Here is a 57,671-nt window from a genome sequence, read left to right on the forward strand (position 1 = left end):
AGCTACCGTTTCCGGTAGTTGTCCCAAGCTTGAGGGCAGGTTGCCTACGTGTTACTCACCCGTCCGCCGCTAACCATCAGAGAAGCAAGCTTCTCTTCAAGTCCGCTCGACTTGCATGTATTAGGCATGCCGCCAGCGTTCGTCCTGAGCCAGGATCAAACTCTCCAATAAAGATGAATTCCGCAGCGTCGTTCAACGCTGTGCAACTCATCGGGGTATCGAAAAGAGCGATAAGCTCATTTTGAATCTGACGAGATTGTTAATCTCATTGTTGTTCCAGTTTTCATACAGCCAGATGGCTTGTATCAAAAACCTTCACGTTCATTCTGCAAGCAGAATGATTACTCACTCGTTGTTCAGTTTTCAAAGATCAAACACGATTTGTTTACTTCTTTTTTCGTCTCTACCAAGTTTCGGCGGCGACTTGAATAATGTAACACATTTCGTTTGTTTTCGTCAAGAACTTTTTTATTTCTCTTTGTGAATCTTTTTTGTTCTTCACTTTTCCACAAATATTTTAGCAAATCACTCATTTGGGGAACGAAATATAATGTACCATATTCTCCAGACAGGAGTCAACACCAAACTTATAAATTATTAAACAAACAAAAAAGGAAGGTTTCCCCTCCTTTATACAGTACATCACATTATAAATGTTTGCTCATGTCATGCTTCAATCCAATAACGAATTTCGCGACCCTCGCCTTCCAGTGAGGGCCAGCCTGCTGATTCCTTTACAATAGAACGAAGTACCAGTTTACGAAGCACAAGAGGAAGGTCCTCCCGAACAAATCTCAGTTGAGGATGATGAACAAGCTCATGAATACTCCACGGCTCCTTCCGGCTTCTGATCACACGCAGCAGCAGTTCGGAGCATTCCCCCATCTTGGACATGACCGAAAATTCACACGCGAGCAAAATCAATTCTACCCGCTGTTCCAACGTTTCGGAACTTACCGTGAGCTCCTGATAAAGCTTCCACAGTGCACGATCCAACTGCTGTATATGAGTCCAGACGGCATGATCAGGGTATATCCCCTGCTCGATAAGTACAATTCTGGCCCAGTTTCCCAAAGCCTTCAGCGCATCATAATACGCATCCACAACATGTCCCTGCTGAATATGACGCTTGGCCTCAACGTACATTCTCAGAAAACCGGTGAACTCATGAAACAGCTTTTGCTCCCTTAGCTCATTGCCGAATGAAGATAATTCTTCACGCAGTTGAGTGATCTGTTCATCCGTCTCCCAGATGATTTCTCCCTCAATCAGGCATTGCATGAGATTGTAGTGTTCTCCTGTAACTGCAGTAATCTGCAATTCAGACCAGCTGGCATAGATCAACTGATAACGAAGGTCACCGTATCTGTAATGTTCAACAGTTGATGTAGACTGATCTGTATTGAGTACAATTAGTACCAGCAAGTCAAAATCCTGAATCAGGGAGCCGTGGAATCGCTCTCCCGGATGGGAGTATGCGATAGCCCCAACTGCCCCTGTCTCTTCCGACTGTTCAGACAAAAAAGCAAGGTTCTTTAGTTCCACGATTCCCTCCATACAATTTATACAATTCATGGCAGAATGGCGCCAAGTCAGTTATAATGTAATTCTACATGAAGTACAACGTTTCCTGCTTTTTCGAGTCCAATACTACTCATACGATAGGAGCATTTTTCATGATTTTTAAATCAGCAAAAATTAATGCTTTTCGCACTTGGGGATTACTGCTAACCATGCTAGGAATGGGCCTAATGATCCTGGGTACGGCCGGAATTGTGTTCTGGGGTCACGCAGGGAAAGTATTCGCAGCTGTAGGACTGGTTATAGGACTTGTCGCCATGCTTGGCAGTTTAGTCATTTATTTCTGGGCGGGGATGCTCTCCACCAGCGCAGTACAGGTCGACTGTCCAGAATGCGGCAAGTTGACCAAAATGCTGGGCAAGACAGACCGCTGTATGTTTTGTCATACAATCCTTACGATGGACCCAAGCAAGGCCAATACGATGAGTAAGCCTATAGAAATAAACACTCCTCCCGCCACACCTACCGAATAACTACATGCCCCCTGCATTTTAAAAAAAAAACAAAGAAGGCCCGGTAAACTCTACCGGACCTTCTTGTGATTCTAACTGAATCATATAATGTAGATGATTAGTTCAACATCATTTAGAGTAACCCGCTTGCTTGAGTGTTTCCCATGCCGATGCATTGGCAAAGCTTCTGTTCCATGCAGCTACTCCGCCCAGCTTGAGCGAAGCCATAAGCTCTACCCTTGCCTGCAAGGATACCGCATCTTCAATCCAGATTTTTTGAACAGCTCCATCTTCCTTATACTCCACATAGTTCTGTCCACTTGCCTGATCCAGTACAGGTTTAAGCTTCTTCTTCTTGATCAGTTCCTGAACAGCGTTCATCCCTACAGCCTTGGAGGATACCTTAATCTCCCCTTGCTCATTTGCTTTTTCTGTCCAGATACGTGTGTACAAAGGAACTGCCATAACCAGCTTGTTCGCTGGCACCTCATCTTCATCCAATATGCGCCGCACCGAAGACTCTGTCCATGGAAGCGAGGCTACAGAGCCTGCTTTGGGGCTGGCCGCCCAGTGCTCATCATATGCCATCACCATAATATAATCAGCAAATGCTCCTAATCCCCGCCGATCCAAAAAAGCAGACCACATTTCACTATTCGACTTTGGCGTGACATCGACGGATAACATCAGTCCATGGATGCGAGCCATCGCCTTTATTTCACGAACGAACTGGGTCACGTTAGGGCCATCATCGGTATACACATTTTCAAAATCAATATTAATGCCATCCAGCCGGAACGCTTGCGCATACGCCAACATCTGTTCAATGATATGTGTACGATTGGCATAAGTTGATAGCGCGTCCTTGGTAATGTCCGGATTAAAGCTGTTATCCATCAGTCCCCATACTTCCATCCCTGAACGATGAGCCCAGTTGACGTAGGCCTGATCCGCCTTGCTTTTCACTGTCCCTTTGCCATCCGTAATATGGAACCATGTCGGGCTGACTACATTAACTCCCGGCATCTTCCCGATGGAACCCACGTCAGGCTGACGATTGTAGACCGCTTCCCAGACGAGATTGACCGGTTTGTTTTTCCACTTTTTCTCCGCAGCGGTTGATGTAAACTTCGGCGTATCGAGTGTTTTTTTCTCACCCAAAACAATATAGTCATTATTCACATAACCGGCATAACCGTTATCCATCTGTACAAAGCTTCGATCCTTCCCGGTCTGCCATACGTGTATTCTGGTGTTCTGCTGCATATCGGCAAGAATAGGTGAAGATTCATCACCACGTTTATATAAAGGGACCGTTTCCTCCTCATCCGACGACTTCGTATCAATTACTGCATATTGTATCGTATCCCCGCCACGCATCAGAATCACCGCACCTGTCGTCGCATCCTCCTGTACGGTAAGGCCGTACACCTCTTTCAGCGGTTGAAGGGGAATATATGCTTCATTTGCCTTGACCTCCGGCTTCACCTTCAGCGGATAATCCTGATGATTCAGCTCTGCCTTGGTACTGTCTTCTTTCATATGAAGCACACGTTGCGGCGAAGCAATAATGATATCCCCCGAGTCAGGCTCGTACCTGATCCCCGGATCAATCGTTTCTTGCAGCACCTTCACTGGAAGTTTAAGCTGACTGCCTGTACCTAAGGCTTCTTCGTCCATAAACTGTCCCTCTACAAAAATAGGCTGATTTCTTCCGAGCCAATCCGGGTCTTCATAGACCTTGTTAAACCACAGACTCGTAATAAGCCAGTAAGCACCGCCAGCCACAAGACAAGCTCCGAGTAATCCCGGCCAAAATGAACGTCGTTTACGACGTGTATATTTGCTTTTTCTACCCAAACGACTACCTCCGTTAATTCCATCATGTTAGTAAAAATCCATGAAGACTAATGTTCCAGCCCTGGTATTGTGCCTTGCTTGTTTCAATTGTCTGTAAAAAAATAAAAAACGTGAAGAATCCATACTGAATTCCACACGTCAATATTGTAAATCATCTCTATTGATCCCTGCAACTTTTGCATACACCATATACTTCCAATCGGTGACCATGCACTTCAAAGCCCGTGCTTGAAGCCGCTTGAAGCTCAACACTCTTTAACGAAGGATAGCTAAAGTCTTCAATCTTGCCGCATTGGTCACATATCACATGATAATGATCCGTTACATTGGCATCAAAGCGGCTTGAATTATCACCGTAAGTCAGTTCCCGGACCATACCGGCTTCCAGAAACATTTTCAGATTGTTATATACAGTCGCCACGCTCATACTCGGAAATTGGGGTTCGAGCGCCCGGTAAATTTCATCAGCTGTCGGATGCCCCATCGATTCCATTAAATAATTTAATATGGCATGACGCTGGGGTGTAATACGGACACCGGTCGTTTTGAGCTGCTCCAACGCATGTTGGACACGTGTTGCCATAAAGCCCACCGCCTTACCTTTCATTGTATCGACGTCTTACCTTCCCTTGGCTGGACGCCTTACCATTCATTCGCTGGTCGTGTAACCTTGCCAGTGTACATTTATTGTACGGCGATTGCAAGTTTATTGTCAACGCGACGATGCGGGGTCATCGGCTGTATCCGGGTTGGAATTCACACCTGAATCCGTCGTTTGTCCCTCGTTTCCATTACCCTCCTGCGATTCAATTGGATTATTGTCCAGACCAGGAACTTTCGGATTCCGCTGAACGGTCAGGTCGCTGTTACCTTCGATTTTGATGCTATACTCCCCTTCACCTAGCTGCCCTTCAATCGTTTTGTTCTTGACGTTGAATGGCATATCCGTTCGCAGATCTCCGTAACTGCTGGAGCCAGTCAAGCTGTAATCACCACGTTCGGGAATCACAATGTTAATTGCCCCGACGGCACTGTATACATCCCAATCTCCCCCCACTTTGGTTGAGACGATATGAATGCTGCCATTTAATGACTGAGCTTTAACACCGAGATTGGCACTATCCAGCGTAATATTTCCGTTTCGTGTCTCCGCAATAAACTCGCCCAAGGAGTCTGTAATGCTGATGTTCCCCACTTGCGTGGTCAAATCCACATCTCCTGAAACGCCACGCGCCTTCATATCCCCTCGATTACTATCCATATCTACATTGCCTGTCGCGTTGGCTACAATCACGTCCCCGTTCAGTGTCTTGCCCGTAATATCACCGACCGCATTGGTAATACGAATTCTTCCGTTGCCCGTCTCTGCAACAATCGTTTTGATCGCCTCAGGACGGTTTAGCAAAATGGCGCCGTTGGACGTACGGATATCCAGATTAAACCGACGATCATCCGGGATGGTTATAGTCATATTCATACGCGGTTGTGTTTTTTCATTGTCACCATATGCCTTACCTGTCGTTTTGATCCGTATAACCTTGTCCCCTTCAGCCTCGACAAAGGAAGACGCCGCCACAGCCTTGGCCTGCACTTCAGACGCCTGATCAACCCAGACCACCGTTTTCACCTGAATCTCATTCGTATCTCCACGCTGTAGCGTTATGTCCCCATTGACCCCTTCAACCACGATATCCGAAGTGTCCATCCGTACAGGCACCCCGATGACACCCTTGTCCTCCATATATCCGGCAGCCTGGCTATAATCCATGGAGGCAGCGCCCAGATTGAGACTTACCCGGTTCCATAAATGCATGTAGTGATCCTGTTCGGTCACAATAAATACGGAAGCTGTCAATATTAAAGAAGACAGTATGCCCTTGGCATCCGGTCTAAAGCGTCTTTTTTGGGGTTCATCTCCTGAAGATATGTGTTCTGAATCTCGTCTGCCTCTTCCGCGCGTCCACAGAAACAACACAATCCACTCCACACCGAAGCTGACCAGTAAAAATGGCCACCAGTCCACGACCTCATATAGGTAGTCTGTTCCCCACCGTTTATCCAAAATAAGCAGCACACCGACTGCTATAATCAAGGCCGCAGCCGTATATCGTCCAACCCGGATTTTACGGTTCATTCCTTTCCCTCCCTGCACGATTACCCTATGTTTTCTTCCTGCGCAGCATACCCCAGATTTCCCGGCCAAACAGCAGCAAGCCGCCTGCTATCATGAGAACTGCGAAGGAATATGCTCCATACATCGCGATCAGTTCCTGAAACCAGCGTGGTTTGCGGAAAAACAGCACCATCAGCGCTCCGCCCACAATAAGCAACAGTCCAAACGAAATGCCCCGCTCCCATACCATCATTCGCTCCCGCTCTGGACGTTCACCGGGCACCGGCTTGTCCATGTTCGCTTGTGTCACAGCACGCCGTCTGCGCATCATCACCCAGTCAGCCGATTGCAACACGTCATAAACATTGTAGAAATAGATGACGGGAATACATAGCGCGAGCAAAATTAGCAGCGGCACATTGATCTGTATACCGATGGAGGAGAAATATAGCAAAGCCGATAAATCAAGTAATACGAGCAGTATATAAGTCAAACCGCGCATGTACAGCCGCAAATAAATATGACCCAGCCCTGGAATGACAGCGCCAAGCAAACCCGCAATGAATTTATGCGTTTTATTTCTCACCTTTTTGGGCTTCTTCGCCCTTACCGTTCGCTTGCCGTCTGTGTGACCCTTCTTCATAACATACTCCTTTCCCCGGAAAATGTTCACTTCCGCCCATCGTGCATTTGGTTAGATAGTACCCTAAAGCGCCATAAGAGTAACTGGAAGAAAAATGGATATTACGAAAAACCCTCCGCCGTTGCTACACTCGGAGGGTTGAGATTTTCTTTATTCAATAGAGACTTTGGTCATGTGCTCCCACTGCCTCAGCTTGGAGACTATTTCTATCGTTTTAAATTCATGCGGCACCTGCACGTGCAGCACAATTTCTATTTTCCGTTCAACAGGTGTGACTTCTGCATAAGAAAGATCCTGCTCATTGACCGTAATTTTACGAATTTTAATCTTCTCCTGCTCCATAAAAGACGACACCTTCTCTAATGTCCCAGGCTCGGACAAGGTATGCAGGGTAATCACATGCAGCTTGTTACCACGTAAATATCGTAGCTCTAATTTGTTAAAGACCCATAGATTCAGGAGCACAAGCACGGTTGAAACGATGGAGGCAAAAAAGAAACCCGCCCCTGCCGCAAGACCAATCGCCGCGACAACCCAGATCGAAGCTGCGGTTGTAAGCCCAGTAATGGATTTGCCTGTGAAAAGTATCGTTCCCGCTCCCAAGAAACCAACGCCGGTGATCACTGCAGTAGCCAGACGTGCCGGGTCAATCCTGACGTTTAATTCATGTGCAAAATCCTTAAAACCATAAATAGACAGCATCATAATTAGTGCTGATCCAAGACAAACCAGAATATGCGTCCGAAGGCCGGCCGCATGGTTGGAGCGCTCGCGTTCCAATCCGACCAGGCCGCCAAGCAGCATGGCAAGCAGTAAACGAAGTAAAATATGCCATTCATCAATAAACCAAGGACCACTCAACGTCGTAGTTCCCCCCTAAGTTGTTCACATGCTTAAAGTTTATTCTTATAAAATGTCGTTAATTCCACTCCCGGTGCAATCTGTACCGCTTCCACGGGTTCAAAGCCAAATCGTCTGTACAGATTCACTGCGGGTTGATTGAGTGTGCCTGTAGATACGATGTATCGAGGCACGTCTGGATGCTCTGCAAAAACATGCTGCATGAGTGAAGCTGCAATGCCTTTGCGGAAATGATCGGGATGAACCATCATACGTGTAATCGTCAGTGTGTTTTTTTCTTCCTCCGCCACGGCGACCGCACCAAGCAGTTCCCCATCCTGTTCATCCAAGCATACGTAGAAGGTTTCTCCACAGTTCTGCAAGGTTTCCATCGTATCCAGCAAAGGCGGAATATCCTGAAATCCGATCATCTTTGCTTCCAGCCGGTAAGCCACATGCTGTAGCCTCCACAACTGACCTAACGTATCTTCGTCATGCAGTGATAATGATTGAATACTCATCATTAAAAACAGCTCCCTCGTCTCAGGCTAAATAAACCGTTGGACCCAAACAATACGATACGTCAGCGTATTTCATAGCAAAAAGAGGCTGTCACAGGGACGAGCCTCTTTCTGTCCGGCTTCACCGGAAGGATTAGCGGTTCAGTACGTCTGTAAGCAGTTGATTAGCTAAGGCTGGATTCGCCTTGCCTTTACTTTCTTTCATGACCTGACCTACGAGGAAACCGATTGCCTTTTGTTTACCTGCCTTGTAATCCTCCACGGATTGTGGGTTGTTTGCAACCACCTGCTCTACAATGGCAAGAATGGCTCCTTCGTCACTGATCTGAACAAGCCCCTTCTCTTCAACAATCTGCTGTGGAAGCTTGCCGCTCTCCAGCATTTCCTTAAATACGGTTTTGGCGATTTTGCTGTTGATTGTGCCTTTCTCCAGCAAACCAATCATCTCGCCAAGCCCTTGACCCGTCAGCGGCACCTGTGTTACCTCAAGGTTATTCGTATTGAGATATCCTAACAGGTCACCCATAATCCAGTTGGATACGGATTTGGCATCCTGTGTATATTTGAGACTGTCTTCAAACAGATCAGCAATCGCTTTGGAGGACGTAATCACCTCGGCATCATAGCTTGGCAGACCATAATCTGCTGTATAACGGGCTTTACGTTGATCCGGCAGCTCTGGAATAGAAGCTCGGATACGCTCTTTCCATTCGGCATCTATATGCAACTTCACCAGATCCGGGTCCGGGAAATAACGGTAATCATGCGCCTGCTCTTTACCACGCATGGACAATGTTTTGCCCTGAGCCTCGTCCCAGCGGCGTGTCTCCTGAACGACTTCGCCACCTTCGTCGAGAATTTCAGCCTGACGATACTGCTCATATTCCAGACCGCGCTGTACACCGCGGAAGGAGTTCATGTTTTTCAGCTCCGCCCGAATACCGAGCTTCTCCTGTCCATGCGGGCGCAAGCTGATGTTGGCGTCACAACGCAAGGACCCCTCTTCCATCTTCACATCCGACACTTCGCAGTACTGCATGATCGCACGCAGCTTTTCCAGATATGCACGCGCTTCTTCCGGGGAAGAAATTTCCGGCTCGGATACAATCTCCACGAGCGGAGTTCCGACACGGTTAAAGTCTACCAGGGAAGCGTAGCCGCCATCTACGTGTGTAAGCTTCCCTGCGTCTTCCTCCAGATGCAGACGAGTAATACCGATACGTTTGGTTTCGCCATTCACTTCAATATCAATCCAGCCATTCTCACCGATTGGCTGATCAAATTGTGAAATCTGATACGCTTTAGGTGAGTCCGGGTAAAAGTAGTTTTTACGGTCAAACTTGCTGACATCAGCAATGGTACAGTTCAGCGCCATCGCTGCTTTCATGGCATAGTCAACAGCCTGGCGATTCAGCACGGGCAATACACCCGGGTGCCCGAGACAGACAGGACAGGTGTGTGTGTTCGGCGGGGCTCCAAAAGCGGTGGAGCAGCCACAGAAAATTTTGGAGTTGGTATGTAACTCCACGTGGACTTCGAGTCCAACGACCGTTTCATATTTAGATGCGGACATTTCGTTTTACCTCCGTTCCTGGCAGTCTACAGCTGCGGACGCTGCTTGTGGAATGCTGTATTTTGTTCATACGCATGTGCTACGCGCAATACGGTTGTTTCATCAAAAGCTTTACCGATAATTTGCAAGCCAACAGGCAGCCCGTCTGCGAATCCGCAAGGGATGCTGACAGCTGGAACACCCGCCAAGCTAACCGGGATGGTTAAAATATCGTTCAGATACATCGTAAGCGGATTGTCTACTTGAGACCCGAGCTTAAATGCCGGTGTTGGCGCTGTAGGCCCAATGATAACGTCATAGTTGGCAAACACATCATCAAAATCCTGTTTGATCAGTGTGCGCACCTTTTGAGCTTTCAAATAATACGCATCATAGTAACCGGAGCTGAGTGCATACGTTCCAAGCATAATACGACGTTTCACTTCCGGACCAAAGCCCTGACTTCTGGACTGGTGATACAGATCCAGCAGATTCTCCGGATTTTCTGCACGCACGCCATAACGAACGCCGTCGAAACGAGCCAGATTAGAGGACGCCTCAGAAGAAGAAAGCAAATAATAGGTTGCAACTGCATATTCGGTATGTGGCAAAGACACCTCGTCCCACGTAGCACCGAGGCCTTCCAGCACTTTAAGCGCAGCAAGAATAGTCTCTTTAACCTGTGGATCCACGCCTTCCCCGATATATTCTTTCGGTACGGCGATACGCAATCCTTTTACATCACCCGTCAGTCCGCTCAAATAATCCGGGATATCTACTTTGGCAGATGTCGAATCTTTGGCATCATAACCAGCAATGGCTTGCAGTACATAAGCAGAATCTTCTACATTTTTAGTCAAAGGTCCGATCTGGTCGAGAGATGATGCAAATGCCACCAAACCAAAACGGGACACCAGTCCGTACGTTGGCTTCAAACCAACGACTCCGCAATAGGAAGCAGGCTGACGAATGGAACCACCCGTATCTGATCCAAGCGTGAAGTACGCTTCACCCGCAGCAACTGCAGCAGCTGAACCGCCGGACGATCCTCCCGGAACACGATCTAGCGCCCATGGATTATGCACAGGCGAGAAGCTGGAATTTTCGTTGGAACCGCCCATGGCGAATTCATCCATGTTCAGTTTGCCAAGAGTTACCGTACCAGCCGCTGTCAGCTTTTCGACAACAGTTGCATCATATACGGGGTCAAAGTTGCGAAGAAACTGGCTTCCGCAGGTGGTGCGCAGCCCGTTTGTTACAATGTTATCCTTAATGCCTACTGGTAGACCAAACAGCAAGCCTTTCTCCTCACCACTCACAAGACGATCATCGAGCTGACGTGCGCGCGCACGTGCGTTCTCCTCGTCCAGTGTCAAATACGCCTTCACCTTGTCATCATGCGCACCGATATTCATATACGCCTCATTTACCAGATCGCTGACTGACAGCTCCTTGGCATGCAGCTTGTTATGTAGCTCAGGTAGCGAATGTTCAAATAAACTCACAGTGCTTGTCCTCCTTCCGATTATCCGTTATTCCATGACAGCAGGCACTTTGAACTGCCCGTCTTCCTCTTCTGGTGCATTGTGCATAACCTGTTCAATGGACAGGCTTTCCTTGGTCTCATCTTCACGCATGACGTTGCTGACATGCAATACATGAGTGGTCGGCTCAATGCTGTCTGTATCCAGCTCGTTCAGCTTCTCTGCATATTTTAAGATCGCGTTCAGTTGGCCTGTCAGCGTCTGTTCTTCTTCAGCAGTCAGATTAAGCCGAGCCAGCTTGGCCACATGCTGAACGTCATTATTCGAAATACTCATTACCGGATGCCTCCTTCATTCGTTCTGTGCCTGGGACAGTACCTGAAAACAAAGCGTTCGTTTAACGGGCTAAAGTCCCAAGATAACTTTTCTAATTATAGGTGAGATAGTTCGACAATTCAATGCAAATGCAAAAAAGGAGCCGGCATCAGCCGACTCCTGAAATTCGAACACTTAAATCCATGCACGCAGATTAACCTGCTTTATAAAATCCGCTTGGGACATCATTTCGTTCGCGGTTTCTTCTTCCTCTTCCACAGCTTGAAGCTCTCCGTTCATCAAGTGATGAAACAGCTTCTCGTTATGTGTCGCAAGGGCGTAATCTATCAACGCTTCTCGCTCGACCCGCTCAGCTTCCTGCTTCAGCAGAACCTCTTCCAGATCGACGTCACCGGATGGAACAAAAAAGTTCCGATTAACCAGCGGCACTCGAAGCACGTAATCGAACGCATTGTCCGGATTCCGGTCATAAGCGATGATGTATCCATATTCCCCCACAGGAAGATTCTGCTCAAACGCATCCGCGACGATGACAACCTTCTCTCCTAATCGCAGCATCGTCTAACCTCCTGATAGTCTATCATTCATATTTATTTGTATAGTCTACTAGAAAAGAATAACGATGTCTAGGAATACTAGCTTCAAACAACATATTTGTGCAAAATCTTTTTATATAGCTCACGCTACCTCTTATCTGACGTGCTCATGTTATCTGTTACGCTTGCTTCTTGTGTGTCGTTTACGGTCTGTTCGAATCACTACCAGCCAATAAATCAGCAGCGGTCCGGGGAAGCTGGTAATGCCCCACAATCCCCATAACCAGGGAAAACGGTCCCGTTTGCGTGCATCCTGAAACATCCATGTGCCTTGAATCAGGAGCATCAACGCCAGTATAGCGAGCAGAATCGGAGGAATCTCATCCAATGAATAATGTAATTTATTCATGATGCACCGTCCCCTTCCGATGCCGGACAAACCATAAAGCAGCAGCGACGATTGCAATAGCTGTGCCTAATACTTGTATGCCCAAATATACAGCAGGAGCAGAAACAAATAGTAATATTCCCAGTGTAATCACCATCAGCGCGACGAGCCAGAAGCAGAGCATTTCAACCAGATTGGCTCTGCGCTTGATGCGCCTCTGCTCTCTGACAAAAGTTTCGAGTGACGCAAGCGATGGAATATCTGCCGGTTCACATACATCATCCAGCACTTCCATAGACTGTTGCAGCTGCTGCAATAGCTCCTTTTCCTGTGTCTCATCAGATCCGCTCATCTACTCCAGCTCCTTTCTCAATTGACGGAGACCATAAGCTGTGCGAGATTTGGCTGTTCCGGCAGGTATGCCCAGCATTGCCCCAATCTCATCATAACTATAGCCATAATAATGTTTCAGCAGCACCGTAATGCGATGCTCGGGAGTTAACCTTGTCATCGCATCCATCACGTCCGTCCATTCTTCGTTTCGACTTTCGATCTTCCAGCGAAAACGACGAATTGCTTGCTGGCGAGCCAGATCAAGCCAGCTCTGCTCTCTCTTCCTGCGCCTGATCCTGTCAATATATATTCGGGTTGCGATGGTGATTATCCAAGATGAGAACGCTGATGTGCCATCATACCGCCGTATATTCTCCATACATCGAACCATGGTGTCCTGCACAATCTCTTCCGCCTGATTAGAGTCCATTGTAACTTTGACAAGGTATTTGTACACATAGGAATAATGGCGCTGCAGCAGTGCCGCCAGTGCGCTGTCATCTCCCTCTGCCGCCCTGCGAACTTCCTCCAGCTCAGCCGTTTGCATTATGGTTATCACCTGCCTCCTGTTCGATCTGAAGATAATACGACGGACTAAGTCGAAACGTTCAACACCAAATGATTACATGGCAATCTTAAAATAAAGAATGCGACAATTTCCCGGGCAATCAGACTCCATTTCGGTATTCCTGCAGTTTGTCGAACCAACGTTGATTGTTGGCTCCGTTTCGTAACACATGACGATGCCAAATATTTTTTGGCTGGAGCTTCGTGTTCTGAATCATCTGTTTTGTCTCTAATCTCTGGGACTGCTTGTATTTATAACTAGTCGTAAGACCATCGTTAGGTATGTATATGTTCTGACTGACTGATTCTCTGATCATTGAATGCACTACGGAACTTGCCACAGGTCCTCGATCATCCAGACAGGTGTATTCCGTCACTTGCTTTAGCTGAAGTACATTTATTTTCTTCACATCCACTTCCCTCACTTTCGTCATCAAAATAACTTCAAACAGCTCCAAAAACAAAAAAAGAACGCAAACCGGGTATGGACCACAGTCTGCGTGCTTCGCGAGTTAGGGTGCTTCTATTCAACGCTTTAGTTAAGTGATGCCTTAATGCTTGTAACAACTAATAGCTATTCTAATGAAAAAATTGCCGCTTGTCCAGACCCTTTTCACACAAACTGTCGAATTATCTTGAAGGAACATAAGGGTTGTTCTGTTTCTCATACCCTATCGTTGTTTTGGGACCATGACCCGGATACACAACAACATCGTCAGAAAATTGATACAGCCTGTTCTGTATGGAATCCACCAGATCGCGTTCACGACCTCCTGTCAGGTCCGTTCTGCCTACGCCCATCCGAAAGAGCACATCCCCGGCAAACAAATCCTTTCCACAGAGCAGGCTTACGCTGCCGGGCGAATGACCTGGTGTATGGAAAACCTGAAAGGAGTGGCCGATCAGATTCAGCTTCTGACCTTCACCCAGAGCAAATTCTGCGGGTGATGCTGTAATTGGCGGTGTGACCTGCGGCCAGTTCAACGAGCCATTCAGCTTTGCCGAAGGAAGCCAATCGCTCTCAAGATCATGCAAATATACGGGACAGCCCTTAAGCTTGCGAATCTCCTCCACACCACCAATATGATCGAAGTGAGCATGAGTCAGAAGAATCGCTTCAATCTCCAGATCGTGAATCGCCTTGAGCAGCGGGCCAGGATTCATTCCGGGATCAACTATAACCGCTTTGCCCAGGTCCTCCCCCTGTAACAGGTAGGCATTGGTTTGCAGTGGCCCGAGTGTAAATGTACGAATATTCAGCATATGAATTAAAAACCCGAAATCAGCTCACGCAGCTCACGAATGATGACTGCATGGGACTCCGTTCCTTCCCCATAACGTTTCAAAATCTCTTTGCGCGCCTCGGCCATATTGTCCTGATAGTCTGCCGCTTCACGATCAGGATTCAGTCGTTTAAACTCCACCATAACCTCCTGCACATGTTGCGGACGTGGCCCCCATTGCCCAAGCACATGTCCACCCGTATCTGCAATGATCACAATTGGCACCGAACGACCACCCATCGTTAGAAACTCATCCATCACGTCAGGATGATTCTCCATAATCAGCACTTCGGTTGGAGCCCCCGAAATCTCCAGCGCTTGAAATACGACCGGAATATTACGAACTACATCACCGCACCAATCTGCTGCCAGAATCAGTACACGCAGGTCATCCCGATAATTGAGACTTTCGAAAAATTCACGATCATCTTCGCTTGCCCAGGCAAAGCTGTCATAGTTCGTCTGAAATTCATTTTGATTTTTGGTCATACTTGCGATAAATTCCTTCGGTGAAAGACCTTTACCGAATTTGTGAGATACATTAGGCTTGGACATTACTTCACACTTCCTTTCTTTTTACGTGCACTCATCCATTTAATAACGAAATAACCAATCAACAGAGCAAGGGCAACGAGCAGAATTGGCGTAATATACGGCGCCGCCTTCTCGTCAACATGCTTCCACTGATCGCCAAGAACCATTCCTAGATATATAAACAATGCAGACCAAGGTATAACAGCGAGTGTAGTTAGCAAAATGAACTTGCCTGTATGCATTTTCGTGATGCCAGCCGGAATGGAAATCGCATGTCTCACAACCGGAACAAAGCGTGCTGTGAAAATAACACCCGTACCGTACCTGCGGAACCACTCTTCAGAATGATCAATGTGTTTTTTCTGGATCAGTATGTATTTACCGTAGCGTTCAAGTACAGGTCTGCCGCCATAACGACCAATCCAGTAAATAAACAGTTGGGCCAGAACTCCGCCCACTGTACCAAAGATCAGCGCCCCGAAGAAGTTAATCTGATGCTGAGAAACGAGAAAACCGCCATATGCCAGCACAATCTCACTCGGGATCACCTCCAGCATTAAACCAAGCATGATACCGAAATACCCGAGACTTTGAATCCAGTCGAATAATTGGCTGACTATGTTATGAATAACGTCCATCTCAACCCTCTTTCTTTGTCCTGAATGGAGGTGCCCTGCCGCACCGTGGAGTTTCGTCCTTATTTTATCACAGGCCCCTGAACGTGGCTACTTGGCGAGCATACACAGTATCCCGCAGACGGCGCTCCGCATATGGTATGGGGAGAGGAGCGTGAGCATATGTCATTCAAGTCTGTACCCGGATCTCCCCCGGTCAAACATAAGCAATCCGGTCAGAACCTGCCTTCTGCCCGTGGAATTCGCCGCGCCTGCAGCAAGGAATTGTATCGGACAGCCAAGCGGTTAAAGTTGTACATCTCTCCGGAACGAATGAAGCAGGCTGAAGAATGCTACTATGCCAAAGTCATTGCGAACCTGCTGTGGATTGGAGAACATCGCAATGACCGCAAAAAACTGTGTGACTGGTGGAATGCCGAAGTCAGCGCAGAGATTGCAGCCCTGTGGGAGATTGAAGTCGACCCGCTCAACGAGGCATTCAAACACGCCTTTGGCGGATACCGTCTGTAGAAAAAATGCCGGGAGCCAGGAAGACGAGAATATGGCTCGTCACGTCAGCCTGTTCCTGGCATGACGGTACTTGCCTTTGCCATGAAGCAGGACAATGAAAACAAATGAGCCGGATTTCAGGCTGTGTCATGATCTCTCCTCGGATCAAGTCCAGTAAATACATCTCAGGTATACATGGCCTTACTTCAATTTATTAGCCAGATCTGGCGGTCCTCCCAAGGAATCCGTTACCATCCTGCGCAAGCTCTCACCTGTTACAGCAGCTGACGTTTGTAGCAGGAAACGACGGTCATTGCGCATATGCTCTGCCTTGACCTGAACTGCCAGCTCTTCATAACGAGCATATATCTGTACTCCGATTGCGGCCGTCTGCTTGGCTTGCTGTATATTCCCCCGCTGAAGCTCTGTCAGCGCCGCCTGCTCTATCCAGTACAGCGCTGCATTCTGGATGCGATAATCATAACGGTTCAAGGAGACCGCCTTTATCCAATATTGCCCCGCTTCATATCCGTTGCCCGTTAGAGCAGTCAATCGCCCAAGCTCTGAATAAAGCTCGAAATCATACGGCGAGTAGGACAGGCTGTTCAGCAGAATTGCTGCGGCTTCCTGATGTTGCAGCGTGCGCGCAAGAGAAATCGCCACCACTGCCCGTGCCGGATTCAAGCGGTAGGCTGTACGCAGATGCTCATTACGCGCCTCCTTCCCCACCATCCCTTCACGTGCATGACGATACTCCAGTTCAGCCAAAGCCTGCAGTGCTGTCATGCAGATGCTTCCGCCAAGCCAAGATGCAAGCAGCAGAAGCACTGCATAACGCTTTAATGAACCAGATATGCGGTGAGAGATAGCGATATGGAGAAGATTATAAATGTAGCTGCAGGTACGGACGCCAGCCTCGATGCAGGCAAATCCGGTATAAATGAACTGTAGGGGCGATATGGAATCCGCTTCCAGTCTCAGCGCAGCTGCCCATGCCGCGAGCCAGATGACGAGCATCCAGGTGAGCGTAAAGCTCCAATCAAAGTCCACTGCACCATGCAGGACGAAGACAAGCATGGGCGGCAGCAGCCGCGGTGCGAAGCGGCGGAGGCTGCGCAGGGTGAAGAGCAGCCACCCTGCCAGCAGCGCGATGCCGAGCAGGCCCGTATCCAGGGCCAGATCAAGCAGCCCGCTGTGAACCTCGCCGCCGACATACGGCGAGGATTGCATGGCGCGGAACATAGTGCGCCATGTGTCTCCCCCGTGGCCGAGCCATGCGGCCTCGGTCCACAGATGCAGGGCATCCCGCCACATCCGTAAGCGGGATGTGCCCGTGCCGACACCCGCCGCGAAGCGATCAGCGGTGGAGGCGGTGGCCATCAGTGCGGCGGTCATACACGCCAGCACAAGGGCCGCCATGGCAGCGGCGCGGCCTTTTCGGGCGCCGCTGTGCCATAGACGGCACAGCAGCAGCGTGCCGAGCAGCGCAGCTGCCCATGCCCCGGCCAAGGCCAGCAGGCCGGGCACGGGGGCAGGCGCCAGCTGGGCAGCAGCCAGCTGGCGGTATAGCCAGGCCGCGCATGCCAGCGGCGCGGCCAAGGCCAGTAGCAGCGGCACGCGGGCACCGCGCCGCTGCAAGGCAAAGGCGGCCGCGGCGCAGCCGGCCGCCAGCAGGGCGCCGCGCGACTCGCTCAGCAGGAGCGCCGCTTGCGCGGGCATGAGCGGCAGCACCGCCGCGAGGAGGCGCCGGGCCGGGACGGCACGCCCGGCCAGCACCCCTGCGGCGGCTGTCAGCCGCTCCAATGTGTACATGCCAACGACGGCACCGTACACATTAGGGTACTGCAGCAATCCGCCGAGCCTTGCGCCGGCAGAGCTAATCTCGGGGTCCGCTGTGCGCATGACCCCGTAAGGCAGCGGCAGCACACCGCACACGGCCAGCAGGCCGCTTAGCACAAGCATGCCGCCGGCCAGCTGCCAGCCACAGGCAAGCCAGCTCACACCCCCTGGGCTCACGACCAGCAGCGCCGCGAGCAGGGCAAACATCGTCAGCAGGCTCCAGCGCAGCATTTCATCCATGCTGCCCTGCGCGCTTGCCGAGCCTGCCCAGACATGCGCGGCATAACACATCATCATTGCCGCAGGAAAAGCGATCAGCATCACGCCCGCCCTGCGCAGACGTATGGACTCTGCACTCATGAAACCCGGATTAGTCCGCTCCAGTCCCCTCTTGCCTCTAAAGTACATAAAAAGCGACAGCATCACGATGAGAGCTGTGATGACCATAACAGGGCGTAGGTCGGCAATGTAAAACAACCCACTGTTAACACACCCAGCCAGCAAAATAACGATCATGCTCAAACCGATAACAAACGTGTGTTTTGATCCAATCATACACCTGCCATGCTCCTTTTTCTTGTTCCCGCCGCCTTCCGATGCAGGCAGCCTTGATCTGGAGCTCCACGCTTGCTGTGGACCAGCTGTACCGTTATATGTATTTTGTTCACCTTGCAAATAGCACCCGTATTCTACGTGTTCACTTGACCCCGCCAACAGATCTTGATTATCACACTCCTCCCTGTATTTTTCACTCTCCCCATAAACTTGCTTCTGTTGATCCGCTTCCCCTGCGCCTCCTGTTTCGGCTCCACGCTCCTCTCCTGCTAACCCTGCCTCCCGCCCAGCCTTATCTGCCTTCAAGCCTCCATCGTTCATTCCACACCTCCCATGCGCTTCAACAGCTTTTTAGCGTGCACACCCATTGTGTTAAGCGTTAAGTATCAATATCACAAATAAAAAAAGACAGAAGGTTCCCATTCCGGGTCCTTCTGCCTTAACGTTTGCCTGGCCTTCAGATCATCTCCTGATTACCAGCGACAACCTATCCTTTTCATACCTGCACTTGGCGCAAGTCATTTAGTTTGAATTTAAATTTACTTGGAGTAAACAAATTGTCTCCTATTCCCTCGATCCAAGCTGTATCCCAGCATCTGCGCATCAAGTAAAACGACCCTTGCAGCAGTATGCCCCTTTCTACAGCTGTACACACCTTATAGCAGGCATTTTTACTGCCATCTTGCGCCGCAACTTGAATATTTGTCTTATCCATAGAAGCTGCCACATGACTGGCGGTAATCAGAATTCATCCGTTTGCACCAAAACGTTAGCTAACATCTCATGTCTGCTGCTTCTCCTACAAGCTAATGAAGATTACACTTGGCAGCATCTTGAAGTGTTTCTTTGTCCACTTTGCCTGCAGTTCTGCTGCCTTCAACCGGAAGCAGGTCTGCACAAGCACGTTCCAGATACGGATCGGCGTGAATAAAATCGCGGAATGCGATGTATTCGCTCCACATGTCCTGCACCTGACCTGCCTGACCGCGAACAGCGCGAATCAAAATATTTTTGGGCGTATTTTCAAGGTCAATAAATTCCAGCAGCTGTGTCTTATATCCCATCACATCCAGCAGCTTGGCACGAATGGCGTCCGTAGCGAGTGCAGAGAAACGTTCCTTCAGGATGCCATGAGACAGCATCGGGTTCATAACGGAAGCCTCGACCTGATCATACAGCTCATGCTGACAGCAAGGTACGGACAGAATGACGGATGCTCCCCAGCGCACTGCCTTCTCCAGTGCCGCATCTGTAGCCGTATCACAGGCATGAAGTGTAACCACCATATCCACCTCGTTCAGCTCATCGTAATCTGCAATGTCTCCAACGAGGAATTTCAGATCACTGTAGTGCAAGCGTCTGGCCAGATCATTGCAATGCTCAATTACGTCTGCCTTCAGATCGAGACCGACAATATTGAGGGAACGACGCTGCTGCACGGATAAATAATGGTACAGCGCAAACGTCAGATACGACTTGCCGCAGCCAAAATCAACAATGGTCAGCGGACGTCCTTCCGGCAAATGCGGAATGACATCCTGTACCATCTCCAGGAAACGATTGATCTGTCTGAACTTGTCGTACTTGCGTGCAAGCACACGTCCTTCCTCATTCATAATGCCGAGCTCAACGAGGAACGAAACCGGAACGCCCTCCTCCAGCACATATTGCTTTTTGCGATTATGGGACAGATCCACTGCCGTTTTGGAGGGAGACTTGGTCAGAATGGAAACTTTATATTTTTTGCTGATCAAAATTTGATAATCCGCCTCTGCCGTACAGAGCAATCCCTGACGAAATGTCTCTTCACATAACAAAGTCATGCGCTCCAACGCTTCGGCCGGGGACAAATTCTCATGCAGCACTTTATTGGAATAATGAAAAGCAAACTGGTAATGAAGCTGATTCTTCAGCGTAACCGGCTTCACCTGCACTTTGGTAAACGAAACATTGTCCCGTCTGCGCAGCTGACTCCAGGTCGCCGTAATCAGCGAGTTCTGTTCAAAAATATCTTTTATAAGCTTTCGCAACGAATCCACGGGGTACATCTCACTTTCGATTTGGTTTGGTCAACCGTTACCATACCATAATTCTGTTTCCTCTCCAAGTAAAGAACCTGTTCGGCCGATGTCAAGTCAGGGGGAAATGGGCCAGTTCAGTTACAGGCTTAACTGTAGGTTTCATTGAGATATAATCATAAATTCAGTGGTTGCTTCTGCTATAGCTCTAATATGTTTTTGAAGCCTGCTCATCCATTCTTCTGCTGACGTTTGGTTTCCAGATCTCTGATCTGTGCAAGCCCCTCTTCCACCTCGTCGCGCGGCAAGCCACCCTGCTCCAGCTGCTCATCCGTAAGCTCCGTCAATCTCTCGTAAAACGCCCTTGCGTCCTCCTTGTACTGTACCGGATATTCCGAACCAAGATGCAGCAATCTGTACCAGCTATTCTCGGCCGCATCGTATCGCGCCTGCTGTTCCCGGTACAATGCAAGCTGTTTTTCCGTTCGAGCTGGAAGCTCATATCCCTGAATATGCGTTATAACCTCCTCTATACGATCAGGTACGTGCAGCAGTTCGCGATTCGCACCATGGTTCATGGCATACAGATAAAAATGCAAAGCTCGCATCAAACGTACAAGCGCCGCATCCTCCGTTTCCAGCTGCTCCTGTTCATCAATGCCCTCTACCTGAGCTTTCTCCTGATAGATATGTGCCTCTTCCTCAATAAGTCTGGCTGCTTGCTGCAAGTTGTCCACCTCTATGACACCGCGAAAACGGAACATTTCAATTACATCCTCTGCCGGCAGAGAGTTCAGCAAAGATAGATTCATGCCAAATTGTCTGCGCATCAGCTCATCCAGTTCAGACAAGGCCTCAGTGTGTTTGCGCTGCTGTCTCAGTGTAAAAGCCTTGCCAATCGCCTCTGTCATTTCCTCCATCATGCGGAGCAGATAATCCTTCCTGAACATCGTGCGCCCCCTCATATCTTCCATGATCCAACATACTGTGTTGTGGTATATGCTTTATTTTAATTCATGCCGTAAAAAAAAGCGAAAGTCCGGCCTCCCTGATTCTGAAGCCGGACAGTGAAACAAAATGAAGCCCCGGCCTGTCCATATAAATGGACAAACAGGGGCTTCAATGGGAACTGGCATCCCTTATCATTTCTTGAGCAACGCCCAAGTTCAACGCTGTAATGCTCAGTCAGACAAACCTGTCATGAACTGTTTAATTACCTGAATCAATTCTTCTGGTGCTTCATACATACTCATATGTCCTGCACCTGCAATTGTAGCCTGTACAATATGTGGCTTGTCACTCGTAAAGGTACGTTCCGGCGGAATAAGCCCATCTTTCTCTCCTGCCACCAGCAGCACAGGCAGCGGTGTTGCCGACAACACATCACGGCGATCCGGGCGCTCACGCATAGCCAGCGCTGCTCCGATCGCACCTTGTGGTGGAGTCTGATAACCGATCTCTTTGACACGATTCACTTGGGCAGATAACGATTCCACATGCTCTGGTGCAAATAGCCCTGGCACCAGTCCATCCACAAAGCTGACAATGCCCGCAGACTGTATGGTCGATACGGCCCGCAAACGTTTCTCCTTCGCCTCTTCACTGTCCGGGAACGCTGTGGAATGGATCAGACCAAAAGCATTCAGGCGCTCCGGGTGAAGCTGCGCAATGGACAATGCAATATATCCCCCCATGGAATGTCCAAGAATGACCGCTTTATCCACTTCCAGCTCATCCAGCAGCTGCAGTACATCATTGCCCATCTGTTCAATTGTGTAACTGCCAACGGGTGCATCCGTTTTGCCATGTCCACGCAGATCAGGTACGATACAACGATAACTGCGTGCCAGCTCAGGCACCACTTCATCCCAATACGATGAACTGCCGCAGAATCCGTGAAGCAACACAAGCGCCTCTCCTTTACCCTGCTCGGCATAACAAATCGTCGTTCCGTCACACATCACTTTTTCCATATTAATCCCTCTCTCTGCGCGAATGTAATAGTTCAGGTTGTATATTATTAAGCATTCAGCTCATGAATGAAACGCTGCCCGAGCTTTCCAGGCCTCACAGACCGCATCAGCCAGCACTCGGGACATCTCCATCACCAGATACAGCGAAGTCATCTGCAAAACGGAATACGGCCTCGGTCCATTCACATTCACCACGGCAGCCACGCTATACTCTCCTACTGGAGGCAGACTGCCGCCCACTGCTGCAGCGGGAAGAAGTGCCTGCTCCGATACATAGTATGTCCCGGCAGCATCTTTCGGGCCCAAACATGCATCAAGCGCGATCACGGCATGATGTGCCGGAATACAGGCCAGCTTTTGGGCCAATGTATCTGCATCACAGGGAGACGCCAGTGTGCCGATGACATGAGGAATACCACGCTCCTCCAGTAGAGTCCCCGTCAACGGTCCAAGCGCATCCCCGGTTGAACGATCCGTACCAATACATAGAAACGTAATTTCGTCCGGGGCATGTCGCTCTAGGATGTTTTTGAAAAATAGAGCAAGCTGGTCTCCGGGGATGCCTCTGCGCATTCCCCGAGTCTGCTGACGAACCAGTTCCCGTTTATACACTGCCAAACTTGACGGCCTCCCTCCTAATCACTATGGCACACTGTCAATCCTGACAGGCATGCCCACTACCTTGTTTCCAGTAACTCTTCTATATTCCCACATTGTAACCGATGCATGGTATCCCGTAAAATCATTGGCTTGTCCCCTTCCACTCATGCTACAATAACAGGAGTTTCCGTTTGGAAAAGTGATGAGATCAACCCATCCCCGGAGATGGAAAGGATGAAGTGAATGATGGATTTAACACAAGCAACAGCAGAAAACATGGAATATATGATTGAATCAATCAAAACCAAGCTGCGGATGGCCAGTGGTGCCGCAATGCAAGCTTCAGCGTTTCCACTTGAGAAATATGAGGATCTGCACGATTTATACGAGATGGTCATGGGCAAGGAGCACCTGAGCATCTCCGAAGTGGAGGCCGTTGCTTCCGAGCTCGGTAAGCTGCGTAAATAAGCTGTCACCTTGGACATGTTGTCCTTATCTCGACAGCATGACACACTCAAAAGGACCTGTCTTGCATCAGCACGCTGATGAAGACAGGTCCTTTTGGGCTATTCTATGTTCCCTTATTCCGGCTCCTCATCATCTGCAAAAGAAAAGCTGAATTGGCTGTGCTGTATAGCCAGCCTCGATCCGACGCGTGCCTAACCCTGCGGCCCAGAGGCCCGGTCATACTAATCACGTTCCTTCTAGAGATTACTGACTTTCTATGGAGGAGTTCAGCACAAATTCACTGTCCATATGCCCGACAATCGTGCCTGCATCATTACGAATGTCTCCAGGAAATGCCTCGCCCAAGCGAGCAATTGTTCTATGATTCGCGTAATTCAGCTGCTTCAATATGGATTGTGCGATAGAAGCCCATTCTTCCTCGGAACCATCCAGCACTTTAAACGTGATGCCGAGTCTCTCTTTTTTCAGTGCAAAACCAAATACACCCTTAAATCCACCCTTGGCTACAATGTTATCATCCTCCAGTAGCACAGAGTCCACCCGGTTCGTACCACCTACCATCAAAGGATGCTGGTTCATCGCAGCAGTGATCGTTTCCACAGCGATACGTGTCGGTTCATCGGCAATCAGATCAGGACAAGCCAGCTTGAGATAAGCACTTGCCAACGCGGACAGCGGCAACGAAAATACCGGGAAGCCGCAGCCATCCGTCCCAAGCTGAATGTCTGTCACTTCAATACCTGCCAGAACTGCCAGCGTATGAAGTATCTCCTGTTGCACGGGATGATCCGGCTCGGCGTAACTGCTCAGGTCTAGCTGTTTCATCTGACTGTAGCCTAGAATTCCAAGATGTTTACCCGAGCAATTGTGCAGTATACGACGCTTCTCCCCTTGGGCACGCAGCCAATCATTGCGGCTCTCTTCATTCAATGGATAGCTTGGTGCGCAGATCAGACATTCCTCGCCAAGTCCGATTTTGCCAGCCAATTGTGCCAGCACCTGAATATGCTCCGGTTCAGAACGATGTGATGAAGCCATAATGGCAATCTCTTGTGGCTCAAGATTATAGTGGTGGTCAATGCCTGCGCGAATACCCGGAATAGCTTGAAATGGTTTCGCAGATGATCGGGTAAAAGCCCTGAAATGAGGATCACCAGCTGAATATACAACATGACCATGCTCATCTGTAATGCATATATGTCCGTAGTGGGCACATTCCATCACACCAGCACGGTATTCTTTAACTAACAGCGCACTCTCCATGCGACTTTCTCTCCTTTTATATACCAAATTCATGTCTAATATAAATTGATATCAACTTCTATAGACACTCCCGAATTAATCTCTGCTTTGCGTCACGGCGCCGCATGGGATATCCTCATTAGTATAGTACAAAACCGACATTTTTACAGTTTTTTCGACAGTCCTTCTGGGTAAAACATGATCAACTCTAATACTCAACTACACTTTTATTAAAGGAGACATGGTTGATGCTACGAAATTCTAAACCTCTCTCATCTGATCCAAAACAGGGTATCCCTGTCCCTATGCAGCCTTTACTGAAATATACGCTGCTGGCTACCCTTCTTAGTGCGGCTATGGTTTTGTTATTGGCAGGTATCGGGGCCTGGATGGGACCTAATCGTATTTTGAAGCTGGACGATTGGATTCAGCGGCTGTTCTATCTGGATTCGGAAGCCCGTCTGCTCTTGTTACCCTACACCTCATGGATCACAGCAATCGGTTCGTTCAAAATATCAGCCTTGGCCGCAGCCGGATTCGCCCTGCTCTGCTTTGTACAGCGACGTGCCAGAACCACGATATATGGCTATGTGATCTGTATAAGCTTTGCGATGATGTGGATTCTGAACACGTTATTAAAAGAGATTTTCCAAAGAAACAGGCCCGAGATTGAGCATTTGCTTGCTGTTCACGGTTATAGTTATCCCAGTGGCCATGCCATGATTTCCATGGGATTCTACGGCATGCTTTTTGTGATCTGGGCTTTGGAGTGGAGGCAACACCATACCTTCAAAAGATGGCTGCCTGTCATGCTCGGCGTGCTTTTCATTCTCTTTATCGGTCTTAGCCGAATAATGCTAGGAGTCCATTATCCTACAGATGTACTGGCAGGATTTGCATCCGGGCTCATCTGGGTGGTATGTTTGTTACAGGGCATCAAACAAGCAAGCCGATAACCGCTCCACTTCATTTTCTATATAAGCTGAACTATTATTTAGACGTGAACGGAGAGGACAGAAAAAAACTGAAAAGCGGAGCGGTCGCCTTTATCACCGGATTTTCCCGTTTGGAAAAGGCAATCCAAAAAAATCGGGGATAACCGCGATTGGAAGGTTATGCTGTCATCGGAGTGGCTTGTGTAAAATCTATAGTGCTACTTATATAGTTTATTCATCCTGCATTTCGTTGTTTCATCCAAGGACACAGCGTTTATATACGAAGTAAGTAAACGCGAACAGACCATTAAGGAGTGATTAAACATGAATAAAGCAGAAGAACAGTATCCAGTACAAAGCAGCTCTACTTTCGCCAAAGGTCTTTTTATCGGAGGATTGCTGGGAGCAGCAGCTGCCCTGCTATTCGCCCCTAAACCAGGACGCGAGTTGCGCGGAGATCTTACTGAAAAAGTAAATATCGTAACTGATCGTACGAAGGAAGTGGCAACGGTGGTTGGAGACAAGGCTTCCGAGCTCGCCAAAACCGTATCTTCCAAAACGTCCGATCTGGCTAAAACGGTAAACCAAGGCCGCAATGATATTATGGACTCCGTCAAAAAGGCATCTGCTGATGTTGCTGAAGAGGCAGTCCGAGCATCTGAAGAGGTAGCCGCCGCTTCCGAAGAAGCGAAGGAAGATGCACGTAAAGAACTGAACTCAACCAGCTTGTAACACGCTCTGACAGAAGCGAGCAATACATAGCCAGCTGCAAGCAGCTGGCTATTTTTTATCCTTGGCATATCCTGAGCAGACGGAGGACTAATACATGAGTAAAGTCACACTAAACGGAAAAACCCCAAATCCAGGAACACCTCCTGCACAGCAGTATGACATTAATGAACATCCTTTTGAGCTGCGACATGAGGTCAAGCGGCTAAATACACGTCTCGATCAGATTGCTGACAGTCTGGAGAGAGCACAGATCAAAGATATCATTGAAAATTACGGTAGTCCCAAAAGACGTATTATAACAAATTTCACCGCAGGTATGGCTCGAGGTCTTGGCTTAACCGTGGGTACGTTTGTTGTTCTCGGCTTGCTAGCCTTCATCCTCAGTCAATTCGTTAACATGCCCATCATAGGCCAGTATATTGCTGATCTGCTTGGATACATCGAGGATTACAAAAAATAATAGAGGAGCCGCCCAGTTCACGATATCGGCGGTTCATCCGCTCCTCTATCCCGATTCCCCTTAGCCGAAGACTGGGTGGATTTCACTTTTAACAAATCCCCTGTCCATCCTTTCATCATCATCCACAAATACATACCCAGCATGCTGAGCAGGATCAGCACAATGACAAGCACCACGCCCCATGTCTTGTCGATCAGAGGTAAATTCTCAAAGTTCATGCCCCAGATCGCCCCAGCGGCTGTCGCAGGCGTAAAGACTGCCGTCACAATCGTCAACGTTTTCATAATTTCATTGCCGCGTACACCTGATGTCGCATTGTCTATCGAAATCAACGTGTCGATCTCCTTTTCATAATGCTGGAACAGACACTCCATTCGCTCGGCACGGTACTGAAGCTGCTGATAGAAGCGATTCTCTGTAATTTCATGAAGGTAGGCCTCCTTGGAAGCCGCCAATAATTCCGTGTAAGGAATGAACAGATTACTCCAGTACAGCAATTCGAAACGAGCTGACAGAATTTGATCCATCAACGTACGCGCATTACGAATCTCCATTTTACGCTCCAGATCACGCAGGTTCATCTCGAAATGGTCCATGCCCACATGGTAATAGTGCAATATGGCCCGAAACAGCACAAACATCCCTTCTCGGGCCTGTGTACATTGCTGCAACATATGCATGCGTTCCCCCGTTTTCATTATTTCCCTTGTGTTATCATCGAGATTAAGCGTAACCAGATGGTGTTTATCCACGTAAAAAAACAACTGCTCCTCTTTGCGTTGATCTTCTCTTTCATTTTTGACAGCATATAAACAAGAGCCGAAAATAACGGCATCTGTACCGTTCATATAACGAACGGACAAATAATTCGTCTCGACTTCTGGAATTTTGCGCAGCCAATATTGCATCTCTGGAAACGTCTGCTCCAGATCACGGAGTGCACTTCCCATACTGCTGGAATCCGGAGCTACCCAATCCCACCACTGCCAATCCCCGGAGAAGGATAACTGATCACGTCGAGCCTCCAGTTTAATTTGATCCACCTGACATTCCTCCTGCACACCCTAGTTCAATTGCACCTGCTCTTCTCCAGTGAATCCAAAAAGGACACGTATGCAATCCAGTGCAATACCGTGTCCTTATCAAGCCGTATTCGGGCAACTATATAAATGAATAATCATAGCAAAGAAGTGTTAGACATAATCTGCTTCAATTTTTCCGTAGCCCGCTTCTGAATTCGAGATACACTCATCTGTGATACGCCCAGCTTCTGCGCAATGGCCCGCTGAGACTGTCCATCCTGGAATGCTAAGATAAGTACCTTTTGCTCTTGTTCCTTCAGCTGTCCCAATGCCTGCTGCAGATCCATCCGTTTTTCAACCGAATCGAAGTCATTGACATCTGCGCTGATCAATTCCCCTAATGTTGCCGCACTATCGTCCTGGGATAATGGAGAATCCAGTGATACATAGTGGTAACATTCACGTCCAGCGAGAACCTCAATCGTTTCCTCCGGTGACAGATCCAGATACTCCGCAATTTCGTTAACGCCGGGTGAGCGCTCCAGCTTCACCGTTAACTCATCAATCGCATGCTGCACCAATGCGCCTTTTTCCTTGATTCTTCTTGGCACTTGAATGTACCAGGATTTATCGCGAAGATAATTTTTCATATGACCGATCATACTTTTCATCGCATACGGTTCAAATGGAATCCCCAGATTAATATCGTATTGCTTCAGCAATCGAATCAAAGCCATCTGGCCGGTCTGATACAGATCCTCGTACAGATCCGGTCGATTTCGGGCAATTTTACCCGCTGCCATTTTGACCATCGGTTCATATTTACGGATAAGAACGGTTGCGATCTCATTATCTTGAGTTTGCTGGTATTCCCAGATCAAACCAATCGCTTCAGACATGGACTCTGGGGGAGTCACTTTTTCATTCATACTTTCTCCTCACTTTTGGCAAGACGTTTTACGAGTACTACTTTCGTACCTTTGCCCGTCTCACTTTCCACACTGACATCGTCCATCAGGGCTTGCATGAGATAGAATCCCAAACCACCGATCTGAGCGTCTGTCAGCTCTTTGTCATGAAGGCCAGAACGTGATACAGCCGGGTTCACATGCTCGAAGCTGGTACCCTCGTCTTTGACAGTGATCGCAAGGGACTCGCCATTCACTTCAAAAACAACTTCAACCATACCGCCTTCATGGGAGTAGGCATATAATACGGAGTTGTTACAGGCTTCGGACACAGCAACCTTCATATCCTCAATGTCTTCGTAAGAAAATCCCATTTTGGACGCCACACCATACAGATTAAGTCTTACAATATCCACATATTCAGCTGTCGCCGGTAAATTAAGAGTAACTCTTTGAACTTCTGCATTCATTCCTTTTTCGATCCTTTCCTATTGGGAATTCTTCTGTGTAACAAAGAATTTGGCTATACCCGTCATATCAAAAAGTTTCTGAATTTGCGCAGGAACTTCCTGTACTTCAAAGCGAGCTTCCATTCCGTGTCTGGCCTTGAGAACAGATAACAGGATACCGATCCCTGTGCTATCAATGTACTTCAATTCTTTCATGTTAATGATGAGATCCTGCTCCTTATTGTCCACGAGCGGTTCCATAACCAAACGGAAGTCAGGAGCAACAGACAAATCAAGCTCGCCAGTCAGATACACTGTGCATACACCGTCATGTGTCTCGGTTCTTGCATTGAATTTTTCATTTTTATTTGTGTTCATTAGACATCTCTCTCCTGATCATTGGTTTCCTTACCTTATAACCCAACTTACGGGCAAGTGAAACAGAAAACAAAACTGGTAAACATTTCAATTCGCCTGATTCATCGCTGAACCGCCCGGATTAACGATCTGACGCTTCTTCTGAAAATGCGCAAGCTTCTGTTTGACACTGCCCATCTTCACCGGCTTGCTAATATAATCATCCATCCCAGCCTCCGTACAGCGCTGCTGAATACCTTCCATCACATTAGCCGTCATCGCAATAATAACGGGCTGCTGCTGCTGGGGCAGATTCTCACGTATCCGCTGTGTACATTCCAACCCATCCATTACCGGCATCTGTAAATCCATAAACACAAAATCATACTGTGACGGGCTCGCCTTCATCATATCCAGCGCCTTCTGACCATCCTCCGCAATGTCGGAGAGCAGCCCCAATTTGTGTAGCATGATCGCCATCAATTTCTGGTTGATCGGGTGGTCATCCACAATGAGCACTGTAGGGTGCTGATCCTTGTTCTCCACATCCGTCACATTCTCTTCGCCGTTCCTCTGCACCAATTCCGATTCTACAAAACGCTTTGCCTGAATGGTGAATACAAACGTTGCCCCTTGTTTCTCCGAGGTGTCAAGATAGATCTGTCCACCCATCATTTCAACCAATGTTTTGCATATCGCCAGACCTAATCCTGTTCCACCATATTTCCGGGTCATGGACGTATCGAGCTGAGAGAATGGCTGGAACAAGCGATCTACTTTGTCGGAGGCGATACCGATTCCGGTATCCTTCACAGCAAACTCCAGAGACATTTTGCCGTCTGTCTCCTCCCTAACCGATACAATCAGGTATACACCGCCGTGATCCGTAAACTTAACCGCATTGGCAATCAAATTAAGCAGCACCTGGCGAAGCCGGGCCATGTCACCATAGATTAAATCCGGTACGGAATCCTCGAGGAAATAGTCCAGCTCCAGATTTTTTTTGCCTGCTTCTCCGGCGAACAGACCAAGCACTTCACGAATACAGCACACGAGTTCAAACGGATGCTCCTCCAGCTCCATTTTTCCAGACTCCATCTTGGTGAAATCAAGAATGTCATTAATTACGGTAACGAGCGCATCTGCACTACGACGAACAATATCGACATATTCCTTCTGATCTTCCTTTAAGTCGGTTTCCATCAAAAGATCCACCATGCCAATAACTCCGTTCATCGGTGTACGGATTTCATGGCTCATCATCGCCAGAAACTCGGTTTTGGCATTCGCTGCAATCTCGGCCTCTTCCTTGGCCTGAACAAGCTGCTGATTGATCTTCTCCAGCTCCTGCGTTTTCTGATGAAGCAGCATCGTCTGGGTTTTCAGCCTTTTGTTCGAGAGGAACATCTCGACGAAGCCTTCGATTTTGGACTTTAAAATCTGAGGGATGAACGGTTTGACCATATAATCAATAGCCCCCGCTGAATAGCCTGCAAACAAATGCTCAGCTTCCCTGCTGTTTGCCGAGATAAAAATGATGGGTACATCCTTCGATTTGTCCCGTGCCTTGATTAATTTTGCTGTCTCAATCCCGTCCATCCCAGGCATCTGCACATCAAGTACAATAACCGCAAATTCATCCTTGAGCAGACAACGGAGTGCCTCTTCTCCAGAAGTCGCCTTGACGAGTTTGTACTGTTCAGATTCCAGAACCGCCTCAAGCGCAAGTAGGTTCTCAGGGCGGTCATCTACCAGTAATATGTGGATTGGTTCATTGAGCCCCATAGCTAAGCCTAACCCCCTATTTGATCTTCCGGTATATTTTTTCGGTACGGTCTAATGGCTCGTAGGCATCACTGAATTCTGTAAAATGAATGGATTCTTTGGACCCCAGAACGAGTATACCGAAATGGCTCAAGCTCTCATGAAACAGCCCGTGCACATGGTTCCGCAACTCATCATTAAAATAGATCATGACGTTACGGCAAAAAATGACGTTAAACTCATTAAATGACCGATCTGTTGCCAGATTATGCTCGGCAAAAATAATATTTTTCTGCAGAAACGGATGAAATATAACCGAATTATATTTCGCTGTATAATATTCGGAGAAGGCCTTGGTGCCCCCTGCCTCCAGATAATTCGTTGTAAATAACTTCATTTTCTCAATGCCGTAGACGCCTTCTTTGGCCTGCTGTAGTGAGCGATCATTCATATCCGTTGCGTAGATTCGTGCCTTGTCATACAGTCCTTCTTCATGAAGCATAATCGCCATAGAATATACTTCTTCACCTGTAGAGCAGCCAGCATGCCAGATACGGATATACGGATAGGTTCTCAGAATCGGAATGATCTTTTCCCGAAACATGCGGAAAAGCGATGGATCGCGAAACATTTCCGTTACAGGAATAGAAAGATTCTGCACAAACCGTTCAAAGGATGAACGGTTGTGCAGCACCTTCTCCTGTAGCCCGGATATGCTTTTCACACCTTCTGCATGCGCATAATGCCAAATTCGTCGTCTCAGAGATGGCAACGCATAGTTCCTGAAGTCATACCCATATAAACGATGCATCCCCTCCAGCAGTAATTCAATCTCGATCAGTTCGCGCTCTTCCTCTTGCGGTATACGGACTGAATCTGCTCCCGTCTCGTTAGGTTCCCACGGTGTCATAGCTTCTCTCCACTTCATCATTGGTTACTTACGTATTCGTTATTGTCCTTCATTACCCAAACAATACCCTTACGAATACAGCCATACCCGCATTAATGACAATAATTGATCCGTTTGAATCGGTTTTTTCACATAATCGGACGCCCCGGCCTCAATACACTTGCTGCGGTCCTCTTTCATCGCCTTCGCAGTGAGTGCAATAATCGGCAGTTTCTCGAACCTTGGATTCTGTCTGATCCGGGTCATCGCCTCATAACCGTCCATCTCTGGCATCATCATGTCCATAAGCACGAGATCAAATTCAGGATTGTTCTCCAATGCTTCGAGCGCTTCGCGACCGTTCTCGGCAAACGTGACATCCATGCGATATCCCTCAAGTACACTGGATAACGCAAACACATTCCGAATATCGTCATCCACAAGTAAGATCTTCTTGCCTTCAAACAAGGTTTCTTTATTGTGCAGCTTCTGCAAAATACGGCGTTTGTCTTCCGGCAGGTTAGCTTCAACCCGATGCAAGAACAAGGTCGTCTCATCCAGCAGACGCTCCGGCGACTTCACATCTTTGATAATAATGGATTCCGCATATTTACGAAGCTTCAGTTCCTCCTTGGAATCCAGCTCCTTGCCTGTATAAATAATAATTGGCAGATCATTCAAATATTCATCATCACGAATCTGATCCAGCAACTCGAAGCCGGTCATATCCGTCAGCATGAGATCCAGTACCATACAATCGTAACGCTGGCTGTGCAGTTCATTCAGCGCCTCTCGGCCAGTCGAAACGGCAGTAATGGCGACATCATCATGACCGATTAATTCAATAATTGCTTTACGCTGGATCTCGTCATCCTCAACAATGAGCAGACGTTTCAACTGATTGGCCGTATAGGATTCGATATGGGAGAATGCTTTATCCAGTGAATCCTTGCTCGAAGGTTTCTTCAGATATGCGATGGCACCCATCATCAACCCCTGCTTCATATCATCCACGACCGATATGACATGCACCGGGATATGGCGTGTCACCGAACTGCTCTTTAACTCTCCAAGGATGGTCCATCCGTCCATCACAGGCAGCTGGATATCCAGAATGATGGCATCTGGCAAATATTCACGAGCCATCTCCAGCCCGGTATCTCCTTGCAGAGCCACCAGCGCCTTGAATCCTCTTCCTCTAGCCATATCCATCAATATCTGTGCAAACTTCACATCATCTTCAATGATCAGCAGTGTTTTGTCACCTTCCATCAGCTGATCAAGATCATCCTGAATCCGCGCTTGCTCTGAATGGCTGGCAGCGGTTATATGGGACACACGACCGTGTTCAGGATCAGGTGCAAGAATGGCTTGATGCAATGAGCGCTCAGGTTCCATGAAGGACCGTTGCTCCTGATATGGCTCCGAAGAAACTGCCGCTTCCTGGGATGCTTCTTCCTCCGCTAGTTCGGCCTCTTCATGATTATCCGGCAAGAACAGCGTAAAGGTGCTTCCCACCCCTTCAGAGGACTCTACCTGTATCGCGCCGCCAAGCAGACGTGCCAGCTCACGGCTAATAGATAAGCCCAGACCTGTTCCCCCATATTTACGACTGGTTGTGCCATCCACCTGCTGAAACGCTTCAAAGATCAGATCTGTTTTATCTGACGGGATTCCAATGCCGGTATCTTTGATGCTGAATCCGAGATAGTCCTGATTCGTATTCAGATATCCCGGCAGCTCTTCCGGCTTCATTCGCCGTGCATTCAGAGTCACCGAGCCACGGTTAGTAAACTTAAATGCGTTGGACAACAGGTTGCGTAAAATTTGCTTCACCCGGTGACTGTCAGTATAGATCCACTCCGGGAGCGAGCTGTCAAAATCAATATGGAGATCAAGCTCCTTCTTGTTAGCCATCGGACCAAAGTTCTGAGCTACAAAACTCGTCAGCTCATCCATGCGCACCGTCTCATAATTAATATCCATCTTGCCTGCGTCCACTTTTGACAGGTCCAGAATTTCGTCAATCATTTTGAGCAGGTCGGCACCCGACATATAGATTGTTTGCGCATATTCCTGCTGCTTGCTGCTGAGATTGCCATCCTTGTTCTCCGACAATAATTGAGACAATATGAGCAGACTGTTCAGCGGTGTTCGCAGTTCATGCGACATATTGGCCAGAAATTCCGACTTGTACTTGCTGGTCATCGACAACTGCATGGCCTGTTGTTCAAGCTGTGTCTTTGTTTTCTCAATTTCATCATTTTTCTCTTCCACTTCCCGAACCTGCTCTTCCAGCGCTCTGGTCTTGGCAATCAGTTCGGTATTAAAATGTTCCAGTTCCTCCTGCTGACGCTGCAGCAATTCCTCGGAACGTTTCAGCGCGCCAGTCTGTTCCTCCAGGTTCTCATTGGAGCGACGCAATTCTTCCTGCTGTGTCTGCAGCTCCTCGGACTGCACTTGCAATTCCTCGGTAAGAGCCTGCGACTCACGCAACAGTTCCTCCACGCGCAGGCGCCGCCTTACATTGTTAAGAATGACGCCCAAATTCATAATCAGCTGCGCAAACAGCTGTTTATGAAGCTCGCTGAACCCTTCAAAGGAAGCGAGCTCCACCACCCCGATCAGTTCATCCTCAAACACAACCGGGTAGATCATAATGCCGACAGCTCTTGACGAGCCCGCAGCAGAACCGATGCTTACATAATGCTCAGGAGTGTGATCCAGCACAATCGGACTCATATCGAGCGCCGCTTGACCGATCAAGCCTTCCCCGATTCGATAGACCTCTCTGCCAAGCTCCCCATTCTCTTCAAAGGCATATGAACCGTAACGTCTCAGCTCATCTGGATGCTTTTCCTCGTCAATCAAATACACGACACCCAGTTGGGCACCAAGCACAGGTGTAAATTCACTGATAAACATCTGGGAAATCTGACGAATAGAGCCGATGCCGCGAAGCAGCTCGGGAACTCTCGCTATATTGGAGCTCATCCAGTTCTGATCCTGCTGGGCCTGTACATAGGCCTTCTCAATCTCCAGCTTCTCTTGCAGATCGTTTGAGACATCTTTGAATACCGACGCGATCTGACCAATCTCATCTGTAGACTTGATCTGAATCCGCTGAATTGTTTTATATCGACCTTTGCCAAAACTCGTAATCATCATGGATACCGTATTCAAGCCTCGAGTAATGCTTGGCAGCACCCACAGGATAATCCCAAGGGCCAGAAGCAAACCGGCAACCATCATACTTGTCGTAATTTGAACCGCTCGAGTATACGCTTCATTAGCAGTCTTGATCTCGGCGTCGATCTCCTGATCCTGGTAACGGGAGAGAGCATTCAAGCTATCCACCGCTTCCTTCTGCACGGCTAATCCCGTGGAATTGCGATAGTTGTTTGCCTCCTGCACCCGGTTTTGCGACATCAAGCTGATGATTCTGGTAGCATAATTCGTATAGGCATCCCATGCATTGTTTACACGATCCACAAGCTGATGCTCTGAGGCGGTATCTGCGCGATCTCTCACCTGCCCCAGATATCCGTTCCCCTTTTCCTTCATCTCCTTCAGATCACCTTCTGCTGCACTGATGGAATTGGTCGGATTAAGCAGCAAGTTAGCGAGAACTTTAGCAATGTCGTTGACTTCTCCCCGTGCCGCAGAAGTAAAGCGTACCTTCAGGTAACGTTCCTGATACATCTGGTCAATCTGCTCATTACTGCTGTTCAGCCGTTCATAACTCACAAAGGTAAGAGCGATTAGAATGACCATCAAGGCGGTAAAACCAATCAGCAGTTTATTCCTGATCTTCATTCGCCTTCCGCCCCTTTATCCAGAGTAATCCAGACCAGACATTTATCATCATCGCGTTCGGGATTCAATTCATCGTTGAAAAATAGCTGCTGCATCGCTTCTTCGTTCCATTCATGCGAGCCTCTTAATTGCTCTATCAGAAACTCCAGCTGCTGATCCTGATCACCCTTCACCGCCTCAAGCAGTCCGTCCGTATAGAGCGCAATATGTCCGTCACCTTCATAATGAATGGTCTGCGGTTCAATATCCATTTTATCGAACAGCCCTACAGGACAGCACACGCTGTCAAAGGAGGTCACACTACCGTCATTACGGAAAAATAAAGCGGGCGGATGACCTGCATTGACATAATCAATACGTTTCATGCGGGTATCCACAACGAGATAAATCGCAGTAAAGTAATACTGCACCAGCTGCTTACCGAGATGTAACTGATTGAATCGGCGATTCAGCTCCTGAATGACCTTCTCCGGGTCTACATACGTTGTTACCGTATCCTTGAGTACGGATGCGATAAACATGGTGAACAGAGACGACGATATGCCATGCCCCATCATATCCAGCAGCAGCACGCCATAGCGTCCTTCTCCAAGCGGATACCACGAATACAGGTCACCCGCAAGCTCAAAGGAAGGTTTATAAATGGCATGCACCTGAAACAACGGATCTTCAATGGCATGGCTCAACACCGCATTCTGCACCATCGCTGCCAGCTTCAGCTCATCCTGTATGCGCTGATCGCGCTCCTTATGCCAGTCCTTCTCCTGCTTCAAGCGTAAGGCCAATCGAATTCGTGCCATCAGCTCCACTTTGTTAATTGGTTTTGTTACATAATCAGATGCACCTGCATCGAGCGCTTCCGCCAGCTTTTTGGAATCGCCGATGGCAGTCACCATAATAATCGGGATATCCTTCAGATTTTCGAATTTCTGCACAATACTGCATGCCTCAATGCCATCCATCTCGGGCATCATCATATCCAGCAAAATCAGGTCAATATCCGACGGCTGGGGACGCAATTCGCCAGCTTCCTCACCAATCCCCAATATTTCGAACATCTCCATTGCCGAGCTTGCTGTCACAATATCGCGATAGTTTTCCTTTTTCAAAATTTCTCGAATGATAATGACATTCGTCGGATTGTCGTCAACAATAAGTATTCTCATTTGCTTCTCCTTATCTGTGGCGTCCGGGTTTGTCGATAATTATGCATTCAGCGAACAACCTTATTTATACAAATTTTGCGTTCAAAGCAGTAGTAAACATAACAATTCCTAGTATAACTATAATGATAACACCAGAAAACTTCCATTATTCCATCGTACCAGCAAGGTGCATTCCCTTCTATAACCTCATTTGTTTTTGCATCGCTGCAGCCCCGCCTTCAAACTTGCAAAAACATAGATAAGGAATGGGGTTTTCCCCATTCCTTATCTATGTTTTTGATTAAGCCCCTACAGATTGTTCCTGCAAGGCGTTCACTTCGGTCATAAACCTGTGTACAGGTTACAGGTTTCAATCTTTCTTTTTGGCGATAACCAGCACCTTGCCTTTATCCAATTCACTTTCGTAGAAATCAGCCTCGGCTTCGGTGAAGCCCATGGATACAATTTTGGCGCGAAGCTCGTCGCCGCGTGAGCGGAACAGATTCGCCATGGAGTCAAACAACCCCTCTTCCTTGATGCCAATCTCGTTAGCATCCGCAGTATCTGCAATGCGATCCGTACGATCCTTCTCATGGGCAAGTACGAAGATATGATCAGCCAAGTATCCGGTAGTCTGCAGCTCTTTCACCGCTTCTACCGCTTGAACTCCGTTTTCTACCACCTTAGCATAAGCTTGCGCGTTGGTTGAATTCATCGTTTCCACTCTCCTCTGATTGATCTTCATTCTCAAGCTCTTATAGTATATAACCATACTATTTTGCATTGAAACGGAAGTCGAATCATGGATTTCAGGAAGCTGTGTCATCAAATAAATCAATACCTTCCACTTCGCCTGAGCCCGGCTTCATATACACTTTGATTGCATACTGACCACGAAGGTACACTTCGCCATCCTCTGCAATGTAATGAGGCTGGCCAAGCGCTTGATGAATGGCATCCATCTGCATCGGTATTACCGTCCCGTTCAAGCTCCAATGGTCGTGCGAACCCTTCACATGTACATACTGAATCGTTCCTGTATCTTCACATATCCCAACCTGCACATCATCAAAATTAAATTCATCGCATCCCAGGTAAGGGTCCTCTTGAATCGCGGATGGCTCACCCATCCGTGCCAATAATTCAGCCTTTTGATCCTCCAGTGAGACACCATTCAGAGTCTCGAATTGCCCGTACGTCTCGGAACGATCATTAGCCGATATAATCTCCGGCATCTGTCCCTCCATTACCGTCCATGGCAACTCGTGAGCAGCAGGTGGCGCTGCCGATTGAACGGAAAAGGGAGAAATTACGCTAAACACCGTCACTAGCAGTAGTTTCATCATGTTTCTCACCCTTTCATCAGTTTCATCACCGCTCTGAAGGTTTCACCAGATTTCAGCGAAAGGTCATGTTATTTACGCAGCCGTTGCCATACATTGGCCGCAATATCAACATATCGCATCCAGTTCTTCCCACCCTTGGCTTCATCGTGATATGTAGCATCGTAGGATTGTAGTGTACGTTCTGCTGGCGTTGCAGGCGGTGGTGTTACATGACTGGCTTGAGCGGCTTTGCTTGCTTCTGCTTGCTTCGTTTGAAACTTGGTCATCAGTGTGCTGGATACCTGCTTGGCTGCCGCCGTCACTTCACTAAGCACCTCTCCCAGATTCTCAACGGATTCCATAACCGGGTCGATTTTTTTCATTTTGTGCTGTACATCAGCAGTAATATCATTGGCATTTCTTACGGTCTGCTTTACTTCATAACTAAGCTCATCAACGGTTTTTTGCACTTCTTGCAATGTGCGGGAGACATTGTCCAGTGAACCCTGAGCCGATTTTAAGGTGCGGATTAAAAAGAAAACCAGTACAGCAAATGCCACTGCAATCAGGGCCACGCTAATTTGATAGATCATACAAAAAACCTCTCTTTCGATAGTTGCGTTCAGTTTGGTTATTGCTTTAGTACCCTGGCTTTTACCAGGCGAAACAAAGAAAAATGTACTGGATGGTCGCGTCTAGAGGAAGAAAAACCCCCCATGTTTCAACTGATTAGACCTCGGTTAAGGTTAGACTACACAGGGCAGTGAGACAGCATCGTTCACGCCAAAACAATATCACGAAAGGATGATTTCTCATGTTAAAATGGTCTGTCATTTTTCTGATTATCGCACTGGTAGCCGGCATCTTCGGATTTTTTGGAATTGTTGAAGCAGCGGCTTCTATTGCAAAGGTGTTGTTCTTTATCTTTGTTGTACTCTTTGTCATCTCCCTCATTACGGGAAGAAGCCGAATGCGATAAGTTCACCCACGCTGTCTGCGACAAACGATTACATACGAAAGCCGATGTTGCCTCCGGGCGCGTCGGCTTTTGTTCGTGTATTCACAGGTACACCTTCCTATTTTCTATATCTATGTATTACGCTCCTTCCTGCTTTATTCCAACATGAACCGCCGAAAAATCCTGAAAAAACAGGACTATATTGATGTAACGAGCCGGATACCATACCACAAAAGTATGATTTTTACAGGGCTGTTATATACCCGCATATGCTCCAGTTGACTCTGGAGATCACAAGAAATAATTGTTATAATTTGTGATTCATAGGCAAGGTTGCTTGGTTACTTTTAACACAGGACAACAAAAACTACATATCTAACCGAGGAGGAAAAACAAATGAAAAAAATCGTAAGTTTTGCCGCTGCTTTAACACTGATGGGTTCGATGGCTGCCGCTGCAGGTGCAGAGGAAGCGGTTACTGGCACAGTGACACCAACAACATCTGGTACAGAGGCAACTTCCACTACACCAGCGGGAACTACTCCGGCTGTTGAAGTGAACAAACCTGCTGTAGAGACGGTTGAAGGTAAAGCAGAGACCGTTACTGGTACTACCGTTGATTCTACAGGTGCCCAAGGCACTTCTACGACAACAGACACATCGTCCAAATCAGACATTATGTTTGAAGAGCCTCTTGTAAAACCGGGTGACGAAGTTGTTATGCCAACAATGCTGCTGAACCTGCTGGAGCGCACATGGTTCTATGATGCACCGAACGGTAAACCGATTGGCGCACTCGGTGCACAAGTTATTGACACGACAGGTGAAGTTGTTGATGGATTCGACGGCGGCGAGTGGGTTCAAGTGTATACCTGGAAAGGCAAAGCGTGGATTCACGTTGCTATTCAATAATATCGTATAATCGTTTTTAACATAAGTAAAGAGGACAGTGCGCATTGCGTCTGTCCTCTTTTTTCGATGTACACGTAATTGCTACATTTAAATATTGTAAAGACTTAGGTCTGGTGACGGGCTTCTTCGGTTCGAGGCTCTACATGCACATGAACATGCATAATGTTGTGGGACCTTTTCAATCGTTCCTCGACTTGATCACAGATCTCATGTCCCTGCACCAGCGTTAATCCACCATCTACCTCAATGACCACATCCACAAGCACATGACTGCCATGCACTCGCGCCTTCACATCCTTGATCATCTCAACACCTGGAACACGAGCAACGGTAGACCTCAAATCCGTTAGTTCTTTCTGGTCAAAGCCATCCGTGAGCAAATGGGTCGAATCGCGAAAAATCTCCCAAGCCGTCTTACATATCAGCAGGCCAACCAGAATTGCTGCCACTTTATCCAGCCAAGGCAGACCGAATTGAGCACCAACAATGCCAAGCGCAGCACCAATACTCACCCAGGCATCAGAGCGATTATCTTTGGCCGCTGCCATCAAGGCCTGACTATTAATTTGCTTGGCCAGCCGGACATTATAACGATACACCCCGAGCATAACCAAGGCACAGACCACCGCTACACCCGCTGCCCATAGGTTCGGTGCAACAAAATCGCCCTGGTACCATGAACGCACAGCTTCGACCAGAACTTGAAGTCCCACTACGGCCATAATAAATGAAGCAAGTAAGGCTGCAATCGTCTCAGCACGAAAATGTCCGTAGGCATGATCCGAATCCGGTGGTTTTTGCGAAATACGCAGACCGACAAGCACAGCAACAGAAGCAACAATATCGGTTACGTTGTTAAAGCCATCTGCCAGCAAAGCACTGGAAGCAAACAGATATCCACAAATGAGCTTAAATGCAGACAAGACGAGGTAAGCGCCAATACTAATCCAGGCTCCTCGCTCGCCTTTACGTATTTCTTCATATGCGTTCAAAACGGGCGACACTCCTTTTCACAGTCCTTTTCACAATTCCACTTACAGTTTAATCATGGTACCAAATGTAGATCGTGTGGGTCTACAGAAACAGTGTTGCCAACCCACAGGGCTGTAGGAAAGCCGAAACAAAGTTTCCGCAAGGCAGGGCTGTAGAGAACAAGAAACAATGTTGGCTCAGGTAAACCTGGTGGAAATAGGCATTTTATCAGGTTGCCCTTGTGAGGCCTTTATAAAACGTATAAAATGAGTACATCCCGTCCAACTTGGACGGCTTACTGCACGACCGGGAGGGATATACAATGAGCGAAAATAAAGAACAAAAAAAGATCAGCCTGCAGGATGCAATCCGTCAGAAGCTGGCGCAGAAGAAAGAGCAGGCCAATTCTGGAAATCAATCCAGTGCTTACTTTGAAGGCGGGCCAAAAGCGATGAAGAGCCAGAACAACAAAAAGCCGAACAATCAGCGTCGCCGTACAGGCGGATCTTAGACTCTATTCAGCCTCAGAGCTGGTCATCTGAGCATGACCCAAAAAAACCGCAAGCCCTCTCTGGAGGACTTGCGGTTTTACTTGTTTTTATTGATTTCACAATGAAATTAAGCTTCTGCCGGATACATCTTGCTACGCAGCTCTTTAATCTCTTCGCTTTCGAGATACTCATCGTAGCTCATCTGACGATCAATCACACCTGTAGGCGTAATCTCAATGATGCGGTTGGCAATCGTTTGAATGAACTGATGGTCATGGGATGTAAACAACATCGTGCCATCAAAGTCAATCAAACCGTTATTCAGTGCCGTGATGGATTCGAGATCCAAGTGGTTCGTTGGCTCATCCAGAATGAGAACGTTCGCGCCAGTCTGCATCATTTTGGCGAGCATACAGCGCACTTTCTCTCCCCCGGACAATACACTTGCCTTTTTCAAAGCCTCTTCCCCGGAGAACAGCATCCGACCCAGGAAGCCGCGCAAATACGTTTCATCCTGATCTTTGGAGTATTGACGTAACCAATCCACCAGGCTCATCTCTACACCATCAAAATAGCTGGAGTTATCTTTCGGGAAATACGCCTGGGTTGTCGTTACTCCCCAAGTATACTCACCACTGTCAGCTTCCGCTTCGCCCATAATCACATCGAACAGGAGCGATTTAGGATTGCCGTTCGGGCCAACAAAAGCAATTTTGTCACCTTTGTTCACAACAAAGCTGATATCATTCAGCATATTTTCGCCTTCAACCGCTTTGCTTACACGATCCACGGTAAGCAGCTGTTTACCTGCTTCACGCTCAGGCTTGAAGTTGATAAACGGATATTTACGGTTCGACGGACGAAGATCATCCAGCGTAATTTTATCGAGTTGTTTCTTCCGGGAGGTCGCCTGTTTGGATTTCGAAGCGTTCGCGGAGAAACGTTGGATAAAGGCTTGCAGCTCTTTGATCTTCTCTTCCTTTTTCTTGTTGGCATCCCGCTGCAAAGCAAGCGCCAATTGGCTGGACTCGTACCAGAAGTCATAGTTACCTACGTACAGCTGGATTTTACCAAAGTCGATGTCCGCGATATGCGTACATACTTTGTTCAGGAAGTGACGGTCATGGGATACCACGATAACGGTACCTTCATAGTCCATCAGGAAGTTCTCGAGCCATTGAATGGATTCGAGGTCCAAGTGGTTGGTAGGCTCATCGAGCAACAGGTTGTTCGGACGACCGAACAAGGCTTGTGCAAGCAATACGCGGACCTTTTCGTTACCGCTAAGCTCTACCATTTTTTTGTCATGCATGTCGCGATCAATTCCTAGACCGATCAGGAGTGCCGCTGCATCCGGCTCTGCATCCCAGCCATTCAGCTCAGCAAACTCACCCTCAAGCTCACCTGCACGCAGGCCATCTTCTTCCGTAAAGTCTGCCTTCGCATACAGGGCATCCTTTTCTTTCATGATGGAATAAAGACGAGCATGACCCATAATAACGGTTTCGAGAACCGGGTACTCATCATATTCAAAGTGGTTTTGCTTCAAAACGGCCATACGTTCGCCCGGGGTGATGTGCACCTCTCCCGAGTTGGCTTCAATCTCACCGGACAAAATTTTCAAAAATGTAGATTTTCCGGCTCCGTTCGCTCCGATCAAGCCGTAACAGTTGCCTGGCGTGAATTTGATATTCACATCTTCAAAAAGCGCACGTTTTCCGTAGCGGAGCGTGATGCCGCTTGTACTGATCATTAAGCATACCATCCTTTATTGGTTAATCTGCATACTGCATGAATAGCAGCCTGTGAGCATGTTCATATCCATACATTTTCATGCTCGCCTGCTTCAATCATGGATTCAATATCCGATGCCTATTCTGGCACCATATTATAACACAAAAAAACGGCAAATTCGAAAATCAGCCGTTTTTTACGGATTAAAGTTTTGGTAAATATGCTGTTCATGCATGCATGCTTATAGATTACCATATCTGGCTGGCTTTTGTTAGCCCTGTTCAGCATGTTCATCAAAATCTTTTCACGGCATTTCCCTCTCTTGCCGGATACGCAGTGTCTCGCCATGTCCCAGCACCCGAATCCGTTGTGCCGCAATACCAAGCCGCTTTCGTTCAGACTCCAGCCGATCCAGTGCCTCCTTGGGTGTATCGTCCGCCAGCTTGAACGTTCCATAATGCATCGGTACCATCAGCTGCGACTTCGTTTCGACGAAGCCCTGCAGCGCCTCCTCCGGCGTAACATGCTGGGACGTCATGAACCATTCCGGGTCGTATGCCCCGATAGGCATTAACGTCACACCAATGTCGAAGCGTTCTCCAATCGTCTTGAATTCCTTGAAATACCCCGTATCACCTACAAAATATACTACAGGCGGCCAGCCCTCTTGTGGCGTTAATTCATCGCTGTGAGTATGCTGCCCGGCAAAAGAATCGTCAACCGACATCTCCAGCGCAGCCGCGCTTTCTTCTGATGCACGCACAGTATGTTTTGGCTCCAATACATAGCCGCCCCAGTGGGATGTATTGGTATCAAATAACGTTCGGCGTGTCCAGTGCTGGGCAGGCACAAATGTAATTTTGACACCACCAAGCACGATGTTCTCCCACCATTTCATCTCCTGGCACCGATGGAATCCCTTACGGATCATTTTGCGTCTCAGGCCATCCGGCACAATCAGCAGTGTCTTCGCCGTAATTAGCTTGCGCAAGGAAGCCAGGTGCAGATGGTCGTAGTGGGAATGAGAGATCAGGATCACGTCCAGTGGCGGTATATCCTGAATTGGAATGCCGGGGTCACCAAGCCTGCGTTGAAATCCCATTTTTTCCGCCCACACCGGGTCGGTTACCATGTTCAGTCCATAGTATTGGATCAAAAAAGTGGAATGTCCAATCCACGTGATCGTGGTTTCTTCCCGATTGGCATGCAAGTAATGCAGCTCGGGCTCGTGCTTGGGAACTTTGTAGGAATAGTCCTTTACCTTGCGGCGGCGCTGCTCTCTCCATTGCTTGAATTCTTTCAGCGTTTTGTCCGTGCTGACGTTGTCGATATTGTTATAGCGAATTTTAGCCATGAAGGGGCCTCCTCCCTTCCTCAGATCTTACCATCAGATTACCCTCATCGGGCGTGGCTCTACCATACGTTCTGTTGGAATCAGTCCTGGGGATTTTTGCAAACTGCCATATATATAAACAAAAAAACGATGGCAGCCACCATAATCAGAGGCGGGGCGTACATAATGGTAAACGTCTCAAAGAAGCTGAGGCCCGTGATGCCCGGTATTCCCCTGACCCCTTCTTCCTGTAGAAGAGGCCACTGAGCGATCATATTCAGCAGGTTCGGAAGCAAAAGCATGGCGATATCATCCTTTCTTTTTTCCCGTGTTACCACGCACGTAATTGGCATCAAAGAGGAACAGCTTCATAATCAGCACGAGCGACGGAATGAGCACCAGCAGCCCCAAGCTGAAAGCCGTAATCAATGCAATACCCATCGTCCGGTTCGTAAAGCTGTCATAGATATTAATGTACGGATACAGAATGTAGGGCAGATGCGAGCGACCATATCCATACCACGCAAAGGCAAACTGGAGCATCACCGCGATAAAACACCAGCCCAGATATTTCTCTTTCCACACAAGCGATACCGCGATAACAAAGCAGATAAACGATGCGATAAACATCCATGACATGTTGACCATCTGCTCAAAGTGAGCCGGATTCTGTTTGTTAATCTGTAAAAAAGCAAGAAAGCTCGCAAAAATGGTGGGCAAGCTCCACAGCAGCGCATATTCCCGAAGCACCTGAAAGGCCGTCTCATCCCCTGCCCGCTTGGCATAGTAGGACAGAAACATCGCCGAGATGTACAGCACACTGACCAAAGCCAGCAGTACAACAGACCACGTATAGGGATTCGTCAAAAATTCACGCCAGCGAAAAAAAACCTGTTCACCCACCTGCTCGATGATGCCGCCTTCGGATATCGCCAAAATGGTGGAGAACACCGCCGGGATCAGCAAACCTGTGGCACCATAGAGCGCCAGATAAATTTTGCTGTTTTTACCATGGTTACCATAGGTGTTGTAGGCGTAATATACGCCCCGAATCGCGAGCAGCACAATCGCCAGCGAGCCTGGCACAAGCAGGGCTGTGCCGTAATAGAAGGCACTGTCGGGGTAGAAGCCGACCAGTCCTACTACAAAGAAGATGAGAAACACATTCGTCACTTCCCACACCGGGGACAAATAGCGCTGAATGATGTTATGAATTTTGTTCTCATGTCCAGTCAATATGCTGTAAAAGCTGAAGAACCCTGCGCCGAAATCAATCGACGCGACAATCAGATAACCGAACAGGAACGTCCACAAGATCGCGATGCCTGCAATTTCAAAGCTCAATGCACGATGCCTCCTTCCAGTCCAAGCGAATCCAGCTCCTTCTCCGCTTCCTTGTTACGGAACAGCTTGCTGATGACACGAATGCAGGAGAAGCACAGCACCAGATAGAGCAGAATAAAGAGCACCAGCATCCAGCCAACAGAAGTCGAGGTCGTGGCCGCCTCAGACACCTTCATATATCCGCGTAAAATCCATGGCTGTCTACCCACCTCGGCAAACATCCACCCCAGCTCGATGGCAATCATCGCCAGCGGCCCTAACAGCACGATGCCAAGCAGCAGCCATTTGGGATACGGCTTGCGTCCTGGCAGCCAGCGGCGAAGCACATACAGCACCGGGATTAATAGAATGATCACACCTGTCGTCACCTTAAGATCAAACATGTAATGAATGGATAGCGGCGGTCTCAGATCGGCAGGAAACTCTTCCAGCCCCTTTACTTCCGTATCCGGCCTGTTACCTGCCAAAATGCTTAGAGCATAGGGAATCTCAATGGCATATTTAACCTCGTTATTCTCATCCAGAATTCCTCCATAGACGAGCGGTGCCTCCTTCATCGTTTTGAAATGCCACTCGGCGGCAGCCAGCTTCTCCGGCTGATATTTTGCCAGAAATTTACCGGACGAGTCACCGATCATGACGGTGCTGATTGCAAATACAAGCGCAGATACCGTCGTGAGCTTGAGTGCTTTTTTGTAATACACATGATCCCGCCCGCGAAGCAGACTGAATGCCGCGATGCCTGCCAGCACCCCCGCACTCAAGGTGTAGGATGAAGCAAGCACATGGGACACCTTGGTGGGTGTTGCCGGATTGAGCATAGCAGCAATCGGGTCGATATCCTTCATGATGCCGTTAATCAAGGTAAAACCTTGCGGCTGATTCATGAAGGAGTTCACGGTTGTAATGAAGATCGCGGAGGCAGATGAGCCGAGAGCTACCGGTATGAGCAGCAGCATGTGCGTATATTTCTTTTTGAAACGATCCCAGGTGTAGAGATAAATCCCGAGAAAGATCGCTTCCACGAAAAAGGCGAAGGTCTCCATAAACAAAGGCAGTGCAATCGCCTGCCCGGCAACACGCATAAACATGGGCCACAGCAAGCTCAGCTGTAATCCAATGGACGTGCCTGTAACGACACCAACGGCCACAGTAATAACAAATCCTCTCGCCCACCTTCTCGCGAGCAGGGTGTAATGAATATCATTGGTGCGCAGTCCTCGCCATTCAGCCAAAGCAATCATGAGCGGAACACCCACACCAATGGAAGCAAAAATAATATGCACAAACAGGGTCAGGCCGGTCAATATCCGGCTCAGCAGTACAGGGTCCAGAGATGACATGGGTACACTCCTCTTTCGGCGTAATCGTTATCGCTATCGTTATATTGCCGTCATTGTATGGGTATGGGTTATGTACAGTGGCGGATGCACTCTGCCTGAACGGATGCTCAGTAACTCATAATACGAATGATGCTTTTGACAACCGCATACAGTACCACAACAGCCGCCACCAGACAGACGATAATGAGCTTTTTCTCTTGATTGCGAAACATAAATGTGTCGTCCTCCTTTTTTGCACAGGATGCAAATTATGGCTCTATCTACAGTTTGCAAAAGTTTCCGTATTTTTATCCCAATTGACGATAAAACAAAAATATGAATGATGATACAAAACAAAAAGACCTTTACCTTTCTGCACAATTACGTGCAGAAAGATAAAAGCCTCATATAAAGCAAATAAAGAATATCAGAGAACCACCTCATGCTTAGGCAGCCGCACTTTAAACGTGCTGCCCTTCCCCGGTGCCGACATAAAGGTGAGACTGCCGTGATGATCCTCTACAATTTTGCGTGAAATGTACAGCCCCAGACCGGTGCCACCGATCTGACGATGATCCGAATTGTCCACACGGTAAAATTTGTTAAACAGCATGTCCTTCTCACTCTCCGCAATGCCGATGCCGTAATCCCGCACATCAATACAGAGGGACTCATCTTCCTCCCATAACGTCACATCAATCCGATCTGCTCCAGGAGAGTATTTCACTGCATTACCGATCAGATTATGCAGCACCTGAACGATCCTGTTCTGGTCTGCATAAGCAAACAGATCACCGTTAAACGCATGTACATATATTCGCTGAGAGGATTTTCGATTCCATTGCTCCGCTACACCTTCCACCAGCTCGGCAAGTGGAGCATAGGTCATGTGATACGTCATGCCTTCATTGTCGAGACGCTGAATATCCAGCACGTCATCCAGCAGGCTGCTCAGACGTTTGCCCTCCGATGAGATCGTCTCCATAAATTCTTTACGCTGTGATGCGGGAAGATCATACATCAGCATCAGCTCGACATACCCCATAATAGTGGCTACAGGAGTGCGAAGCTCATGAGAAACTACACTAATCAATTCATTTTTCATGCGATTCAGCCGTTCTTCCCCTGTCAAATCACGGAATACGAGCAGAAAGCCATGATTCTTGCTCGGTACATCCATCTGCTTCATGTACAGGGAGAACACACTCTGCTCCACATTGTCAAAATAGAAATTTGTCTCACTAAATGCCTGTTCCCCATTCAGAAATGCTCTTGTCTGCTCCGTCAGATTAAAACCCTCAGTTAGAACCATCGTATCAATGGCTTGAGCCAAATCAATAATGGATTCTCCCAGGAAATTACCCAGTCCAAACATCTCTTCTATTCGGCGGTTCACGATGGTGATGGTGCCTGAACGATCCGACATCACAAGCCCTTCACGCACAGACTCGATAAACTGCTCACTGATATCGCGTTGCTCCTGAATCGCTTCCTTCTCCTGAAACAGCTCCAGGTTCAGATGCTCCAATACAAGGGCATGACGCACCCGGTCCTCTTCAGCACGTGTACGCTCGGTAATATCCTTGATGAACAAATTGTAGAGTATTTCATTGTTTCCCAGTTGAATCTCCACAATTTTATATTCGATCGGAAATATGGAGCCGTCACTGCGGATCCCCGATATTTCATCAACGGTCGTGTACCTTTTGCCCTCCATATACTCATACTGATCGAGCATCATTCTGATCTCCTGACAGCTGGTCCCCTGAAAAAGAGATGGGGCTTCCTTCTGCAACACAACTTCTTCTCGCCCAAGTCCGAACATTCTCTCTGCCTCGGGATTGAATTCAATAATCATTCCATGAGAATCTACAGCAATAATGGCGTCAATGGACGACTCGATAATGGCACGTTTAATCTCTTCACTGTTTTTGAGCTCTTTGGTACGGGCAATGACCCGATCTTCCAGTGTTAATTTATCGAGTTGAATCTGTTCGAACTGTTCAAGCAGCACATCTGCCATTTTGCGCAAGTTCCCGATCAGAATCTGAACCTCGGTCACATGACTGCTCGGCCACTCCATATTTCGATTGCGAAACAGGAGCCTCGGAAGAGAGCCGGTTAGCCGGGTCAGGCGCAATAAAGGACTGACCACTTTGCTGCTCAGCGGCACAGCCACAACCATGGATGCCACAATAATAACAAATAAAGACTGCAAGGTTGTCAAATATATATTTTCAATCTGAAGGTAATATTGCGCCGAATTGGTTTCAATGAAAATCCGATAAGGTGTGCTCCCCGCATCTTCCGCTTCATAGATAAAGGATACCTCTCTCCAGTGCTCCAGTATATCACTGTAATGCACTTCCTCGGAGTTCAACAGGATAGGTCCCCGCCACGCAGTTATTACTTGGAAACCGCTCAGGTCCATGGGATCACCTGGCTGAAACGTGGCAAGACCCGAGTACACCACGTGACTATTCTGGTCCAGCAGAATTACATTCATGCCCAGCAGGTGGTGATACCGCTCCACATTTTCTGCCAGATTCTCTGGTGTAACATACTGCCTGTTAAGATCCTGCACAACAGCGCTCCCTGCGTGTTTCATATCACGCAAGATTGCTTCGTTCATCTGGCTTAGCTGTCTGCGACTATCCGCAGATAACAGGACAAGGGAAACAAACACCACAAAAGCGACAACATATTTGAACGCTATTCTCGTCAGTGGAATCGTGCCCGTCCGTTTCGCCTCATGTTCACTCAAAGTGACCCAGAAATCCACCACAATGCCTGCAATCAATGCATTTACCATACTGACTACAGCAATATACATATACTCATACTTTGTATCTTCGAAGCTCAACCCCAATATAAAGTGCCCGTAGCAGATAACAGGAAGCAGCATCACGACCCAGAAAACAGCATTGGCCTTGATCAAACTGCCCTTCTTCCAGCGAAGCTGCCAGCCAAGCATCCATATTAACTCTACAAAATGCGCCGCCATGACATACAAATAATGCGAGTCCAATCCAGTAACCAACATCTTGAGCAGACAGATTAACGTAAGTGTGATAAAACCATAAATTCCACCATATATACGAAGGGCTATCAGCGCCGAGGCACTGATAATCATAAACTGTACGCCATAGAACAACGTAAAAGGAACAATAGAATTGATGGTGCCAATAAGGATCAGAAATATCGTTCCAACCCAGGGCTTTCTCAGTTGGAGTACCATCCAATGCCACAGATTTCTTACTCCAGTTATCCCGTTCATAGGTATATATGTTCACCGCCCGACTCGTTGTAATTCTTTTGGAGATAACAGTGATACACCGATCTTTTTCCCCTTAATTTACTCTGATCCATTATACTGTAAATAAGCTCTATTGTACGTTTGGAAAAATTTATGAGTCAGCAAAAAAAACACACACATGTTACACTATCTTAATAACATCTCAACGATATTCACAGCTATACACATCCTATATTCTGGAATAGAAACATTAAATTTTTTGCAGTATTTTCAGCCATTTTCTCTTATTTTCTTAACAAATCCATGTCACCAGGAGTGTGAAGTGATGTCAATCAAAGTACTTCTTATAGAAGATGAAAAAAATCTAGCGGACATGATCGCTTTTTTTCTTGAGGAGGAAGGATACATAACCGAGCGGGTTCACCATGCCCGTGAAGCACTTCATCTATTCCCTCAGTTTCAGCCGGATATTGTTGTAACCGATCTGATGTTACCCGAGATTGACGGCAACGAGCTCGTTGATGCTTTTCGTCAAAACTCCACCGTTCCTGTACTGATGATCTCCGCAAGCACAATGCTGAACGACCGATTGCGTGCCTTACATAATGGTGCCGATGACTTCCTCTGCAAGCCCTTCAGTCTGAAGGAGCTGGACGCAAGAATGAAGGCTTTGCTACGTCGTTCTGTTATTACGTATCAGGAGAAACCGATGAAAGAAAATCGTACCGTTGAGCCAGCAGGACAGATTAGTGTGAATGAATACCGAAGAACTTTATTTGTGAATGGTGTAGAAGTTGAGGTCACTCATATCGAGTTTGAAATTATGAAGGAATTATATCGGAATCCAGGCAAGGTGTTTACCCGCAATGAGCTGATGGACCGAATCAAAGGCTCGGAACGTGCCTATCTGGATCGGACCATTGATGTACATATCTCCAGTCTGCGCAAAAAAATAGAGCCTGACCCCAAAAATCCCCGTTATATTAAAACGGTGTGGGGCACAGGCTATAAATATATCGTCTAGTCAGTTGAATATATTTTTATCATTTTTTTACAACTTGGGTTAAACCATTATACAAGCATCATGCTTTTTTATCGTTCTACCTCAGGGACAGAACGGAAGGCATGGTTACAGGAGACCCATATTCTAAAGTATGCAACCATCGCTCAATGCTTCTCTCCAGCTGATGAGGATGCTGTTCATCCCAGAGCACCATTTTCACAGCACCTGTCCCCGTAATCTGCTGGAGATGACGTTTGCGAATGGATGATTGAAAATCGGTAAGCACCAATACAGGGATATCCGGTACAAAAGCACGAATAGCTTTGGCTGCGGCAACAGCCTGTTCAGCATTCCGATAATCCACAATGCAATAACGGGACTTCTCCCAATCTCCTCGTCCTGTTTCCTTTACTGAATCCGATGGAGCTACATCAATCCAATCCATAATCAATTGAATAATTTCCTCATAGTTGATACATCGCTCTCCATCTGTTAGTACAGCCACAGGTTCCATAGGTATACCTCCATTAGCTTCTTGCCTATCTTGTCTATCTTGTCTATCTTGTCTATCTTGTCTATATTGTGTCAGGTTTCATTTAAAAATGTTTGTGCACAAACATGAAAGAAGTGTTAACAATCTTCGTATTTCTTCACATCCTTATCCTATGGGTCAGGCAGAATGGCATAAAGCCGGCCATCATTTCGCAGTTTCCCTGATTTCATGTAAAATAGAGCTATACCCGTGTGATTATATTTACGGGAAATTACGATTCAAACTGGTATTATAGGAGGTTACACCCATGAATATCATTTCCATCGAACCAACACCGAGTCCAAATACAATGATGCTGCATCTTGATGAACGTCTGGAGGACGGAATTCGCAGAACCTATACGCTGGATAACGAACGTTCAGCCCCGGCATTCATTCGCCAGATGCTGCATATCCCCGGAGTGAAAAGTGTATTCCATACAACTGACTTTGTTGCGCTGGATCGCAAGGGTAACGCGGACTGGTCCGTTATTCTCGGTGAAGTTCAGAGCCGTTTGGGGCAGGAAGGCATTGACCTGGACTGGATTGATTCCGAGGATGCTTCAGGTGAACATTTCGGAGAAGCACAAGTGTTTGTACAATTTTTCCGCGGAGTACCCATGCAGATTCGTGTCAAAGCTGGAGCTAAAGAGGAACGGATCTCCCTGTCGGACCGCTTTGTCAAAGCCGTTACCGAGGTTGCCAGCGCTACGTTGATCAAGGAACGTAAATTGACCGATTATGGCGTACGCTACGGTGAACTCCCGGATATTGCGCGTGAAGTCGAACAGGAGCTGGAGGCCGCCTACCCGTCCGAACGATTGGAGCAAGTCATTCAGCAAGCGATTGCGCATGGGACCAATTCGGAAGAGTTCGTTGAACGCCGTCGGGCGCTGGATGGAGCCGAGCTGGAAGCGGCGCTGCGAAACGAAGACTGGAATGTCCGGTATGCTGCACTGGATAGCATGGAGCCTACGGAGGAAAGACTGCCCCTGGTGGCTCAGGCGCTGCGTGACAGCAAGATGCAGATTCGCCGTCTGGCTGTTGTGTATCTGGGGGACATCCGTACAACAGAGGCAATGGAGCTGCTCTATGAGGCACTTCGCGACAGTTCACCTGCTGTGCGGCGGACAGCTGGCGATACATTATCAGACATCGGTGATCCGGCTGCGACACCAGCCATGATTGAAACGTTAACCGACAAAAGCAAGCTGGTGCGCTGGCGCGCTGCCCGTTTTCTATATGAAGTGGGAACTGAAGAAGCAGAGCAAGCATTGCGTATTGCCGCCGAGGACCCTGAGTTTGAAGTGAGCCTTCAGGCCAAAATGGCTCTGGAGCGCATCGAGTCCGGTGAACAAGCCGCCGGAACGGTATGGCAGCAGATGGCTGGACGAAATAAAAAGCAGGAATAGCTTGGCCTTCTGACGATATATAGCCAACATTTGTTATTGCACTGTAAAACGAGTAGCGGTATACTTGTTGTCTGTTTGATAAACAGATTGCACGCTGCTCTAGCGTAATTCAAAATTTCATAAACAATAGATACACCTCATCCATAGTATGGTGAGGTAGAGGTCGCGGGTGCGATCAGTACGCTGAAGGAGGCGCGAGGAGCCGCTTATGAGATCAGCCGAAAGGTGCACCCGCCGAAGCTCGCTGGACGTTCCTTCTTCATCAGTCCGGTTGAGCTGGGGCTGCAGCCGAAAGGTGCAGAACTGTCACAGCAAGTCTGCGTTACCTTGGACAAGGTATGCTTTCTTCTGTGTTGAGCTATCTTAATCGTCAAGGACATGGTGCGGACATTGAATATAGAGACCGCTGGCTGATGCCTGTGGTCTTTTTTTGGTTTATGGAGCTATGATCTGCATCAGCATTACAAATGAAGGAGTGTTTTCATGCAAGACCGCAGCAACCGAACACAAACAACACCACCACCAACAACAGGTCCTTCCCTGAAAAAAGGATTGCGTGCCCGTCACATGACCATGATCGCTTTGGGCGGTTCAATTGGTACAGGCCTGTTTCTGGCCAGCGGTACGGCGATCTCGACAGCAGGACCGGGCGGTGCACTGATCGCCTATACCGCTGTCGGAATTATGGTTTACTTCCTGATGACCAGTCTGGGCGAGCTTGCAACCTTTATGCCAGACTCCGGTTCCTTTAATACGTATGCCGCCCGTTTCGTCGACCCCGCTCTGGGCTTCGCCATGGGCTGGAACTTCTGGTACAACTGGGCGGTCACAATTGCGGCCGAGCTTGCCGCTGCAACAGTACTGATCAAATACTGGTTCCCGGACAGCTCATCCATGTTATGGAGTTTGCTTTTCCTTGTGCTGATCTTTGCCTTGAACATTCTGTCTGTCAAAGGCTACGGGGAATCCGAATACTGGTTCGCGATTATTAAAGTCGCCACCGTCATCATCTTTCTAGCCGTCGGTGTATTGATGATCTTTGGCATTATGGGCGGTGAAGCGGTAGGTTTCAGCAATTTTACGATCGGTGATGCGCCATTCCACGGCGGATTCTTCGCTGTGCTCGGTGTGTTCATGGCAGCAGGCTTCTCTTTCCAGGGAACGGAGCTGATTGGTGTCGCAGCCGGGGAAAGTGAGAACCCGCGTGAAAACGTACCTCGTGCCATTCGCCAGGTCTTCTGGCGTATTCTGATCTTTTATATTTTGGCGATTACCGTCATCAGTTTGATTATCCCGTATACTCACCCGAACCTGCTTAAAGGTGATCTGAAGAACATCGGGGTTAGCCCGTTTACCCTTGTCTTTGAAAAAGCAGGACTTGCGATCGCGGCCTCTGTCATGAATGCCGTTATTCTGACTTCTGTGCTATCAGCCGGCAACTCCGGCATGTATGCTTCAAGCCGGGTGCTCTACGCGCTTGCAAGGGATGGGAAGGCTCCTCGCTTCCTCGGTAAGCTAAACAAACGTGGCATTCCGATGAACGCCCTGCTTGTGACAACCGCTGTGGGGATGCTCGCATTTCTGGCCTCTCTTTTCGGTGACGGTATTGTCTATACGTGGCTGCTGAATGCATCCGGGATGTGCGGCTTCATTACATGGCTGGGTATTGCAATCAGTCATTACCGCTTCCGGCGCGCCTACGTTGCGCAAGGCCGCGACCTCAGTGATCTGCCTTACCGTGCGCGCTGGTTCCCGTTTGGACCGATCTTTGCTTTTGTCCTGTGCATCATCGTCATCCTGGGGCAGAACTATCAAGCCTTTACAGGTGACCAGATCGACTGGAGCGGAGTGCTTGTCGCTTATCTGAGCTTGCCGCTGTTCCTGATCCTCTGGCTTGGCTACAAATGGATCAAAAAGACCAAGGTTGTGCCGTTGCAGGAATGTGACTTCTCCCCTGCTGAATCATCCGATATCAAGGCATAAAACAAGGGTGTGTCTTGCCCTGGATCATTTATCCTCATCCCCTGTTCTACAGATCGCTCTGTATAGAACAGGGGATTTTTTCTGTCCATATTTTGTATAGGTTGATCCGTACAATAGATACAGGAAACATCTATTATACTTTCGACCCGAAGGAGAGATGCACGTTGAAGAAGTGGTCTGTCCTGCTTATCCTGCTAGGTCTGCTGACGATCTGCTTTCCAACGCTGCAAACCATGTACTATGACTGGCAGCAAAGCAGGGTGCTGCATGAACTCGAACAGCTGCAAACGGGCTTGTCTCAGCTAAATCATGCCTTCGAACGCGGCATAGAGAACGATCCATCTGACCAAGCGAAACCCCAGAAATCGACAACCGTACAGCAGTCCCCCACATCCGGGATAATCGGGATGATCTCTATTCCTGTCATTGATGTGCGACTCCCCATTCTGGAGGGGGCAACTCAGGAAAATATGAAGTTGGCTGCAGCCCATCTGGTGGAGACAGCTGCCGTTGGACAATCGGGTAATGCGGCCATTGCCGCTCATCGTGCGCATCGCAAGGGTCGGTTATTTAATCGGCTGGGTGAGCTTCAAATAGGCCATTCGATAGAGATCACACTTGCGGATCAAACAACACTGCACTACACAATTGATCGGATCTCTGTTGTGGAGCCTTCCGATGTATCTGTACTGGAGGATCCGGGGCTTGGACAGGTGTTAACCTTAATTACCTGTGATCCGCTGATTGATGCGACACATCGGCTAATTATACGAGCGGTAAAGGTGCATTCTTAACGGTCTTCGCCCCGACTGTGATGCCAACTTAACAAAGGAAAACAGCTCAAAAAAACACCCTCCCGCCTGCCTACGAAGATCAATTCTTCGCGGCAAAGGCGGGAGGGTGTTTGATTATACATTGCTCATATTCATATGAAGCTCAACTCATGAGTTCCAAAATATTTTCCTAGTGCTGGAATTTCTCTCTGCGCCTGAAGTACAAGAATGCTGTACTTCCAATAGCCATCAGCATCAATCCTGAGACGGTGTAGGCGATGGAGCTCTCTTCACCTGTCTTCGGCAGCATGCCTTGGGCTGAGGTATGGCTGCTGTTCCCCGATGAAACCTCGCTTTCCGAATCTGCTCCGACTGGTGGCGTAACCACATTCTCTTCACCTGTACCATCGCCTTCTGTCACCTGAGTCTCCGTTCCATCTCCATCTCCAGCTTCAGGTGCTGAAGGTGTAACTTCAGCAGGATTTTGCGGTTTACCTGTGCCCCCATTTTCTTCTGCTGGTTCTGAAGGGTCCGTTACAACTTTACCCGGTACAGATATTCCGGGTGTTTCTTTCACAGGAGCTCCTGGCTTGGTCGGATCTGGTGTACCGCCTGTACTTGGCGTGCCCGGATTATAGGGCTCACTCGGTCCGCCTGATGACGGGATAGCCTGATTTGTCTTGGATACAACAATCGCCTCGGTTTGTTGATTCGTAATTTCAAAGGTCACCGGCGTCTGATCCAATTGGTATCCAGACGGTGCCTTGACTTCAATCAATTGATACGTATTCGGTTCAAGCTGCTGCACATGGAGTTCACCGTGAAGATCCGTGGTCAATGCTGCCGGATCAATACCGGCTACCACATTAAACAGCCATTCTCCATCCGGCCCCATCACTGCGGATTGAGCACGTAATTCAAAGACTGCACCTTGCAGATGCTGTGTTCGGCTTGCATTGTATTTCACCAGTTTTACCGAACGGTCATTTTCTTTATTTTCAAT

The 57,671-nt window shown here is 48.1% G+C and carries 57 protein-coding genes, 1 rRNA gene and 1 riboswitch (1 of these 59 running past the window's edge); of the genes, 13 read left to right on the forward strand and 45 right to left on the reverse strand.

What is annotated here, in order from left to right:
- Together DFQ00_RS20410 and DFQ00_RS20415 are read right to left on the reverse strand one after the other, a co-directional pair.
- Positions 1-171 (reverse strand): 16S ribosomal RNA (locus DFQ00_RS20410); the annotation flags it as partial.
- 495 nt (positions 172-666) lie between these two features.
- Positions 667-1,545 carry a nucleotidyltransferase-like protein gene (locus tag DFQ00_RS20415; protein ID WP_244213938.1) on the reverse strand — a complete coding sequence of 293 codons (879 nt, stop codon included), beginning with the start codon at positions 1,543-1,545 and terminating at the stop codon, positions 667-669.
- 131 nt (positions 1,546-1,676) lie between these two features.
- Here DFQ00_RS20415 and DFQ00_RS20420 point away from each other — a divergent pair, with 131 nt between their 5' ends.
- A complete protein-coding gene (locus tag DFQ00_RS20420) occupies positions 1,677-2,054 on the forward strand; it encodes a DUF2614 family zinc ribbon-containing protein (protein WP_110898338.1) in 378 nt (125 codons plus the stop codon).
- Positions 2,055-2,162: 108 nt separating this feature from the next.
- Here DFQ00_RS20420 and DFQ00_RS20425 read toward each other — a convergent pair whose 3' ends face one another.
- From DFQ00_RS20425 to uptA, 17 genes are all read right to left on the reverse strand, one after another.
- The gene (locus DFQ00_RS20425; RefSeq protein WP_110898339.1) at positions 2,163-3,893 is read right to left on the reverse strand and encodes a glycosyl hydrolase family 18 protein; all 1,731 of its coding nucleotides are present in this window, start codon (positions 3,891-3,893) and stop codon (positions 2,163-2,165) included.
- Between the two features lie 157 nt (positions 3,894-4,050).
- Positions 4,051-4,476 (reverse strand): peroxide-responsive transcriptional repressor PerR, encoded by a 426-nt coding sequence (perR, locus tag DFQ00_RS20430; RefSeq protein WP_110898428.1) that lies wholly within the window; start codon positions 4,474-4,476, stop codon positions 4,051-4,053.
- Positions 4,477-4,605: 129 nt separating this feature from the next.
- On the reverse strand, positions 4,606-6,027 hold the full coding sequence (locus DFQ00_RS20435) for a DUF4097 family beta strand repeat-containing protein (protein WP_110898340.1): 1,422 nt from the start codon (positions 6,025-6,027) through the stop codon (positions 4,606-4,608).
- A gap of 25 nt (positions 6,028-6,052) precedes the next feature.
- Positions 6,053-6,649 carry a hypothetical protein gene (locus tag DFQ00_RS20440; RefSeq protein ID WP_110898341.1) on the reverse strand — a complete coding sequence of 199 codons (597 nt, stop codon included), beginning with the start codon at positions 6,647-6,649 and terminating at the stop codon, positions 6,053-6,055.
- Positions 6,650-6,799: 150 nt separating this feature from the next.
- Positions 6,800-7,510 (reverse strand): MgtC/SapB family protein, encoded by a 711-nt coding sequence (locus tag DFQ00_RS20445; RefSeq protein ID WP_110898342.1) that lies wholly within the window; start codon positions 7,508-7,510, stop codon positions 6,800-6,802.
- A 32-nt stretch (positions 7,511-7,542) separates the two neighbouring features.
- Positions 7,543-8,010 (reverse strand): GNAT family N-acetyltransferase, encoded by a 468-nt coding sequence (locus DFQ00_RS20450; protein WP_110898429.1) that lies wholly within the window; start codon positions 8,008-8,010, stop codon positions 7,543-7,545.
- 133 nt (positions 8,011-8,143) lie between these two features.
- Positions 8,144-9,583, reverse strand: a complete 1,440-nt coding sequence (gatB, locus tag DFQ00_RS20455) for an Asp-tRNA(Asn)/Glu-tRNA(Gln) amidotransferase subunit GatB (protein WP_110898343.1) — start codon at positions 9,581-9,583, stop codon at positions 8,144-8,146.
- A gap of 26 nt (positions 9,584-9,609) precedes the next feature.
- The gene (gatA, locus tag DFQ00_RS20460) at positions 9,610-11,067 is read right to left on the reverse strand and encodes an Asp-tRNA(Asn)/Glu-tRNA(Gln) amidotransferase subunit GatA (RefSeq protein WP_110898344.1); all 1,458 of its coding nucleotides are present in this window, start codon (positions 11,065-11,067) and stop codon (positions 9,610-9,612) included.
- A gap of 27 nt (positions 11,068-11,094) precedes the next feature.
- The gene (gene gatC, locus DFQ00_RS20465) at positions 11,095-11,382 is read right to left on the reverse strand and encodes an Asp-tRNA(Asn)/Glu-tRNA(Gln) amidotransferase subunit GatC (RefSeq protein WP_110898345.1); all 288 of its coding nucleotides are present in this window, start codon (positions 11,380-11,382) and stop codon (positions 11,095-11,097) included.
- Positions 11,383-11,556: 174 nt separating this feature from the next.
- The gene (locus DFQ00_RS20470) at positions 11,557-11,940 is read right to left on the reverse strand and encodes an ATPase (RefSeq protein ID WP_110898346.1); all 384 of its coding nucleotides are present in this window, start codon (positions 11,938-11,940) and stop codon (positions 11,557-11,559) included.
- A 150-nt stretch (positions 11,941-12,090) separates the two neighbouring features.
- A complete protein-coding gene (locus DFQ00_RS20475) occupies positions 12,091-12,327 on the reverse strand; it encodes a sigmaY antisigma factor component (protein ID WP_110898347.1) in 237 nt (78 codons plus the stop codon).
- A complete protein-coding gene (locus DFQ00_RS20480; RefSeq protein ID WP_110898348.1) occupies positions 12,320-12,658 on the reverse strand; it encodes a YxlC family protein in 339 nt (112 codons plus the stop codon). Before DFQ00_RS20480 ends, DFQ00_RS20475 begins: the two co-directional genes overlap by 8 nt.
- Positions 12,659-13,186, reverse strand: coding sequence for an RNA polymerase sigma factor SigY (gene sigY / locus DFQ00_RS20485; RefSeq protein ID WP_110898349.1), 528 nt, complete (start codon positions 13,184-13,186; stop codon positions 12,659-12,661).
- 121 nt (positions 13,187-13,307) lie between these two features.
- Positions 13,308-13,640 (reverse strand): hypothetical protein, encoded by a 333-nt coding sequence (locus tag DFQ00_RS29610; protein ID WP_110898350.1) that lies wholly within the window; start codon positions 13,638-13,640, stop codon positions 13,308-13,310.
- A gap of 196 nt (positions 13,641-13,836) precedes the next feature.
- The gene (locus DFQ00_RS20495) at positions 13,837-14,469 is read right to left on the reverse strand and encodes an MBL fold metallo-hydrolase (RefSeq protein ID WP_110898351.1); all 633 of its coding nucleotides are present in this window, start codon (positions 14,467-14,469) and stop codon (positions 13,837-13,839) included.
- A gap of 5 nt (positions 14,470-14,474) precedes the next feature.
- Entirely contained in the window at positions 14,475-15,044 is a 570-nt protein-coding gene (locus DFQ00_RS20500) for a thioredoxin family protein (RefSeq protein ID WP_110898352.1), read from the reverse strand.
- Positions 15,044-15,661: an undecaprenyl phosphate transporter UptA gene (uptA, locus tag DFQ00_RS20505; RefSeq protein ID WP_110898353.1), complete on the reverse strand. Its 618-nt coding sequence runs from the start codon at positions 15,659-15,661 to the stop codon at positions 15,044-15,046. The genes DFQ00_RS20500 and uptA overlap by 1 nt, the downstream gene beginning before the upstream one ends.
- 159 nt (positions 15,662-15,820) lie before the next feature.
- Here uptA and DFQ00_RS20510 point away from each other — a divergent pair, with 159 nt between their 5' ends.
- Positions 15,821-16,168, forward strand: coding sequence for a dehydrogenase (locus tag DFQ00_RS20510; RefSeq protein ID WP_110898354.1), 348 nt, complete (start codon positions 15,821-15,823; stop codon positions 16,166-16,168).
- 180 nt (positions 16,169-16,348) lie between these two features.
- Here DFQ00_RS20510 and DFQ00_RS20515 read toward each other — a convergent pair whose 3' ends face one another.
- The 6 genes from DFQ00_RS20515 to yyaC form a co-directional block, all read right to left on the reverse strand.
- Positions 16,349-17,674 carry an O-antigen ligase family protein gene (locus DFQ00_RS20515; protein ID WP_341866278.1) on the reverse strand — a complete coding sequence of 442 codons (1,326 nt, stop codon included), beginning with the start codon at positions 17,672-17,674 and terminating at the stop codon, positions 16,349-16,351.
- Between the two features lie 1,363 nt (positions 17,675-19,037).
- The gene (locus tag DFQ00_RS20520) at positions 19,038-19,256 is read right to left on the reverse strand and encodes a hypothetical protein (RefSeq protein ID WP_110898356.1); all 219 of its coding nucleotides are present in this window, start codon (positions 19,254-19,256) and stop codon (positions 19,038-19,040) included.
- 91 nt (positions 19,257-19,347) lie between these two features.
- Positions 19,348-20,589, reverse strand: coding sequence for a class I SAM-dependent methyltransferase (locus DFQ00_RS20525; protein WP_110898357.1), 1,242 nt, complete (start codon positions 20,587-20,589; stop codon positions 19,348-19,350).
- A 200-nt stretch (positions 20,590-20,789) separates the two neighbouring features.
- Complete coding sequence (locus tag DFQ00_RS20530) at positions 20,790-21,509, reverse strand: DUF6483 family protein (RefSeq protein ID WP_110898358.1); 720 nt, start codon at positions 21,507-21,509, stop codon at positions 20,790-20,792.
- Between the two features lie 231 nt (positions 21,510-21,740).
- Complete coding sequence (locus DFQ00_RS20535; RefSeq protein ID WP_110898359.1) at positions 21,741-22,532, reverse strand: alpha/beta fold hydrolase; 792 nt, start codon at positions 22,530-22,532, stop codon at positions 21,741-21,743.
- 60 nt (positions 22,533-22,592) lie between these two features.
- Positions 22,593-23,144, reverse strand: a complete 552-nt coding sequence (gene yyaC, locus DFQ00_RS20540; RefSeq protein WP_341866279.1) for a spore protease YyaC — start codon at positions 23,142-23,144, stop codon at positions 22,593-22,595.
- A 234-nt stretch (positions 23,145-23,378) separates the two neighbouring features.
- On the opposite strand from yyaC, the gene DFQ00_RS20545 reads away from it, so the two are divergent.
- Positions 23,379-23,600 (forward strand): DUF1128 domain-containing protein, encoded by a 222-nt coding sequence (locus DFQ00_RS20545; RefSeq protein ID WP_110898431.1) that lies wholly within the window; start codon positions 23,379-23,381, stop codon positions 23,598-23,600.
- Between the two features lie 243 nt (positions 23,601-23,843).
- On the opposite strand, the gene DFQ00_RS20550 is transcribed toward DFQ00_RS20545, so the two are convergent.
- Complete coding sequence (locus DFQ00_RS20550) at positions 23,844-24,863, reverse strand: asparaginase (protein ID WP_110898360.1); 1,020 nt, start codon at positions 24,861-24,863, stop codon at positions 23,844-23,846.
- 227 nt (positions 24,864-25,090) lie between these two features.
- On the opposite strand from DFQ00_RS20550, the gene DFQ00_RS20555 reads away from it, so the two are divergent.
- The 3 genes from DFQ00_RS20555 (at position 25,091) to DFQ00_RS20565 (ending at position 26,969) form a co-directional block, all read left to right on the forward strand.
- On the forward strand, positions 25,091-25,798 hold the full coding sequence (locus DFQ00_RS20555; protein ID WP_110898361.1) for a phosphatase PAP2 family protein: 708 nt from the start codon (positions 25,091-25,093) through the stop codon (positions 25,796-25,798).
- Between the two features lie 303 nt (positions 25,799-26,101).
- A complete protein-coding gene (locus DFQ00_RS20560) occupies positions 26,102-26,509 on the forward strand; it encodes a YtxH domain-containing protein (protein ID WP_110898362.1) in 408 nt (135 codons plus the stop codon).
- A gap of 94 nt (positions 26,510-26,603) precedes the next feature.
- Positions 26,604-26,969 carry a DUF5665 domain-containing protein gene (locus tag DFQ00_RS20565; protein ID WP_110898363.1) on the forward strand — a complete coding sequence of 122 codons (366 nt, stop codon included), beginning with the start codon at positions 26,604-26,606 and terminating at the stop codon, positions 26,967-26,969.
- Positions 26,970-26,986: 17 nt separating this feature from the next.
- Here the strand turns inward: DFQ00_RS20565 and DFQ00_RS20570 are convergent, their stop codons facing one another.
- From DFQ00_RS20570 to DFQ00_RS20620, 11 genes are all read right to left on the reverse strand, one after another.
- Positions 26,987-28,012 (reverse strand): magnesium transporter CorA family protein, encoded by a 1,026-nt coding sequence (locus tag DFQ00_RS20570; protein ID WP_244213940.1) that lies wholly within the window; start codon positions 28,010-28,012, stop codon positions 26,987-26,989.
- A 134-nt stretch (positions 28,013-28,146) separates the two neighbouring features.
- Positions 28,147-28,920: a sigma-70 family RNA polymerase sigma factor gene (locus tag DFQ00_RS20575; RefSeq protein ID WP_110898364.1), complete on the reverse strand. Its 774-nt coding sequence runs from the start codon at positions 28,918-28,920 to the stop codon at positions 28,147-28,149.
- Complete coding sequence (rsbW, locus tag DFQ00_RS20580; RefSeq protein WP_110898365.1) at positions 28,917-29,369, reverse strand: anti-sigma B factor RsbW; 453 nt, start codon at positions 29,367-29,369, stop codon at positions 28,917-28,919. The genes DFQ00_RS20575 and rsbW overlap by 4 nt, the downstream gene beginning before the upstream one ends.
- 18 nt (positions 29,370-29,387) lie before the next feature.
- A complete protein-coding gene (locus tag DFQ00_RS20585) occupies positions 29,388-29,726 on the reverse strand; it encodes an STAS domain-containing protein (RefSeq protein ID WP_110898366.1) in 339 nt (112 codons plus the stop codon).
- 87 nt (positions 29,727-29,813) lie between these two features.
- On the reverse strand, positions 29,814-31,490 hold the full coding sequence (locus tag DFQ00_RS20590; RefSeq protein WP_110898367.1) for a response regulator: 1,677 nt from the start codon (positions 31,488-31,490) through the stop codon (positions 29,814-29,816).
- Between the two features lie 16 nt (positions 31,491-31,506).
- The gene (locus tag DFQ00_RS20595) at positions 31,507-32,379 is read right to left on the reverse strand and encodes a CheR family methyltransferase (RefSeq protein WP_110898368.1); all 873 of its coding nucleotides are present in this window, start codon (positions 32,377-32,379) and stop codon (positions 31,507-31,509) included.
- A 69-nt stretch (positions 32,380-32,448) separates the two neighbouring features.
- The gene (locus DFQ00_RS20600) at positions 32,449-36,174 is read right to left on the reverse strand and encodes a response regulator (RefSeq protein WP_110898369.1); all 3,726 of its coding nucleotides are present in this window, start codon (positions 36,172-36,174) and stop codon (positions 32,449-32,451) included.
- A complete protein-coding gene (locus tag DFQ00_RS20605; protein ID WP_110898370.1) occupies positions 36,171-37,340 on the reverse strand; it encodes a PP2C family protein-serine/threonine phosphatase in 1,170 nt (389 codons plus the stop codon). Before DFQ00_RS20605 ends, DFQ00_RS20600 begins: the two co-directional genes overlap by 4 nt.
- 349 nt (positions 37,341-37,689) lie before the next feature.
- Positions 37,690-38,034 carry a YflT domain-containing protein gene (locus DFQ00_RS20610; RefSeq protein WP_110898371.1) on the reverse strand — a complete coding sequence of 115 codons (345 nt, stop codon included), beginning with the start codon at positions 38,032-38,034 and terminating at the stop codon, positions 37,690-37,692.
- A 94-nt stretch (positions 38,035-38,128) separates the two neighbouring features.
- Positions 38,129-38,662 carry a hypothetical protein gene (locus tag DFQ00_RS20615; protein WP_208643808.1) on the reverse strand — a complete coding sequence of 178 codons (534 nt, stop codon included), beginning with the start codon at positions 38,660-38,662 and terminating at the stop codon, positions 38,129-38,131.
- A 71-nt stretch (positions 38,663-38,733) separates the two neighbouring features.
- Positions 38,734-39,237, reverse strand: a complete 504-nt coding sequence (locus DFQ00_RS20620) for a DUF948 domain-containing protein (protein WP_110898373.1) — start codon at positions 39,235-39,237, stop codon at positions 38,734-38,736.
- Between the two features lie 221 nt (positions 39,238-39,458).
- Between DFQ00_RS20620 and DFQ00_RS20625 the strand changes: the two genes are divergently transcribed.
- Together DFQ00_RS20625 and DFQ00_RS20630 are read left to right on the forward strand one after the other, a co-directional pair.
- Positions 39,459-39,623, forward strand: coding sequence for a DUF1328 domain-containing protein (locus DFQ00_RS20625; RefSeq protein WP_090924476.1), 165 nt, complete (start codon positions 39,459-39,461; stop codon positions 39,621-39,623).
- A 375-nt stretch (positions 39,624-39,998) separates the two neighbouring features.
- Complete coding sequence (locus DFQ00_RS20630; protein ID WP_110898374.1) at positions 39,999-40,514, forward strand: hypothetical protein; 516 nt, start codon at positions 39,999-40,001, stop codon at positions 40,512-40,514.
- A 104-nt stretch (positions 40,515-40,618) separates the two neighbouring features.
- On the opposite strand, the gene DFQ00_RS20635 is transcribed toward DFQ00_RS20630, so the two are convergent.
- Positions 40,619-41,506, reverse strand: a complete 888-nt coding sequence (locus DFQ00_RS20635) for a cation diffusion facilitator family transporter (protein ID WP_110898375.1) — start codon at positions 41,504-41,506, stop codon at positions 40,619-40,621.
- 302 nt (positions 41,507-41,808) lie between these two features.
- Here DFQ00_RS20635 and DFQ00_RS20640 point away from each other — a divergent pair, with 302 nt between their 5' ends.
- Positions 41,809-41,997: a hypothetical protein gene (locus DFQ00_RS20640; protein WP_110898376.1), complete on the forward strand. Its 189-nt coding sequence runs from the start codon at positions 41,809-41,811 to the stop codon at positions 41,995-41,997.
- 107 nt (positions 41,998-42,104) lie between these two features.
- Here the strand turns inward: DFQ00_RS20640 and DFQ00_RS20645 are convergent, their stop codons facing one another.
- The 5 genes from DFQ00_RS20645 to DFQ00_RS20670 form a co-directional block, all read right to left on the reverse strand.
- The gene (locus tag DFQ00_RS20645; RefSeq protein WP_110898377.1) at positions 42,105-43,730 is read right to left on the reverse strand and encodes an ABC-F family ATP-binding cassette domain-containing protein; all 1,626 of its coding nucleotides are present in this window, start codon (positions 43,728-43,730) and stop codon (positions 42,105-42,107) included.
- Between the two features lie 285 nt (positions 43,731-44,015).
- Positions 44,016-45,065 carry an MBL fold metallo-hydrolase gene (locus DFQ00_RS20650; RefSeq protein ID WP_110898378.1) on the reverse strand — a complete coding sequence of 350 codons (1,050 nt, stop codon included), beginning with the start codon at positions 45,063-45,065 and terminating at the stop codon, positions 44,016-44,018.
- 288 nt (positions 45,066-45,353) lie between these two features.
- Positions 45,354-46,388 carry a cytochrome d ubiquinol oxidase subunit II gene (locus tag DFQ00_RS20660; RefSeq protein ID WP_110898380.1) on the reverse strand — a complete coding sequence of 345 codons (1,035 nt, stop codon included), beginning with the start codon at positions 46,386-46,388 and terminating at the stop codon, positions 45,354-45,356.
- Positions 46,385-47,731 (reverse strand): cytochrome ubiquinol oxidase subunit I, encoded by a 1,347-nt coding sequence (locus DFQ00_RS20665; RefSeq protein WP_110898381.1) that lies wholly within the window; start codon positions 47,729-47,731, stop codon positions 46,385-46,387. Before DFQ00_RS20665 ends, DFQ00_RS20660 begins: the two co-directional genes overlap by 4 nt.
- 406 nt (positions 47,732-48,137) lie before the next feature.
- The gene (locus DFQ00_RS20670; RefSeq protein WP_110898382.1) at positions 48,138-50,987 is read right to left on the reverse strand and encodes a PAS domain-containing sensor histidine kinase; all 2,850 of its coding nucleotides are present in this window, start codon (positions 50,985-50,987) and stop codon (positions 48,138-48,140) included.
- Between the two features lie 304 nt (positions 50,988-51,291).
- Between DFQ00_RS20670 and DFQ00_RS20675 the strand changes: the two genes are divergently transcribed.
- Positions 51,292-51,990: a response regulator transcription factor gene (locus tag DFQ00_RS20675; protein WP_110898383.1), complete on the forward strand. Its 699-nt coding sequence runs from the start codon at positions 51,292-51,294 to the stop codon at positions 51,988-51,990.
- 76 nt (positions 51,991-52,066) lie between these two features.
- Here the strand turns inward: DFQ00_RS20675 and DFQ00_RS20680 are convergent, their stop codons facing one another.
- Positions 52,067-52,483 (reverse strand): hypothetical protein, encoded by a 417-nt coding sequence (locus tag DFQ00_RS20680; RefSeq protein ID WP_110898384.1) that lies wholly within the window; start codon positions 52,481-52,483, stop codon positions 52,067-52,069.
- Positions 52,484-52,769: 286 nt separating this feature from the next.
- On the opposite strand from DFQ00_RS20680, the gene DFQ00_RS20685 reads away from it, so the two are divergent.
- From DFQ00_RS20685 to DFQ00_RS20695, 3 genes are all read left to right on the forward strand, one after another.
- On the forward strand, positions 52,770-53,912 hold the full coding sequence (locus DFQ00_RS20685; RefSeq protein WP_110898385.1) for a virulence factor: 1,143 nt from the start codon (positions 52,770-52,772) through the stop codon (positions 53,910-53,912).
- A 149-nt stretch (positions 53,913-54,061) separates the two neighbouring features.
- A riboswitch (Lysine riboswitch) is annotated at positions 54,062-54,281 on the forward strand.
- Positions 54,282-54,395: 114 nt separating this feature from the next.
- The gene (locus DFQ00_RS20690) at positions 54,396-55,895 is read left to right on the forward strand and encodes an amino acid permease (RefSeq protein ID WP_110898386.1); all 1,500 of its coding nucleotides are present in this window, start codon (positions 54,396-54,398) and stop codon (positions 55,893-55,895) included.
- 164 nt (positions 55,896-56,059) lie between these two features.
- A complete protein-coding gene (locus DFQ00_RS20695) occupies positions 56,060-56,689 on the forward strand; it encodes a class D sortase (protein ID WP_244213941.1) in 630 nt (209 codons plus the stop codon).
- A 169-nt stretch (positions 56,690-56,858) separates the two neighbouring features.
- Here DFQ00_RS20695 and DFQ00_RS20700 read toward each other — a convergent pair whose 3' ends face one another.
- A protein-coding gene (locus tag DFQ00_RS20700) for a collagen binding domain-containing protein (RefSeq protein WP_167433790.1) crosses the window boundary here: on the reverse strand, positions 56,859-57,671 show its 3' end. 3,747 nt of this gene lie beyond the right edge of the window; only the last 813 of its 4,560 coding nucleotides appear in the window; the start codon falls outside the window, past its right edge — the gene reads right to left on this strand; its stop codon occupies positions 56,859-56,861.

Origin of the sequence: Paenibacillus barcinonensis (assembly GCF_003217495.1) — a bacterium.
Lineage (GTDB): Bacteria > Bacillota > Bacilli > Paenibacillales > Paenibacillaceae > Paenibacillus > Paenibacillus barcinonensis.

What these genes read in the sequence shown, in the direction of transcription:
- DFQ00_RS20610 (WP_110898371.1), bottom strand. Translation starts at nt 38,034, where the DNA reads ATGAATTCAACCAACGCGCAAGCTTATGCTAAGGTGGTAGAAAACGGA.
- DFQ00_RS20665 (WP_110898381.1), bottom strand. Translation starts at nt 47,731, where the DNA reads ATGTCATCTCTGGACCCTGTACTGCTGAGCCGGATATTGACCGGCCTG.
- DFQ00_RS20670 (WP_110898382.1), bottom strand. Translation starts at nt 50,987, where the DNA reads ATGAACGGGATAACTGGAGTAAGAAATCTGTGGCATTGGATGGTACTC.
- DFQ00_RS20440 (WP_110898341.1), bottom strand. Translation starts at nt 6,649, where the DNA reads ATGAAGAAGGGTCACACAGACGGCAAGCGAACGGTAAGGGCGAAGAAG.
- DFQ00_RS20480 (WP_110898348.1), bottom strand. Translation starts at nt 12,658, where the DNA reads ATGAGCGGATCTGATGAGACACAGGAAAAGGAGCTATTGCAGCAGCTG.
- DFQ00_RS20690 (WP_110898386.1), top strand. Translation starts at nt 54,396, where the DNA reads ATGCAAGACCGCAGCAACCGAACACAAACAACACCACCACCAACAACA.
- DFQ00_RS20595 (WP_110898368.1), bottom strand. Translation starts at nt 32,379, where the DNA reads ATGACACCGTGGGAACCTAACGAGACGGGAGCAGATTCAGTCCGTATA.
- DFQ00_RS20435 (WP_110898340.1), bottom strand. Translation starts at nt 6,027, where the DNA reads ATGAACCGTAAAATCCGGGTTGGACGATATACGGCTGCGGCCTTGATT.
- DFQ00_RS20615 (WP_208643808.1), bottom strand. Translation starts at nt 38,662, where the DNA reads ATGAAACTACTGCTAGTGACGGTGTTTAGCGTAATTTCTCCCTTTTCC.
- DFQ00_RS20625 (WP_090924476.1), top strand. Translation starts at nt 39,459, where the DNA reads ATGTTAAAATGGTCTGTCATTTTTCTGATTATCGCACTGGTAGCCGGC.
- DFQ00_RS20575 (WP_110898364.1), bottom strand. Translation starts at nt 28,920, where the DNA reads ATGAATGAAAAAGTGACTCCCCCAGAGTCCATGTCTGAAGCGATTGGT.
- gatB (WP_110898343.1), bottom strand. Translation starts at nt 9,583, where the DNA reads ATGTCCGCATCTAAATATGAAACGGTCGTTGGACTCGAAGTCCACGTG.
- DFQ00_RS20510 (WP_110898354.1), top strand. Translation starts at nt 15,821, where the DNA reads ATGTCATTCAAGTCTGTACCCGGATCTCCCCCGGTCAAACATAAGCAA.
- sigY (WP_110898349.1), bottom strand. Translation starts at nt 13,186, where the DNA reads ATGCAAACGGCTGAGCTGGAGGAAGTTCGCAGGGCGGCAGAGGGAGAT.
- DFQ00_RS20420 (WP_110898338.1), top strand. Translation starts at nt 1,677, where the DNA reads ATGATTTTTAAATCAGCAAAAATTAATGCTTTTCGCACTTGGGGATTA.
- DFQ00_RS20550 (WP_110898360.1), bottom strand. Translation starts at nt 24,863, where the DNA reads ATGGAGAGTGCGCTGTTAGTTAAAGAATACCGTGCTGGTGTGATGGAA.
- gatC (WP_110898345.1), bottom strand. Translation starts at nt 11,382, where the DNA reads ATGAGTATTTCGAATAATGACGTTCAGCATGTGGCCAAGCTGGCTCGG.
- DFQ00_RS20680 (WP_110898384.1), bottom strand. Translation starts at nt 52,483, where the DNA reads ATGGAACCTGTGGCTGTACTAACAGATGGAGAGCGATGTATCAACTAT.
- DFQ00_RS20535 (WP_110898359.1), bottom strand. Translation starts at nt 22,532, where the DNA reads ATGGAAAAAGTGATGTGTGACGGAACGACGATTTGTTATGCCGAGCAG.
- DFQ00_RS20685 (WP_110898385.1), top strand. Translation starts at nt 52,770, where the DNA reads ATGAATATCATTTCCATCGAACCAACACCGAGTCCAAATACAATGATG.
- DFQ00_RS20475 (WP_110898347.1), bottom strand. Translation starts at nt 12,327, where the DNA reads ATGAATAAATTACATTATTCATTGGATGAGATTCCTCCGATTCTGCTC.
- DFQ00_RS20645 (WP_110898377.1), bottom strand. Translation starts at nt 43,730, where the DNA reads ATGATCAGTACAAGCGGCATCACGCTCCGCTACGGAAAACGTGCGCTT.
- DFQ00_RS20545 (WP_110898431.1), top strand. Translation starts at nt 23,379, where the DNA reads ATGGATTTAACACAAGCAACAGCAGAAAACATGGAATATATGATTGAA.
- DFQ00_RS20675 (WP_110898383.1), top strand. Translation starts at nt 51,292, where the DNA reads ATGTCAATCAAAGTACTTCTTATAGAAGATGAAAAAAATCTAGCGGAC.
- DFQ00_RS20600 (WP_110898369.1), bottom strand. Translation starts at nt 36,174, where the DNA reads ATGAAGATCAGGAATAAACTGCTGATTGGTTTTACCGCCTTGATGGTC.
- DFQ00_RS20630 (WP_110898374.1), top strand. Translation starts at nt 39,999, where the DNA reads ATGAAAAAAATCGTAAGTTTTGCCGCTGCTTTAACACTGATGGGTTCG.
- uptA (WP_110898353.1), bottom strand. Translation starts at nt 15,661, where the DNA reads ATGGACGTTATTCATAACATAGTCAGCCAATTATTCGACTGGATTCAA.
- DFQ00_RS20560 (WP_110898362.1), top strand. Translation starts at nt 26,102, where the DNA reads ATGAATAAAGCAGAAGAACAGTATCCAGTACAAAGCAGCTCTACTTTC.
- DFQ00_RS20590 (WP_110898367.1), bottom strand. Translation starts at nt 31,490, where the DNA reads ATGGGGCTCAATGAACCAATCCACATATTACTGGTAGATGACCGCCCT.
- DFQ00_RS20525 (WP_110898357.1), bottom strand. Translation starts at nt 20,589, where the DNA reads ATGTACCCCGTGGATTCGTTGCGAAAGCTTATAAAAGATATTTTTGAA.
- rsbW (WP_110898365.1), bottom strand. Translation starts at nt 29,369, where the DNA reads ATGAATGCAGAAGTTCAAAGAGTTACTCTTAATTTACCGGCGACAGCT.
- DFQ00_RS20555 (WP_110898361.1), top strand. Translation starts at nt 25,091, where the DNA reads ATGCTACGAAATTCTAAACCTCTCTCATCTGATCCAAAACAGGGTATC.
- DFQ00_RS20565 (WP_110898363.1), top strand. Translation starts at nt 26,604, where the DNA reads ATGAGTAAAGTCACACTAAACGGAAAAACCCCAAATCCAGGAACACCT.
- DFQ00_RS20495 (WP_110898351.1), bottom strand. Translation starts at nt 14,469, where the DNA reads ATGCTGAATATTCGTACATTTACACTCGGGCCACTGCAAACCAATGCC.
- DFQ00_RS20470 (WP_110898346.1), bottom strand. Translation starts at nt 11,940, where the DNA reads ATGCTGCGATTAGGAGAGAAGGTTGTCATCGTCGCGGATGCGTTTGAG.
- DFQ00_RS20585 (WP_110898366.1), bottom strand. Translation starts at nt 29,726, where the DNA reads ATGAACACAAATAAAAATGAAAAATTCAATGCAAGAACCGAGACACAT.
- DFQ00_RS20650 (WP_110898378.1), bottom strand. Translation starts at nt 45,065, where the DNA reads ATGGCTAAAATTCGCTATAACAATATCGACAACGTCAGCACGGACAAA.
- perR (WP_110898428.1), bottom strand. Translation starts at nt 4,476, where the DNA reads ATGGCAACACGTGTCCAACATGCGTTGGAGCAGCTCAAAACGACCGGT.
- DFQ00_RS20605 (WP_110898370.1), bottom strand. Translation starts at nt 37,340, where the DNA reads ATGAGAATACTTATTGTTGACGACAATCCGACGAATGTCATTATCATT.
- DFQ00_RS20450 (WP_110898429.1), bottom strand. Translation starts at nt 8,010, where the DNA reads ATGAGTATTCAATCATTATCACTGCATGACGAAGATACGTTAGGTCAG.
- DFQ00_RS20530 (WP_110898358.1), bottom strand. Translation starts at nt 21,509, where the DNA reads ATGTTCAGGAAGGATTATCTGCTCCGCATGATGGAGGAAATGACAGAG.
- DFQ00_RS20640 (WP_110898376.1), top strand. Translation starts at nt 41,809, where the DNA reads ATGAGCGAAAATAAAGAACAAAAAAAGATCAGCCTGCAGGATGCAATC.
- DFQ00_RS29610 (WP_110898350.1), bottom strand. Translation starts at nt 13,640, where the DNA reads ATGACGAAAGTGAGGGAAGTGGATGTGAAGAAAATAAATGTACTTCAG.
- DFQ00_RS20620 (WP_110898373.1), bottom strand. Translation starts at nt 39,237, where the DNA reads ATGATCTATCAAATTAGCGTGGCCCTGATTGCAGTGGCATTTGCTGTA.
- DFQ00_RS20520 (WP_110898356.1), bottom strand. Translation starts at nt 19,256, where the DNA reads ATGGATAAGACAAATATTCAAGTTGCGGCGCAAGATGGCAGTAAAAAT.
- DFQ00_RS20500 (WP_110898352.1), bottom strand. Translation starts at nt 15,044, where the DNA reads ATGTCCAAGCCTAATGTATCTCACAAATTCGGTAAAGGTCTTTCACCG.